Source organism: Agrobacterium sp. (assembly GCF_059499945.1).
The window spans coordinates 112,440-169,563 of record NZ_JCABZP010000015.1; the positions used below are offsets into that span (position 1 = coordinate 112,440).

51 protein-coding genes, 2 tRNA genes and 1 other RNA gene (2 of these 54 only partly in view) are annotated in these 57,124 nt (G+C 59.8%); 13 read left to right on the forward strand and 41 right to left on the reverse strand.

The annotated features are described in order from the left end of the window. A protein-coding gene (locus tag AC5I5B_RS18090; protein ID WP_112356468.1) for a hypothetical protein crosses the window boundary here: on the forward strand, nucleotides 1-139 show its 3' portion. The gene continues 161 nt to the left of window position 1, outside the view; 139 of the gene's 300 nt are visible here — the last part of the coding sequence; its start codon lies off the left edge, out of view; its stop codon occupies nucleotides 137-139. 90 nt (nucleotides 140-229) lie between these two features. Here AC5I5B_RS18090 and pbpC read toward each other — a convergent pair whose 3' ends face one another. The 6 genes from pbpC to AC5I5B_RS18120 all read right to left on the reverse strand — a co-directional run bounded on the left by pbpC (nucleotide 230) and on the right by AC5I5B_RS18120 (nucleotide 10,350). Then, complete coding sequence (gene pbpC / locus AC5I5B_RS18095) at nucleotides 230-2,308, reverse strand: penicillin-binding protein 1C (RefSeq protein WP_153315256.1); 2,079 nt, start codon at nucleotides 2,306-2,308, stop codon at nucleotides 230-232. After that, complete coding sequence (locus AC5I5B_RS18100) at nucleotides 2,305-7,761, reverse strand: alpha-2-macroglobulin family protein (protein WP_111833925.1); 5,457 nt, start codon at nucleotides 7,759-7,761, stop codon at nucleotides 2,305-2,307. The genes pbpC and AC5I5B_RS18100 overlap by 4 nt, the downstream gene beginning before the upstream one ends. A gap of 117 nt (nucleotides 7,762-7,878) precedes the next feature. Further along, entirely contained in the window at nucleotides 7,879-8,067 is a 189-nt protein-coding gene (locus AC5I5B_RS18105) for a Trm112 family protein (protein WP_003506270.1), read from the reverse strand. A 10-nt stretch (nucleotides 8,068-8,077) separates the two neighbouring features. Continuing rightward, nucleotides 8,078-8,749, reverse strand: coding sequence for an LON peptidase substrate-binding domain-containing protein (locus AC5I5B_RS18110; RefSeq protein ID WP_003506267.1), 672 nt, complete (start codon nucleotides 8,747-8,749; stop codon nucleotides 8,078-8,080). 68 nt (nucleotides 8,750-8,817) lie between these two features. Next, entirely contained in the window at nucleotides 8,818-9,786 is a 969-nt protein-coding gene (trxA, locus tag AC5I5B_RS18115) for a thioredoxin (RefSeq protein ID WP_111781992.1), read from the reverse strand. Between the two features lie 54 nt (nucleotides 9,787-9,840). Continuing rightward, nucleotides 9,841-10,350 (reverse strand): prolyl-tRNA synthetase associated domain-containing protein, encoded by a 510-nt coding sequence (locus AC5I5B_RS18120; RefSeq protein WP_111833926.1) that lies wholly within the window; start codon nucleotides 10,348-10,350, stop codon nucleotides 9,841-9,843. Between the two features lie 253 nt (nucleotides 10,351-10,603). On the opposite strand from AC5I5B_RS18120, the gene AC5I5B_RS18125 reads away from it, so the two are divergent. Then, a tRNA-Gly gene (locus AC5I5B_RS18125) sits at nucleotides 10,604-10,678 on the forward strand. 507 nt (nucleotides 10,679-11,185) lie between these two features. Here AC5I5B_RS18125 and AC5I5B_RS18130 read toward each other — a convergent pair. From AC5I5B_RS18130 to ruvC, 25 genes are all read right to left on the reverse strand, one after another. After that, the gene (locus tag AC5I5B_RS18130) at nucleotides 11,186-11,419 is read right to left on the reverse strand and encodes a hypothetical protein (protein ID WP_111834182.1); all 234 of its coding nucleotides are present in this window, start codon (nucleotides 11,417-11,419) and stop codon (nucleotides 11,186-11,188) included. A 75-nt stretch (nucleotides 11,420-11,494) separates the two neighbouring features. Further along, a tRNA-Met gene (locus tag AC5I5B_RS18135) sits at nucleotides 11,495-11,571 on the reverse strand. Between the two features lie 135 nt (nucleotides 11,572-11,706). Further along, a complete protein-coding gene (mnmA, locus tag AC5I5B_RS18140; RefSeq protein ID WP_111834183.1) occupies nucleotides 11,707-12,903 on the reverse strand; it encodes a tRNA 2-thiouridine(34) synthase MnmA in 1,197 nt (398 codons plus the stop codon). A gap of 207 nt (nucleotides 12,904-13,110) precedes the next feature. Continuing rightward, nucleotides 13,111-14,301, reverse strand: a complete 1,191-nt coding sequence (locus tag AC5I5B_RS18145) for an OpgC family protein (RefSeq protein ID WP_003506259.1) — start codon at nucleotides 14,299-14,301, stop codon at nucleotides 13,111-13,113. 490 nt (nucleotides 14,302-14,791) lie between these two features. Then, complete coding sequence (locus AC5I5B_RS18150) at nucleotides 14,792-15,868, reverse strand: Tim44 domain-containing protein (RefSeq protein ID WP_003506258.1); 1,077 nt, start codon at nucleotides 15,866-15,868, stop codon at nucleotides 14,792-14,794. 222 nt (nucleotides 15,869-16,090) lie between these two features. After that, nucleotides 16,091-17,686: a phosphoglycerate dehydrogenase gene (gene serA / locus AC5I5B_RS18155; protein WP_003506257.1), complete on the reverse strand. Its 1,596-nt coding sequence runs from the start codon at nucleotides 17,684-17,686 to the stop codon at nucleotides 16,091-16,093. A gap of 83 nt (nucleotides 17,687-17,769) precedes the next feature. Then, a complete protein-coding gene (locus tag AC5I5B_RS18160; protein WP_060723156.1) occupies nucleotides 17,770-18,948 on the reverse strand; it encodes a phosphoserine transaminase in 1,179 nt (392 codons plus the stop codon). 212 nt (nucleotides 18,949-19,160) lie between these two features. Then, a complete protein-coding gene (locus AC5I5B_RS18165) occupies nucleotides 19,161-20,006 on the reverse strand; it encodes an outer membrane protein (protein WP_003506253.1) in 846 nt (281 codons plus the stop codon). A gap of 188 nt (nucleotides 20,007-20,194) precedes the next feature. Next, the gene (glmM, locus tag AC5I5B_RS18170) at nucleotides 20,195-21,547 is read right to left on the reverse strand and encodes a phosphoglucosamine mutase (RefSeq protein WP_111834184.1); all 1,353 of its coding nucleotides are present in this window, start codon (nucleotides 21,545-21,547) and stop codon (nucleotides 20,195-20,197) included. Between the two features lie 189 nt (nucleotides 21,548-21,736). Beyond that, a complete protein-coding gene (gene ftsH, locus AC5I5B_RS18175; protein WP_003506249.1) occupies nucleotides 21,737-23,683 on the reverse strand; it encodes an ATP-dependent zinc metalloprotease FtsH in 1,947 nt (648 codons plus the stop codon). Nucleotides 23,684-23,837: 154 nt separating this feature from the next. After that, nucleotides 23,838-25,175 (reverse strand): tRNA lysidine(34) synthetase TilS, encoded by a 1,338-nt coding sequence (gene tilS, locus AC5I5B_RS18180; RefSeq protein ID WP_111834185.1) that lies wholly within the window; start codon nucleotides 25,173-25,175, stop codon nucleotides 23,838-23,840. Nucleotides 25,176-25,202: 27 nt separating this feature from the next. Further along, complete coding sequence (ybgF, locus tag AC5I5B_RS18185) at nucleotides 25,203-26,222, reverse strand: tol-pal system protein YbgF (RefSeq protein WP_003506245.1); 1,020 nt, start codon at nucleotides 26,220-26,222, stop codon at nucleotides 25,203-25,205. A gap of 158 nt (nucleotides 26,223-26,380) precedes the next feature. Then, entirely contained in the window at nucleotides 26,381-26,914 is a 534-nt protein-coding gene (gene pal / locus AC5I5B_RS18190; RefSeq protein WP_003506243.1) for a peptidoglycan-associated lipoprotein Pal, read from the reverse strand. Between the two features lie 210 nt (nucleotides 26,915-27,124). After that, nucleotides 27,125-28,432, reverse strand: coding sequence for a Tol-Pal system beta propeller repeat protein TolB (tolB, locus tag AC5I5B_RS18195; protein WP_003506242.1), 1,308 nt, complete (start codon nucleotides 28,430-28,432; stop codon nucleotides 27,125-27,127). A gap of 20 nt (nucleotides 28,433-28,452) precedes the next feature. Next, entirely contained in the window at nucleotides 28,453-29,622 is a 1,170-nt protein-coding gene (tolA, locus tag AC5I5B_RS18200) for a cell envelope integrity protein TolA (RefSeq protein WP_060723155.1), read from the reverse strand. Nucleotides 29,623-29,631: 9 nt separating this feature from the next. Continuing rightward, nucleotides 29,632-30,093, reverse strand: coding sequence for a protein TolR (gene tolR / locus AC5I5B_RS18205; RefSeq protein ID WP_003506238.1), 462 nt, complete (start codon nucleotides 30,091-30,093; stop codon nucleotides 29,632-29,634). 61 nt (nucleotides 30,094-30,154) lie between these two features. Further along, nucleotides 30,155-30,874 (reverse strand): protein TolQ, encoded by a 720-nt coding sequence (gene tolQ / locus AC5I5B_RS18210; protein ID WP_003497570.1) that lies wholly within the window; start codon nucleotides 30,872-30,874, stop codon nucleotides 30,155-30,157. Between the two features lie 261 nt (nucleotides 30,875-31,135). After that, nucleotides 31,136-31,576: a tol-pal system-associated acyl-CoA thioesterase gene (gene ybgC, locus AC5I5B_RS18215; RefSeq protein ID WP_065656478.1), complete on the reverse strand. Its 441-nt coding sequence runs from the start codon at nucleotides 31,574-31,576 to the stop codon at nucleotides 31,136-31,138. Further along, on the reverse strand, nucleotides 31,573-32,109 hold the full coding sequence (locus AC5I5B_RS18220; RefSeq protein WP_099087326.1) for an NUDIX hydrolase: 537 nt from the start codon (nucleotides 32,107-32,109) through the stop codon (nucleotides 31,573-31,575). Before AC5I5B_RS18220 ends, ybgC begins: the two co-directional genes overlap by 4 nt. Then, nucleotides 32,106-32,630 (reverse strand): NUDIX hydrolase, encoded by a 525-nt coding sequence (locus AC5I5B_RS18225; protein WP_003506231.1) that lies wholly within the window; start codon nucleotides 32,628-32,630, stop codon nucleotides 32,106-32,108. The genes AC5I5B_RS18220 and AC5I5B_RS18225 overlap by 4 nt, the downstream gene beginning before the upstream one ends. Beyond that, nucleotides 32,627-33,208 (reverse strand): DinB family protein, encoded by a 582-nt coding sequence (locus AC5I5B_RS18230; protein ID WP_003506229.1) that lies wholly within the window; start codon nucleotides 33,206-33,208, stop codon nucleotides 32,627-32,629. Before AC5I5B_RS18230 ends, AC5I5B_RS18225 begins: the two co-directional genes overlap by 4 nt. 36 nt (nucleotides 33,209-33,244) lie before the next feature. After that, nucleotides 33,245-33,463, reverse strand: coding sequence for a hypervirulence associated TUDOR domain-containing protein (locus AC5I5B_RS18235; protein WP_077998660.1), 219 nt, complete (start codon nucleotides 33,461-33,463; stop codon nucleotides 33,245-33,247). 51 nt (nucleotides 33,464-33,514) lie between these two features. Beyond that, nucleotides 33,515-34,555, reverse strand: coding sequence for a Holliday junction branch migration DNA helicase RuvB (gene ruvB, locus AC5I5B_RS18240; RefSeq protein ID WP_003506226.1), 1,041 nt, complete (start codon nucleotides 34,553-34,555; stop codon nucleotides 33,515-33,517). 126 nt (nucleotides 34,556-34,681) lie between these two features. Beyond that, complete coding sequence (gene ruvA, locus AC5I5B_RS18245) at nucleotides 34,682-35,299, reverse strand: Holliday junction branch migration protein RuvA (RefSeq protein ID WP_003506224.1); 618 nt, start codon at nucleotides 35,297-35,299, stop codon at nucleotides 34,682-34,684. A gap of 32 nt (nucleotides 35,300-35,331) precedes the next feature. Beyond that, a complete protein-coding gene (ruvC, locus tag AC5I5B_RS18250; RefSeq protein WP_003506222.1) occupies nucleotides 35,332-35,844 on the reverse strand; it encodes a crossover junction endodeoxyribonuclease RuvC in 513 nt (170 codons plus the stop codon). A gap of 247 nt (nucleotides 35,845-36,091) precedes the next feature. Here ruvC and AC5I5B_RS18255 point away from each other — a divergent pair, with 247 nt between their 5' ends. Next, nucleotides 36,092-38,401 carry a methyl-accepting chemotaxis protein gene (locus AC5I5B_RS18255; protein WP_112958579.1) on the forward strand — a complete coding sequence of 770 codons (2,310 nt, stop codon included), beginning with the start codon at nucleotides 36,092-36,094 and terminating at the stop codon, nucleotides 38,399-38,401. 144 nt (nucleotides 38,402-38,545) lie between these two features. Continuing rightward, a complete protein-coding gene (locus tag AC5I5B_RS18260) occupies nucleotides 38,546-39,547 on the forward strand; it encodes an LLM class flavin-dependent oxidoreductase (RefSeq protein ID WP_031233679.1) in 1,002 nt (333 codons plus the stop codon). A gap of 52 nt (nucleotides 39,548-39,599) precedes the next feature. Here the strand turns inward: AC5I5B_RS18260 and AC5I5B_RS18265 are convergent, their stop codons facing one another. After that, nucleotides 39,600-40,346: a YebC/PmpR family DNA-binding transcriptional regulator gene (locus tag AC5I5B_RS18265; RefSeq protein WP_003497595.1), complete on the reverse strand. Its 747-nt coding sequence runs from the start codon at nucleotides 40,344-40,346 to the stop codon at nucleotides 39,600-39,602. A 196-nt stretch (nucleotides 40,347-40,542) separates the two neighbouring features. Here AC5I5B_RS18265 and AC5I5B_RS18270 point away from each other — a divergent pair, with 196 nt between their 5' ends. Next, nucleotides 40,543-41,046, forward strand: coding sequence for a pyridoxamine 5'-phosphate oxidase family protein (locus AC5I5B_RS18270; RefSeq protein ID WP_003506216.1), 504 nt, complete (start codon nucleotides 40,543-40,545; stop codon nucleotides 41,044-41,046). A 38-nt stretch (nucleotides 41,047-41,084) separates the two neighbouring features. Here the strand turns inward: AC5I5B_RS18270 and AC5I5B_RS18275 are convergent, their stop codons facing one another. From AC5I5B_RS18275 to AC5I5B_RS18305, 7 genes are all read right to left on the reverse strand, one after another. Beyond that, nucleotides 41,085-41,927 (reverse strand): MBL fold metallo-hydrolase, encoded by an 843-nt coding sequence (locus AC5I5B_RS18275; RefSeq protein ID WP_111834187.1) that lies wholly within the window; start codon nucleotides 41,925-41,927, stop codon nucleotides 41,085-41,087. 114 nt (nucleotides 41,928-42,041) lie between these two features. Then, nucleotides 42,042-42,866 carry a TIGR00282 family metallophosphoesterase gene (locus AC5I5B_RS18280; protein WP_003506212.1) on the reverse strand — a complete coding sequence of 275 codons (825 nt, stop codon included), beginning with the start codon at nucleotides 42,864-42,866 and terminating at the stop codon, nucleotides 42,042-42,044. Between the two features lie 72 nt (nucleotides 42,867-42,938). Next, nucleotides 42,939-43,556, reverse strand: coding sequence for a 5-formyltetrahydrofolate cyclo-ligase (locus tag AC5I5B_RS18285; protein ID WP_020809623.1), 618 nt, complete (start codon nucleotides 43,554-43,556; stop codon nucleotides 42,939-42,941). Next, nucleotides 43,556-44,818, reverse strand: coding sequence for a hemolysin family protein (locus tag AC5I5B_RS18290; RefSeq protein WP_003506208.1), 1,263 nt, complete (start codon nucleotides 44,816-44,818; stop codon nucleotides 43,556-43,558). The genes AC5I5B_RS18285 and AC5I5B_RS18290 overlap by 1 nt, the downstream gene beginning before the upstream one ends. A gap of 229 nt (nucleotides 44,819-45,047) precedes the next feature. Continuing rightward, nucleotides 45,048-45,206, reverse strand: a non-coding RNA gene (ssrS, locus tag AC5I5B_RS18295) — 6S RNA. A 79-nt stretch (nucleotides 45,207-45,285) separates the two neighbouring features. Further along, complete coding sequence (locus tag AC5I5B_RS18300) at nucleotides 45,286-45,663, reverse strand: cell division protein ZapA (RefSeq protein ID WP_111834188.1); 378 nt, start codon at nucleotides 45,661-45,663, stop codon at nucleotides 45,286-45,288. A 10-nt stretch (nucleotides 45,664-45,673) separates the two neighbouring features. Further along, entirely contained in the window at nucleotides 45,674-45,946 is a 273-nt protein-coding gene (locus AC5I5B_RS18305) for a DUF4164 domain-containing protein (protein ID WP_003506205.1), read from the reverse strand. Between the two features lie 325 nt (nucleotides 45,947-46,271). Between AC5I5B_RS18305 and tkt the strand changes: the two genes are divergently transcribed. Next, nucleotides 46,272-48,254, forward strand: coding sequence for a transketolase (gene tkt / locus AC5I5B_RS18310; protein ID WP_111834189.1), 1,983 nt, complete (start codon nucleotides 46,272-46,274; stop codon nucleotides 48,252-48,254). Nucleotides 48,255-48,318: 64 nt separating this feature from the next. After that, on the forward strand, nucleotides 48,319-49,329 hold the full coding sequence (gene gap / locus AC5I5B_RS18315) for a type I glyceraldehyde-3-phosphate dehydrogenase (RefSeq protein ID WP_003506200.1): 1,011 nt from the start codon (nucleotides 48,319-48,321) through the stop codon (nucleotides 49,327-49,329). Between the two features lie 181 nt (nucleotides 49,330-49,510). Here gap and AC5I5B_RS18320 read toward each other — a convergent pair whose 3' ends face one another. After that, nucleotides 49,511-49,780: a hypothetical protein gene (locus tag AC5I5B_RS18320; RefSeq protein ID WP_111834190.1), complete on the reverse strand. Its 270-nt coding sequence runs from the start codon at nucleotides 49,778-49,780 to the stop codon at nucleotides 49,511-49,513. Nucleotides 49,781-50,168: 388 nt separating this feature from the next. Here AC5I5B_RS18320 and AC5I5B_RS18325 point away from each other — a divergent pair, with 388 nt between their 5' ends. The 3 genes from AC5I5B_RS18325 (at nucleotide 50,169) to AC5I5B_RS18335 (ending at nucleotide 54,521) form a co-directional block, all read left to right on the forward strand. Next, complete coding sequence (locus tag AC5I5B_RS18325) at nucleotides 50,169-52,034, forward strand: potassium/proton antiporter (RefSeq protein WP_111834244.1); 1,866 nt, start codon at nucleotides 50,169-50,171, stop codon at nucleotides 52,032-52,034. A 67-nt stretch (nucleotides 52,035-52,101) separates the two neighbouring features. Further along, nucleotides 52,102-53,304, forward strand: coding sequence for a phosphoglycerate kinase (locus AC5I5B_RS18330; protein WP_099087330.1), 1,203 nt, complete (start codon nucleotides 52,102-52,104; stop codon nucleotides 53,302-53,304). Between the two features lie 191 nt (nucleotides 53,305-53,495). Continuing rightward, nucleotides 53,496-54,521, forward strand: coding sequence for a class I fructose-bisphosphate aldolase (locus tag AC5I5B_RS18335; RefSeq protein WP_003506191.1), 1,026 nt, complete (start codon nucleotides 53,496-53,498; stop codon nucleotides 54,519-54,521). Nucleotides 54,522-54,579: 58 nt separating this feature from the next. Here the strand turns inward: AC5I5B_RS18335 and AC5I5B_RS18340 are convergent, their stop codons facing one another. Beyond that, entirely contained in the window at nucleotides 54,580-54,735 is a 156-nt protein-coding gene (locus AC5I5B_RS18340) for a hypothetical protein (RefSeq protein WP_003506189.1), read from the reverse strand. A gap of 136 nt (nucleotides 54,736-54,871) precedes the next feature. On the opposite strand from AC5I5B_RS18340, the gene AC5I5B_RS18345 reads away from it, so the two are divergent. From AC5I5B_RS18345 to rcdA, 3 genes are all read left to right on the forward strand, one after another. Then, a complete protein-coding gene (locus AC5I5B_RS18345) occupies nucleotides 54,872-56,161 on the forward strand; it encodes an MFS transporter (RefSeq protein WP_003506188.1) in 1,290 nt (429 codons plus the stop codon). After that, nucleotides 56,158-56,349: a DUF1192 domain-containing protein gene (locus tag AC5I5B_RS18350; protein ID WP_003506186.1), complete on the forward strand. Its 192-nt coding sequence runs from the start codon at nucleotides 56,158-56,160 to the stop codon at nucleotides 56,347-56,349. The genes AC5I5B_RS18345 and AC5I5B_RS18350 overlap by 4 nt, the downstream gene beginning before the upstream one ends. A 404-nt stretch (nucleotides 56,350-56,753) precedes the next feature. Beyond that, nucleotides 56,754-57,124 carry the 5' portion of a protease adaptor protein RcdA gene (rcdA, locus tag AC5I5B_RS18355; protein WP_003506184.1) on the forward strand. The gene runs 145 nt beyond the window's last position, so 371 of the gene's 516 nt are visible here — the first part of the coding sequence; the start codon lies at nucleotides 56,754-56,756; its stop codon lies beyond the right edge, outside the window.

Here is a 57,124-nt window from a genome sequence, read left to right on the forward strand (position 1 = left end):
ATTTCTGAACAGGATCAGAAGCCGGTTACAGATAACGCTGACGGCGACGACCAACCCGAGGCGCCGGGAGTTTCTGCAAGCCGTCGTGGCTGCGCTTCAGGAGCGGATCGACCGCCATTCATTCGATGTGGCGCAATAGGCAAGACGGCGGAAAAGAACTGATGAGACGCTCGCGGCGCTGTACGACGCAAGCACGGGGGGCGACCCTTTGTTGAGTTGGACGTCCCTGCTATTCGACGAAAATCCGTACACTCGAAGCACGGCCATCGGCGTCGATTACCGTGAGTGTGGAAAATCCCTGACCTTCCGGTCGCCATTCGCTGTTGCGGCGGTGGGACGCATCCGGCAAAGGCAAGCCATTGGCAAGCCAGCGGAAGGGTGCGCGCCCGCCCTGCAGCTTGAGCACCAGCGGCGAAATGCCTGACTGGCCGGAGAGCTCCACCCGCGCGCCTTCCGGCGGGTAAACGATACGCGGGGCGCTTTCCCGCCTCGATGCCGCAAGCAGGCCGCTGGCCGTCGTGGTGAAACGCCGCTGGTTGGCGGGTAGGTCGCTCACGGCAACGCGGGCGACACCGGAGGGTGCGGCCGGCATCGGCGTCACCGCCACACCGGATTTTGCGAAAGCCTCGAACAGGATCGGGGCCGCCGTTGCGTATCCGGCAACGCCCGGCACCGCGCCATTGTCAGCACGGCCAACCCAGACGCCGATGACGTGCCGCCCGTCATAGCCCACCGACCATGCGTCGCGATACCCATAACTGGTGCCGGTCTTGTAGGCGATGCCGCGCTGTTTCATGCCGAGCGGGGGCAACACGCCGGAGAGAATATCCGAGACATTCCAGATCGCGGCATCGGAGAATAACCGGTCGCCCTCCAGCCGTTCCGGGGCAGAGCGGACACCATCTCCAAGCCGCACAGGATCACCACCGCCGGCAAGCCCGGCATAGAGCTGCACCAGATCGACCAGCGAAATGCCGGCGCCACCAAGGGCGATGGCAAGCCCCGGCGCTTCGCTGGTGGGCAGCACGAGCCGGACACCCACCCGCCGGAACCGCACCATCAGCGCCGAGGGACTGACCGCATCGAGCAGCTTGACAGCAGGCACGTTGAGCGACAATTGCAGCGCTTGGCGAATGCTGACATCACCCTGGTAATGCATGTCGAAATTGCGTGGCCGGTAGCCGGAAAAATCAGCCGGGCGATCCTCGATGATGGTTTCCTGCCCGATAAGGCCATTTTCGAAGGCGAGGCCATAGATGAACGGCTTGAGGGTGGAGCCCGGCGAACGCACGGCCCGGCTCATCTCCACGAAACCGCGTCTTGCCGTATCGAGATAGTCCGCCGAACCGACCTCCGCCAGAATATCGCCGGTCTGCGCGTCGGCCATGACGATGGCGACGGAGACTTTGTCCTCAAGCTTTTCCGCCGCATGGCGGGCAACATCTTCCAGTTCCCGCTGAATCGGCAGCGTCAGCGTAGAGCGCACTTTGGCGGTATTCGGGAATTTCGCCCGTGCGGCAACGGCCATATGCGGCGCATAGGAGGGAAGATCGCGCCTGCTGGAAGGCACATCTGCAAGAGCCGCCCGCGCCGCCTCCCCGTCGCCCACCACGCGCTCGACGGCAAGCCGTTGCAATACGCGCTCCCGCGCCTGCTTCGCCGCCTCTGGAAAGCGATCCGGGCGGCGTTTTTCCGGCAATTGCGGCAGCGCCACCAGAAGAGCCGCCTCCGCCGTATCCAGCCGGCCCGGCTCCTTGCCGAACCAGGCAAGGCTTGCGGCCCTGACGCCTTCGAGATTGCCGCCATAGGGTGCGATATTCAGATAGAGATCGAGGATATCAGCTTTGCTGAGCCTTCTTTCGATCTGGAGAGCACGCACGGCCTGCAGCAATTTCGCCGAGAATGACCGGTCGGCGCGCGGCTCGATCAGCCGCGCCACCTGCATGGACAACGTCGATGCGCCGGAAACGATCCGGCCGTTGCTGGCCAATTGCCACGCGGAGCGCAGAAGCGCCCAGGGATCGACCCCGTGGTGATCGTAGAAACGCTGATCCTCGTAAGCGACCAGCATGCGCAGTAACTGCGGATCGACCTCGGCCGCCGTGGTTTTGAGCCGCCAGCGGCCATCTGCTGTCGCAAAGGCCCGCAGCAGTTTGCCATCGCGATCCAGCACCTCGAAAGATCGCTGCCGTGCGGCCTCCAGCGGCGGCGGATAGGCCTTGTCCAGCGCATCGAGACCGAAGGCCGCGCCGCCCAGAAGCAACGCGGCCGTCACGATGCCAACGATGATTGCCTTTTTCCGGCTCATGGGGTTGCCGAGCGCACCTCCATGCGGCCGGTTGCCGTGCGGGCGGCAAATTGCGGCCGGTACATATCCTCAACCGAAGCTGCCGGATGATCATAGGTGCCGGGGGTAACAGCACGGACCACATAGGCGAGCGCAATTTCCGAACTGTCACCGGCAGAGCGGTCGAAGGCCGCCACGAAACGGTCGTAACGGAACTCGGTATGGGCCGCTTCCGTTTCCGGCAACCAGTCGAAATTCGACAGTTCCGCCGAATTGACGAGGCTGGGATTGTCGATTTCGAAGCCGGAGGGCAGCAGATCCGTCACCAGAATGCGCGACTGCCAGTTATTCTTCGGTACGATATTCAGCACCACAACATAACGCTCGTTCTGCGTGACCTCGCTCGGGTTCACCTCCTCGCCATCCATGGAATAATAGGTGCGGGTGATGGTGAAGCCTTCGCCGCCGGCAGCGAGCGGCTGGGCCGGGGGCGCCACGGTGGTGACAACAGCCGTGACCGGATCGGCCGAGGCATTGGCGATCTTCAAGGGAGCTGCCAGCAATTCATCGCCGCTCATCCGCTTGCCGAAACCGCCAGTCTGCAAATCACCATTCACATCGAGACGGATATCCTTGTCCTCGCCTTTGACAGCGCGGGCGGCAAGCAGCATCCATGCCTGTTCCTGGGTGCTGGTATAGGGCTTCTTTTCCCATTCCTTGGCCACGGCACCGGCAAGCTGCGGCACGACGGCCGGAACCGGACGGCTTTCGGCCGCAAGCGCCAGTGTCGCCGCACCATCACGCAGGGCCGAGCCATAATCGGCGCGTGCGAAGCTGACATTGGTGGCGCGGCTTGCCATATCGAGCGAAGCGCCGAACACGGTCTTCGAACGGGCCTGATCGCCGTAAAGCGAAAGGGCGGCGGCAACCTGTGCCTTGGCAAGCGGCGTCGGGAAATCGGCGAGCGCCGTATCCGCGTAATATCTGAGATCGTTGATCGCCGCCTTGCGGTTTCGCGCCAGCACATAAAGCGAATAGGCGATCTCGTTGCCGCGATCCTTGACATTGCTGTCATAGGAAAGACCGTTCTGCAGGTTGTTCAGCGCCTGCACCATGGCCGCTTCGGGAACGTCGTAATTCTGCTCGCGCGCCCTTGTCAGAAAGTCGCTGATATAGGCATCCAGCCACAGATCGCCATAACCAGGCGACCAGAGGCCGAAACTGCCCGAACTCGACTGGAAGGACAGCACACGGTAGATCGCTTCCTGCACCCGCTTGCGGGTATCAGGGTCCTCAGCCATGCCGCTGTCCTTCGTCAGTTCCGAGACATAAAGCAGCGGCAAAGCGCGGCTCGTCGTCTGCTCAGCGCAGCCGTAAGGATATTTGTCCAGCATCATCACAAGCGCCGGAATATCGAAGGCGGGCGAGCGCGTGACGTTGACGGCGACCGAGGAGCCGAGCAGCATGCTGTCGGCCAGAAGATCACCATTGATCGTCAGGCTGCTGTTCGGCGCAATCTTGATTTCGCGCCGCGTCGTCACCGGCAGGACAGCCGGACGCACAGGAACGTTCAGAACCTGCTCCAGCGAAACACCCGCGGCATTGGAAACCTTGATGGTGATCGCACCATTGCCGGGCTGTTCACCTGTTAACGGAACCGTCAGCGAAGACTTGCCGCCTTTCTGCAGCGCCAATGTCTGCGACATCTCTCCCTGATCGACGGTCAAGGCCGTGTTGCTGGTCACATCCAGCCGGTAATCGCCGGCCTCGCCATCCGTATTGGCGATATCGAGTCGCAATTGCGAGACATCGCCGGGGGCGAGGAATTTCGGCGCGCTGGCCGTGACTACCACGGGATCGCGGATGATGGCATCGGAGACGGCATGTCCTACGCCTGTCTTCGTCCAGGCCACCGCCATGATGCGGGCCGTACCGTTGAACTGCGGAATATCGAAGCTCACCGTCGCCTTGCCGTTAGCGTCGAGTTCGACCGGACCGGCAAAGAAGGCTACGAGCTTTTCGGTGGGCGGGCTGCCCTGAAGGGCCGCCCCTCCGCCGTCACCGCCGGTGCGCAGCCGGCCGGTGGCGCCAAGCGAACCATCGATCAGCCGGCCATAGAGATCGCGGATTTCCAGCCCCAGCCGGCGCTGGCCAAAATACCATTCATCGGGCTTTGGCGGTTCATAGCGGGTGAGGTTCAATATGCCGACATCGACGGCCGCAACGATGGCATAGGCCTTTTCGCCGACGCCAGTGCCCGCAACCGTGATCGGAATTTCAAGCGGCTGGCGCGGCAGTGTTTTCTGCGGTGCGCCCAGCGTGACGGCAAGCTTGCGCTCAGCCGGATCGACGGCGAGCCATTTGATACCGATGGCGCGCATCGGCATGCGGCTTTCCTGCGCATCGCCGGGGCGGAACAGCGTGGCGGTGACGTAAGCGCCCGCACCCCATTCCTCGGTGACCGGAATGTCGATCTCGCCGCCATCCTCACCGACCTCGGCATTCTGCACGGCAATCAGCTTTTCCGAACCTGATGTCACCATCAACTCACCGGCAAAACGCGAGGATACCTTGAGTTTGGCCGTATCGCCGATCTTGTAGCTCTGTTTGTCGAGGGCAATTTCCAGTGCATCCGGCGTTTCCGTCGAGCTTGCCTCGACGTAGAAGCCGGCATCGAATTCGACGCTGGAAACCGGTGCGCCGTTACCCGCGCCCTCCACTTCCAGCCGGTAGCGGCCCCAGGTGACGGGCACGGAAATCTCGCCGCCATTGGCATCGACGGACAAGGTGCCCGCTTCCTGCTGCTTGGTATATTCCACCGGCTCGTAACGCCAGGAATTGCCCTGACGATACCATTGATAGTTCCGCTCGACCTTGATGAGCTTCCAGTTGAGGCCGTTCATCGCCTGCCTGGCGCCATCGGCGCTGACGCCGATGATATGGAAACGGCCGACGGAATTCTGGGCGAGATCGCCCGAAAACTGCGGCTTGATCCCGATAACAGAGGCTTCCGCCTTGATAGGCAGCGTCAGCGAGCGCTCCACGGCGCGGCCACCGGCTTCGCGCATGCGCACAGTGATGTTGGCGGAAAGAAGTTGAGTGGTGGAGGGCAGATCGGTGAGGTCAACATTGAAACTCGCCTTGCCCTCTTCGTCCAGCACCGGCAGGTCGGCGAGCGCGGTGCGGTTTTCCTCTTCGCTTTCCTCATCCGCCAGACCGAAGAAATAACCTTCGAAATCCGCGCTGGTGCGCGTCGGCTTGATCGCGACCTCGCCTTCCAGCGTCAGACCGGCGGCCGGCGCGCCATAGAGATAACGGCCATCGACGTCGATTGCGGTCTCCGCTCCCGGATCGATCTGTTTCGCCTTGCTCGAGAGGTCGAACTCGGTGCGATCAGGCACGAAATCGTCGACGAGAAAGCTCTTTTCGCTGATCGCAGGCGTTTTCGGGTCGGTATGGATGCGCAATGTCCAGGTGCCGCGCATGGCATTCGCCTGCAGCGACAGATCGACCGCATGGCCACCCAGCGCCTTGCCATCACTGACGAAGCGCCGGTCCTCGACGCCATCCGGGCGCGAGAAGATGAAGGTGAGCGGCAGATCCTCGATTGCCTTGCCGTCGACATCACGGGCAAGCGCTGCGGCATGCACGGTCTCGCCGGCGCGGTAAATGCCGCGCTCGGTCCAGCTGAACACGTCGATCGCGCCCGGCGCTGCACGTCCCGTCACGCCGCGATCCGAGAGATCGAAGCCTGCGCGGGTCATATCGAGGAAAACGTAGTCCTTGTCGCCGTTACGCGCGGTCAGGATGGCAGGCGCCTGCGCCGCAGTGCCGCGCATCAGGCCGGCCGAGAACACCGCGCGGCCGTCCGCATCGGTCTTTGCCGTGCCCAGCACCTCGTTGTTCTTGGCGAGCAGCTGCAAATCCACGTCCGCAAGCGGCTTGGCGCTGCCAAGGGCTCGGACGAACACATTCAGACCGTCGGTTCCGGCATAGGTGGTGATGCCGGTATCGGAGACCAGGAACCATTGCGTGGCCCGGGAATCCCAAGTCTCCGGCGCTGTACCCGGCGGAACGGCAGTCAGCACATAGATGCCGGGCTTGCGCTCGGGCAATGCCTCATCCACCGGGAAGCTCGTCACCACATCCTTATTGAGATTGGGCTGGATATCGATCGAGCCCTGCCAGACGAGTTCGCCGATCTCGTTTTCGATGCGGTCGGCATTGTAGCCGTCCATCTGCGTCAGAAACTGCGAGTTTGCGAGCAGCGAGGTGATGTTGCGGTCGCCGACGCGATAGAGCTTCAGGTCGGCCTTGTCGGCATTAACAGAGACAATGGGGATGCCGCGACGGGCAGTACCCGGCAGCACGAAATTCTCACCCGTGAAGCGCACGCTGGCGGCACGGTCACGCACGTAAATATCGAGATCGACCTGCTTTTCCAGCGGCTCTTCCACCGAGGAAGGCAGACCGGCGCGCAGCGCGATCTTGTAACGTTGGCCATGGGTGAGGCCTTCGACGCAAATCTCGCTGCCCTTCGCTTCGATGGCCTTGGGGGCTGCCCCATCCAGCGTGATGAAGGAGGAATAATCGACACCGTTCTTCACCAGCGGCTCGGAAAACTGCACGCAGGCGCGCGGGCTGACACTATCCGTATCCACGGTATTATTGATGACGCGGAAACCCTGCCGCGTGCGCAGATCGGCATAGGCCGCCTTGGTCTGCGCATTGTCGGTAAGCGCAAGGCTCTCCTTATAGGCATTGAGTGCTGCGCGATAATTCTGGGTTCTTTCGAAAGCCTTCGCCAGCCGGTTCAGGGCCTCGGTGCGGGCGCTGACGGTGCGGCTCAGCTGGTAGGCATTGATGGCGGCGGAAGCGGCCTGCCCGGCAATCGAATAATTATCGGTGACCTGCGCCGCCTTTTCGGAAAGCTCCGCCCAGAGCGCGCCGTCGTCAGGCGTGATAGCAAGCGCCTGTTTATAGGTCGTGACCGCATCGGGAATATTGCCCGCGGTTGCCTGCTGCCGCGCCGTCTGCACGAGGGCTTCCACGCTCTGTCCGCCTTCACCGTCATTCGCCGCAAGGCCGGATTTCAGCCGGCGCGCTTCCTGCTGCAGACTGTCAGTGACGAAGGACAGGCGTTGCGGCGCGCCGATATCGGTTTCCGCTACCACTTCCACGATCTTGCCGGCAACCGCGCCGGGGAAAGCGTTCAGCTGATTGAAATCCGATTTGAGGAAGCACCATTTCACCTTGGGATTGTAGGTGAAGGCCTTGCAGACGGTATCGCCTACGCAAATCTCGCCGCATTGCTCCAGCGAGACATTCTGCTCAGTGCGAAGATCGAAGCCGAAATAATCGCCGTTTTGGGTGGTAACAACCTTGCGGGAGGGCTCCGCCGCCATGGCTGGCGGAAAAATGAGGGCGGCCGAGGCCACAACCAACGAAATCCGGACGAGCGCGCGCAACGACATCAGTATTCTCCCCGCATCAGATATGTCGGGCGGGACTCTGGTCAAATCCACGCATGGTTGTCAACGCATCTTCGTCAATTCGCGACACGCAATGTGTGGAGGTGATAACCGGGGAGGTTAGTCTTCTATCTTGCGCGCTTCCGAAATCAGCATGATCGGCACGCCGTCGCGGATTGGATAAGCAAGTCTGGCGCTTTCGGAAATGAGCTCGTTACGGGCGCGATCATAGGAAAGACGCCCCTTCGTCAAAGGACAGACCAAAAGCTCCAGCAGCTTGGGGTCGACACTGCTCATCCTGTCGTCCATGGCGGCGATCCTATTGCAGCACGTTGCCGCCCTCACCCGATCCTTGCGCAAGAACGATCTCGGTGATGGCGATCAATGTTTCGGCTCGCGTCTTCAGATCAGGCGCTTCCAGCAGCGCCTGTTTTTCGGCGGGTCCAAATGGAGACATCATGGAAAGCGAATTGACGAGAACACGGTTGCCGGCCCTTTCAACGCTTTCCCAGTCGGCTTCCAGCTGGTTGGCATCCAGAAACGAGCGGAATACCCGCAGCAGGTTTTCACGATCCACGGCCTCCTCGTCGTATTCGCCCGAGAGATCGGCGATGAAAGGCGCATGCCGGAAGCTGCGATAGGGCTCGCCCACCCCAACCTCTTCCAGCAGGCGGAAACGGCACACACCGGTGAGCGAGATGATGTAACGGCCATCACCTGTTTCGGAAAAGGAGGTGATGCGGCCGAGGCATCCGACTGCGCTCAGAGGTCCGCCCTCAAGGCCGGACTCAATGACATGAAGGGCCGGCTGCACCATGCCGATGAGCCGGTGGCCCGCCAGTGCCGTGTCGATCATGGCAAGATATCGCGGCTCGAAAATATTGAGCGGGAGATGACCTTCCGGCAGCAGCAGGGCACCGGGAAGTGGAAATACCGGCACGGTTTCCGGCAGGTCGTCGTTCTTTACATATCTCGCATTTCCGACGTGCATGGGATCAAGCCCCCTGTTCACTGCTGCCCGGCCGGCGGAGCAACCGCCCTGGCCGGGATATGCCCGCATTACGAAAACAGTATCGCCGAAAGCTTCCGGCGGCCGGCAACGGTTGCCGGATCCTTGAAACCCCAGGCCTCGAAAAACTCCAGAAGCTGGCGGCGCGCGCCGTCATCGTCAAAGGTGCGGTCCTTGCGCATGATATAAAGCAGATGATCCGCCGCCTCGTCGCGTCGGCCCTGCGCGTTCAGCACCTTGGCAAGCTTCACCCGCACCTCGTGTTGATCGGGATCAAGTGCCAGCTCGCGCTCCAGCGCCACGGGGTCGCCGATCTTGCGGGCTTCCTCATATTGCGCGATCTTTTTCGAAACGAGTTGAATGCCCGCATCGTCATTGAGTTCCTGAGGCAGGGACGAGAGCAGCTCGCTGGCCCGCTCATATTGACCGACCGCGATCATGCATTCGGCGATACCGGCAATCGCTGCGGGATTTTCCGGATCGGCCTGCATGACGGCGCCGAAAAGCTGCGCTGCGCCGTTAAAATCGCCATCTGCCAGAAGCTGCTTCGCGTCGGTCAGAACGGCCTCGATCTCAGCCTTGGGATCGCCCGCGTCAGGTCCGGCAATCTTTTCGATGAACTGCTTGATCTGGCTTTCCGGAACGGCACCCATGAAGCCATCCACGGGCCGGCCGTCGGCAAAGGCGACGATTGCCGGAATCGACTGGATGCCGAGCTGGCCGGGAATGGACGGATGATCGTCAATGTTCAGCTTCACGAGCTTCACACGGCCATTCGCCTCGTTGATGACCTTCTCAAGCACCGGCGTCAGCTGCTTGCACGGGCCGCACCAGGGCGCCCAGAAGTCCACCAGAACCGGCTGGCGACGGGATTCTTCAAGAACGTCCTTGGAGAAGGCAGCCGTCGTCGTGTCCTTGATGTGGCCGGAGGCCGCACCGTTAAGCTCGCCATTGTGATGCGCGCTTGCGGTCATCTGCCCGCTATAGGAACCGCCGTAAGGATTATTGTCGCCGCTCATGCCGGTCTCCCGTAAACTTCTGTCATTTGTCTTATTTGAAGCAAAGATCGTATCTCACTCGCTGACTTTCAAGACAAGCGGCGCATGTCCGGTTGCCTCGAGAAAGCGAATGAGATCTTTGGACGCGATCGTTGTCGTCTGGTCATTGGAAAGCGGATGGCCGTTTACCAGCTCGTTTTCCAGAAGATCGCTGTCGAGCACGAAGGTGACCTGCCTGTCCGTGTCGTTGATGGCTCCGAACACCGTGACCGAACCCGGCACGACGCCCAGATATTCCAACATTTTTTCCGGCCTGCCGAAGGACACGCGGCTTGCCGCCCCGATGGTCTTGTGAACGCTTTTCAGGTCCACGGCCGCATTTTCCTCAACCGTCAGCACGAAATACTGATCCTTCTTGTCCTTTACAAAGAGGTTCTTTGTATGACCGCCCTGAATGAGGTCGCGCAGCGACTGGGATTCGGCGACGGTGAACACCGGCTCATGCTGTTTCGTGGTGTGGGAAATGCCAAGCCCGTCGAGAAACTCGAACAGTTCCGTTGCCGTCTTCTGGGAATTTTCCGCCATATCCTGCCGCCTGCCTCTGTCGATTCCGTTTTCCTTGTTTCCTGATTAAGGGGGCAACTGACGCTTGGCAACGCAGGAAAAAACAGCGAAATGAAAAATTCTCAATCATTTCCGCCGCTTGTCGCATTTCTCAAAGAAATTTTCGCGTTTTTGTCATTTCCCTGTTGCATTCCAGAATCGATTGAGCGATATAGCGCCCGTCGCCGCTTGGCGGCCCACGGTTCAGCGTACTACCCCGGACCGGTGGATTTGAGCGGGTGTAGCTCAGGGGTAGAGCACAACCTTGCCAAGGTTGGGGTCGAGGGTTCAAATCCCTTCGCCCGCTCCAAATTTCCCTAAAGATTGAATCCTCAGGAAGCACCATTGTTTCCGCACGCCGAATCTTTCCGGGCGATGCGGCCTCGAATACCTTGCCTTCACAGCTGTCCTGTCGGCACGACGCTGCGGAAATTATCCTGCAAGCGGAACTTATGCTGAAGATGTCCGTTTCAGACGCGAGGCTCCTAACCTCAGTTCCCCTCTGATTGCCCGCCTTGAGCGGGCATCTTTTTTTGCCGCCGCCGCCACCCGCGAAAATATCAGCATCAACCCTGGAACGGCTCATATGCGCCGGACGTTCTCCTGCGTTGATAAACCGGGGAAGAGCCATGTCCGCATATTTGAGAAGAATTCTTTTGACTGCCGCATTCGCCGTCCTGTCGATACCAACCACCTCGCTTGCCGCAGACATGATCGTTTATGGCCGCGAACAGGTTTCACCGCACAAGACACATTACCAACCGCGGGCCGTTGAAAAAATGGGCTGCACCGAAAACCTGGTGTCCTACCGCTCCCCTTACCAACGGCGCACGGAACTGGTTACGCTTTGCCATCCACCAATAAACTGGAGAACAGGGCCCTCCACCGCAACAATATGGTCGCCTTGATCTTGCCATAATTCATTCAATGTGCTTTTGTGCAGCCGCCCTTGTGGGAGGGGGTAGAGGTTGAGACCCGCTGGCTGCATTTTTGCAGTAAGCGGGTTTCCCTTTTTTGGGCGAAACTTGCCGGCAAACACCAAATGATCCATCGTTTTTCCCGCTCGGAAAAGCAACGAAACACGGGCGCAGAACGACGCGGTTTGAATTTTTCATATGAAGGAAAGTGGTAGCGGGAGAGGGACTTGAACCCCCGACACGCGGATTATGATTCCGCTGCTCTAACCACCTGAGCTACCCCGCCACAGTGGAAACGTGACAGTCATGTGACCGGCCGTTCCATCAGGATGAGCGGCTTATAAGGTGCCGCTCCCCAAAGTGTCAAGCGCAAGATGCGCAAAAAATTCGCTTTCCGCATCGCTGCAAAAAGCGAATGGTTTCAGGCGGCAACCGGCTTTTCCAGAAGCGCCTTGAGCGACGCCTCGGCATCCACTGAGCGTTCCGACCGTTCGATGAAACCGCCGCCGTAAACGCGGGCATCGGCCCCCGGTGCGGAATAGAGCACGCAGGCCTGGCCAGGAGCGACGCCGGCCTCACCGGTCATCAGATCCACATAGATGCCGTTTTCGTCTGCATGCAGCATCGCTTCGGTTGGCGGACGGGTGGAGCGCACCTTGGCGAAACAGGCAAAGCCCTGCCCTGCGTCACTCGCCAGCTCGCCGTCGCCCAGCCAGTTCATGTCGCGCAGATAGACACGACGGGTTTCCAGCGCCTCGCGCGGGCCAACGATGACCCGGCGGCCCCGCGCATCGAGATGCACGACATAGAGCGGCTCCCCGGTCGCCACACCGATACCACGGCGCTGGCCGATCGTATAATGCACGATGCCATCGTGGCGGCCGAGCACGCGCCCGTCCAGATGGACGATATCGCCGGCCAAGGCCGCATTCGGCTTCAGCTTGTTGATGATATCGGTATATTTGCCCTGCGGCACGAAACAGATGTCCTGGCTGTCGGCCTTCTTGGCGACGACAAGCCCCATATCTTCCGCCAGCGCCCGCGTTTCGGCCTTGGAAAGGCCGCCGAGCGGAAAGCGCAGATAGTCGATCTGCTCCTGCGTCGTCGCAAACAGGAACCAGCTCTGGTCACGGTCGCTGTCAATCGGCCGATAGAGCGCACGCCGCCCCGGCTGACCGGCAACGGGATTGGGGCGCGAGCGGATATAATGGCCGGTCGCCAGTGCATCGGCACCCAGTTCCTGTGCCGTAGCGAGCAGATCGGCGAATTTTACCGTCTGGTTGCAGGCGACGCAGGGGATCGGCGTTTCACCCATCGCATAAGCTTCGGCAAAAGGGTTGATGACCGTTTCACGGAACCGCGCTTCGTAATCCAGCACGTAGTGGGGGATACCGAGCGTTTCGCAGACCCTGCGCGCATCGTCGATATCCTGCCCGGCGCAACAGGAGCCGGCGCGGTGCACGGCGGCACCGTGGTCGTAAAGCTGGAGGGTAATGCCGAGGACATCATAGCCCTCGCACTTGAGGATACCGGCCACCACGGAAGAATCGACGCCACCGGACATGGCGACAACGATCCGGGTATCTTCCGGCCTCTTGTCAAAATCGAGCGTATTCACGTTTTTTCCCATCGTCAGTCATAACGGGGGTAAAGGCCCCGCCGCCTGTCGGTCATCCGCCGCGAGAAACCATGGCCATCAATCGGGCCGTCCTGTCTCGCCATCCTGCGGATTTAAGGGCTGCATATAGAAAGGAATGGCCGCGCACGCAAGTACGGGGCGGAAAACCGCCCCGCAAAGCAATCAGATTCGGTCCGCGACAGGCTGTTAAGCGCCGGCCGTCTTCTGGCCGCTGCTGCCGAACCACTTGTCGCGCTCCCGCCACAGGGCCGGCAAGGCCAGCAATCCGATGGCCGTGAAAGCGATCAGCGTCTTGTTCAGCTGCGACAGTTCCGCCGTGCGGCCGTCGAGATAATAGACGCCGTAGACGATCGCCACATGCCAGACATAGACCTGCAGCGAATGGCGACCGAGCAGTTGCAGGAACTTCAACGACAGCACCCAGATGACGCCCTCAGCAATGGAGCGCACAAGCGGACGGTGGTGGTGCGGACCGGCAATCACCAGCCAGGTCAGGCCAACGCCAACCGCCAGGAAGTTGATGAGGTAAACCGGGCCGAAATCGGCGCGGATTTCCATGGTGGAGAACTTGCCCATCATGAATTCCGGCATCAGGCCCCAGGCCGTGGCAATGCGCAGCGGCATGAAGAACAGGCAGATGACAAGCGCTGCCTTCGGGAGCCATGTGTGCTGCGGCGAGAAGATCGCCTTCCACGGAATGCGGTTCTGCGCCGTCATCGCGCCCATCACCAGCGCCGAATAGAAAACCAGCTGCCAGCCGAGCAGGTTGAAGCTGACGCGGATACCCTGCTCGTCCGCACCCTTGACGAGTTCGTTGAGCGGCGTCGTCACGATCTGCTGAAGACCAAGCTGGCCCGCCATCCAGACCAGCAGGGAACCGGCCATGACATACGCCCACTTGCCGTCAAGGCAGAGCTTAACAAGGACCGGCGCAAACAGCATGTAGACGATATACTGCGGCAGAATATCCATGAAGGTCGGCTGGAAGAGGAATGTCGCAATCGCCGCCAGACGCAGCGGATCGTCGAACGTCGTCATGCCCAGCCAGTTGTACCAGATATAGGGCGCATGCGGGATGACCATGCGGAAGAACAGCACGGCGATGACGAGACCCATCGCATAACGATAAAGCTCCATCGCCCTGTTCCAGATCATCTGCTTGCCGGCGTCATAGCCATATTTCATCATCTTGCGCGCATAGACCATGCCGATCAGCAGGCCGGACAGGAAGACGAAGCCCTGCGCGTCCTCGACAAAGGCAAACTGCCGGTGATTGATTTCCACCAGCCAGAAGCCGCCGGCAAACACCAGATGGTTGATCAGCATGAAGACGAGGAAGTAACCACGCATCCCGTCGATCAGGTCGAAGCGTTTCATCTCGATAGCTCTCCGTTCTCGCGGGCCGTGCATTGCCCGGCCACCCAGCCCGGCTTGCGGGAGGCGGGCCGGGAATTGGATTGTCAACGCTGTTTTGCGGCTGTGGTTCCCTTTCCAAAGCGGTTTAGAACCGGCGCGAAAAGTCACATTGACGTGTATGCTTTCTGGTTAGGATGCAGGGACTGAATGCCGGATGAATGAAAAAAGGCAATTCCGTGAAGCGGTCGAGCCATGCACCGGCGACATGCCACGACAAACAGGGCTCAAAACCCTGCATAGCAGGGTGAAGCGGAAATTGCAGCCAATGATCGGCGGAGATATCACCCGTTAGATTTATCAATCGGTTTTTTGCCCTGCCGCGTCTGCCCAGGGCAAGGAGTATCCGGGACTAAATTTCAGGACGGTCGACGTCTTTGCGTCCTGATAAACAAAAGCCCGGAGGTTCGTGAACCTCCGGGCCATTTCGTTCTATAAAACTCGGGCTGTTGCCTCAGGCGGCGGCCTGAATGGCGGCGACCTGCCAGTTATCGTTGCCGGGGCGACGGACGAAGGTCCACATCTCGACCGCTTCGGACGGATGCTGTTCATCGCCTTCGACTACCTTGCCGGACGTGCGGTCACGCATCACGTCGATGGCGGAGTAACGCATCGCAACCGTTGCGTAATCCTGCCCTTCTTCGTGCCAGGCTTCGGCGACATCGCCCTGCAGCAGCGTCACGTCGCGCACGTCGTTTTTCACACCGCTGGTCGCGTTGTCGCTCAGTTCTTCCGCGAGATAGGACATGGCTTCCGGCGTCGTCAGCTTGCGCAGCGTGCCGTAATCCTCGGCCGCATAGGCAGCCTGCACATCTTCCAGCATTTTCTGGAAGGTTTCGAGGTCACCCTGCGTGATACCGATTTCATCGCCTTCCGAGATGGCATTGGCGTGGGGCACGGGCTTTGCCGTTGCCGCAGTAGCAGCCGCAGCGCCACCCGCAGCACCAGCCAGAGCACCAATCTTCGGAATCTTGAACGAGGATGCGGAAGGACCCGCCTGCGAACCGCCATTATAGGAGGAACTTGAATGATCAGTGCGCTGCGAACCGCCGGCCGAGCCATAAGCGGGCTGACCCTGACGGCGCGATGCGAAGAAACGCATGGCGAGCATAACGAGGAGACCGATCAGCGCCACCTGCAGCAGCATGCCGAAGAAACCGGCCATGCCACCAAAGCCACCGCCGAGAAGCATGCCGAACAGGCCACCCATCAACAGGCCGCCCATCAAACCACCCATCATGCCGCCGAACAGGCCGCGATTTTGCTGCGGCGCCTGCGCGCCGGGACGGGCCGGCTGAGCAGCGCTCGGTGCTGCCTGATTGGTATTGGGCGTCATGCTGCGGTTGATCGGCGCGGTCTGGCCGGGCGCCGTGCTGGTCGAAGGCGGAGCCGAATAGGTGCGCGTGCCGCGGCTGCCGAAACCACCGCTGGCGCGGCGTGCTTCTGCCATATCAACAGCTACGAAAGACACCGCGATACCAAGCGCGGCGACTGCGAACAAACCCTTGAAGCGCCGAAAGGCAGCAAACATCGTTATCTCCTGTTGGCCGCCCTCCCATGAGCGGCATCTCAGCAGGCGATATAGCAACTCATGATCATCATTTTTAGACCACTCGGCTTAAATTTTTTGTGATATGCAACCGAGGCGCGAGACCGGCGCGGATTGCCATAAAATGGGCAACTGGAGAAACAAAAACCGGCGCAGGGTTGCCCCTGCACCGGTCCTTATTGTCCCCTTGGGAGGAACGATAGATCAGTCGACGTTAAACGTCAGCGGCTTGACCTGGCGGATGGCCGGGTTGGCGCGCAGCTTGTCCAGCACCTCTTCGGAAACCGGGCCGTCAACATAGAGCAGCGCGATGGCGTCGCCGCCTTCCTTTTCACGGCCGAGCTGGAAGTTGGCGATGTTGACGCCAGCTTCGCCGAGCGTGGTGCCCATGAAGCCGATCATGCCGGGAACGTCGGTGTTGGTGATGTAGATCATGTGCGATCCGACATCCGCATCCATGTTGATGTTCTTGATCTGGATGAAGCGCGGCTTGCCATCCGAGAACACCGTGCCGGCAACCGAGCGTATCTGGTTTTCGGTCTTGACCGTCAGCTTGATGTAACCGTCGTAAACACCGGTCTTGTCGCGCTTGACTTCAGAAAGGATGATGCCCTTTTCCTTGATCATGACCGGGGCCGAAACCATGTTCACATCCGCAACCTGGCTGCGGATCAGGCCGGCCAGAAGGGCGCTGGTCAGCGCCTTGGTGTTCATGTTGGCGGTTGCGCCATCATAAAGGATTTCGATTTCCTTGGTGGCGCTTTCCTGCACCTGACCGACGAAGGAGCCGAGAACATCCGCCAGACGGATGAAAGGCTTCAGGCGCGGTGCTTCCTCAGCCGTGATCGACGGCATGTTGATGGCGTTGGAGACGGCACCCTTGACCAGATAATCCGACATCTGCTCGGCAACCTGAAGAGCGACGTTTTCCTGTGCTTCCGTGGTCGAAGCGCCGAGATGCGGCGTGCAGACGACGTTTGGCAGGCCGAAAAGCGGGCTTTCGGTGGCGGGTTCGACTTCGAACACGTCAAAACCGGCGCCGGCGACATGGCCGGACTTGATGGCTTCGGCAAGAGCCGCTTCATCCACCAGACCGCCACGGGCGCAGTTGACGATACGCACGCCCTTCTTGGTCTTGGCAAGGTTTTCGGCATTGAGGATGCCGCGCGTCTTGTCAGTCATCGGCACATGCAGGGTGATGAAATCGGCCTGCGCCAGCAGTTCGTCGAGCTCAACCTTGGTGACGCCCATTTCCTGCGCGCGCTCCGGCGACAGGAAGGGGTCGTAGGCCAGAACATGCATCTTGAGACCAAGCGCACGCGAGCAGACGATGGAGCCGATATTGCCGGCGCCGATGACGCCGAGCGTCTTGCCGGTGATTTCGACACCCATGAATTTCGACTTTTCCCACTTGCCGGCCTGCGTAGAGCTGTCGGCGGCCGGAAGCTGGCGCGCAACGGCAAACATCAGCGCGATGGCATGTTCCGCAGTCGTGATGGAGTTGCCGAACGGCGTGTTCATGACGATGATACCGCGGCGCGAGGCGGCCGGAATATCGACATTGTCGACGCCGATGCCGGCGCGGCCGATGACCTTGAGGTTGGTTGCCGCCTCGATCAGCTTTTCGGTCGCCTTGGTGGCGGAACGAATGGCCAGACCATCGTAATTGCCGATGATTTCGGCAAGTTTGTCCTTGTCCTTGCCGAGCTTCGGCTGGAAATCGACTTCGACGCCACGATCACGGAAAATCTGGACGGCGGTTTCCGACAGTTCGTCGGATACGAGTACGCGAGGTGCCATGGTTCACGGGCTCCTTGAAAAGCGGTGCAGTTTTGAAAACGGGGAATGTGCGGCCCTGCATCAGCGCAGGGCCGGTATCAAAATCAGGCGGCAGCCTTGGAAAGTGCTGCCTTCTGCGTCTGGTAAGCCCAGGCGAGCCAGGGCATGACGGCTTCCATATCGGCCGTCTCGATGGTCGCGCCGGCCCAGATGCGCAGACCGGACGGTGCGTCGCGGTAAGCGCCGATATCGAGGGCGACATTTTCCTTTTCGAGCAGGGCGACGACGCCCTTGGCGAAATCGGCCTGTGCGGCGGCATCCAGCGCCTGCACCTCGGGATCAACGATCTTCAGGCAGACGGAGGTGTTGGAGCGGGTTTCCGGCTTGACGGCCAGGTTGGCGATCCAGTTGTTCTTCTCAATGAAGTCGTAGATGACCTTGGCATTGGCGTCGGCACGGCCGATCAGCGCCTTCAGGCCACCGAGGTTCTTCGCCCACAGCAGAGCGTCGATATAGTCCTCAACGCAGAGCATGGACGGCGTGTTGATGGTTTCGCCGGTGAATATGCCTTCGATGAGCTTGCCGCCGGAGACCATGCGGAAGATTTTCGGAAGCGGCCATGCCGGCGCGTAGCTCAGCAGGCGCTCGACGGCGCGGGGCGAAAGAATGATGACGCCATGGCCGCCCTCGCCGCCCAGAACCTTCTGCCAGGAGAAGGTGACGACGTCGAGTTTAGTAAAGTCCATGTCCTGCGCGAAGGCCGCCGAGGTGGCGTCGCAGATGGTCAGGCCCTTACGGTCGGCAGGGATGAAGTCGGCATTGGGAACGCGAACGCCAGAGGTGGTGCCGTTCCAGGTGAAGACGACGTCACGGTCGAAATCGACTTCGGCGAGATTCGGCAGCAGACCGTAATCGGCCTCGAACTTGCGCACGTCCTTCAGCTTAAGCTGCTTGATGACGTCGGTAACCCAGCCAGCGCCGAAGCTTTCCCAGGCGAGCATGTCAACGCCGCGTTCGCCCAGCAGCGACCAGAGCGCCATTTCAACAGCGCCGGTGTCGGATGCGGGAACAATGCCGATACGATAATCGGCAGGAACATCAAGAATTTCACGGGTGAGATCAATGGCCTGCTTCAGCTTGGCTTTGCCAACCTTGGCGCGATGCGAGCGACCGAGCGGCGCATCGGAGAGAGCATCTAGCGACCAACCGGGACGCTTCGAGCAGGGACCAGAGGAAAAATGCGTATTGCCCGGACGCACGTCCGGCTTCACTATATCTGTCATTTGACTACCCTTCCAGATAGGCGCTCCACGTTAGGGTGGAGTGTCCTGACGCCGTTGCTATTCCTGTCGCCGATCCCAGTCAAGCGGAATATGTCGCTGCGCAGAAGAATTTTGGTCCATATGCGTCATGCGCGGTGTCCGATGCCGGTAAAACAAAACCGCCCGCACCCGGAGGATGCGGACGGTCTGAAAGTACCAGCGGTGCGTGACGTTTATTTATAAACGGCAGGCTGCAGCGGAATATCAGCGGGCGGCATGTATTGCGCAGTGTCGCAGCCATTGAAGACATAACGGCCGCCGACGCGCACTTCATGTGAATAAAGGCCCTTGTCACGGCCCGGACCGCCGCCATTCTCATAAGCGAACATATCGCCCTTGTTGATGTGGCGGAAACGGTAGCCGATATCGGCCTTCAGGTTACAGGTGACGTCAATGGACGCACCGGCCATCAGAGCGTAGGCAAAGCGCCACTTGCCCTTGCCGCCATGTTCGGTGGTCGGGTCGCAGCCAAGGCCATTGACGCTGCACGACGTGTTGCGCAGCTTGTCCCATTTCACGTAAGAGCCGCCGATACCGCCGCCCACATAGGGTGTGACGCGGCCATAGGTGCCGAGATCGACATAGGCGTTGGCCATCAGCGTGTAGGCTCGCAGGGAGCTAAGATCCGCCGAGACGCAACGACCGGGAACAGAGCCACAGAAGCCGCTCGTGGAGCCTCTGAAATCCGATTTGCCCATATAGTCAAAGGTCACGTCACTGCGGAAATAGTTGTTGAACTGATAACCGACACCGCCGCCGATGACATAGCTGTCCTTGATTGTCGCTGTATCAAAATCCTGCAGATAGCCACCCGGGCCACCCTGATAATAATGGGCGCCGCGCAGCTTGTTGAAGGAATAACCGACATCGCCGCGCAGATACCAGCCGCTCGCCTGGGTGATCGCGACCTCGGGGGCCTCGACATAGGCCGGTGCGGGTTCGGCTTGATAAAGATCGGCAGCGATAGCGCTGGTACCGGTCAGCAGGACGGCCAGAAATCCGGCCAGGGCGTTTTTCATGACTTCCACTCCAGAAGAGGCACGTGCGTTTTCGGCAGCAGATGCCAGTGAACTGTTCAGTCATGGAGATTGACGTAAAATGGTTAAGTCCCGATTAACCACGATCATTCACTATATTTATTAGCAAATACGCAAAGAAAAAGCCGGCTGAGCAGCCGGCTTTGTTAGGACATTACTGACGCCTCGGCTCACGCGGCCGAGCGAGCATTGGCAATGACGCCGACGAGATCATTGACGATCTGCTCCACCTGCGCGCTGTCATCACCTTCCGCCATGACGCGGATCAGCGGCTCGGTGCCGGAGGGGCGGATGACGAGGCGGCCATTATTGGCCAATGCGCTTTCCGCATCCGCAATCGCCTGCTGCACAACAGGATTTTCCAGCGGCTTGCCGCCGGAGATACGCACGTTCTTCAAAAGCTGCGGCACCGGCTCAAACTTGCGGCAGACTTCGCTGACCGTGAGGCCGGAGCGCTTGACCTTGGCGAGAACCTGCAATGCCGCGACGAGGCCATCGCCCGTCGTGCCGTAGTCCGACAGCACGATATGGCCGGACTGTTCACCGCCGACGTTGAAATTGTGGTTACGCATGTGCTCGACGACATAACGGTCGCCCACCTTGGTGCGGGCAAGAGTGAGGCCCTTGTCGCCGAGGAAGCGTTCCAGCCCGAGATTGGACATGACAGTCGCGACGATGCCGCCGCCGCGCAGCGTGTTGTCGGCGGCCCAGCTATCAGCGATGACAGCCATCAGCTGGTCACCATCGACGATCTCGCCGCGCTCATCAATGATGATGACACGGTCCGCGTCACCGTCGAGAGCAATGCCGATATCGGCCCGCACTTCATGCACCTTCTTCTGCAGAGCTTCCGGATGGGTGGAGCCACATTCGAGATTGATGTTGATGCCGTTCGGCTCATTGCCGATCGTGACGACTTCCGCACCGAGTTCCCAGAGCGCAGCGGGTGCGACCTTGTAGGCAGCACCATTGGCGCAGTCGATCGCGATCCGAAGCCCGCTCAGCGTCACATCGCGCGGCAGGGTGCGTTTGACGAATTCGATATAACGATAGATGTCACCATCCACGCGCTTGGCGCGGCCGATCTCGCTCGGCTTGGCGAGCTGGGCGTAGATATCCTTGTCGAGAAGATCCTCAATCTCCAGTTCCAGCTCGTCAGAGAGCTTGTATCCGTCAGGTCCGAAAAGCTTGATGCCGTTATCGGAGAAGGGATTGTGCGAAGCCGAGATCATCACGCCGATATCGGCGCGCAGCGACCGGGTCAGCATGGCAACGGCGGGCGTCGGGATGGGGCCGAGCAGGAAGACATCAAGGCCGGCGGCGGTGAAACCGGCAACCAGTGCGTTCTCCAGCATATAGCCGGAAAGCCGCGTATCCTTGCCAATGACAACGCGATGACGATGATGGCCACGGCGGAAGATCGTTCCAACGGCAATGCCCACACGCATCGCCAGATCAGGCGTCATGGGGAATACGTTCGATTGTCCGCGGATACCATCGGTTCCGAAATAACGGCGTGCCATTTGAACTCCAAATCTTTCGGGCATTCCGGCAAAAGCTGAAAACAGCCGGAAGCGTTTTTGGCTAGATGCCACAAACCACGATAAACAGCACGTAAATTACCGCAAAAATGGCTTATATCTTGTTACCAAAATGAAAAGGCCACCCGGAAACCCGGATGGCCTTTTACAATTTCTAACATGCGCGGACGATCAATGCGGCTGCGGCTCCATGCCGCCTTCGGCCTCACCGTCACCCTTCGCTTCGCTCGGGCCGTCCTTCTTGGCGCCGGCTTTCGGCACCGCCGAACCACGGCTGCCCGGAGAATCGTCACCCAGATCGCGCGCCGGCTTCTCACCCCTCAGCAGCGCCTTGATCTCGTCGCCCGTCAGGGTTTCGTATTCGAGAAGACCCTCGGCAATTGCGACAAAGCCATCGTGGTTATCCGTGAGGATACGCCGTGCCTCGGTATAGGCCTCGTCGATCAGACGTCGGACTTCGGTGTCGATCGTCTGCGCCGTCGCCTCGGAGACGTTCTTCGACTGAGAGACGGAATGGCCGAGGAAGACTTCCTGCTGGTTCTCACCATAGGCCACCTGGCCGAGAGCGTCGGAGAAGCCCCATTGCGTGACCATGGCGCGGGCAAGCTTGGTGGCCTGCTCGATATCCGAAGACGCGCCTGACGTGATGTTCTCCTTGCCGAAGGTCAATTCCTCGGCAACGCGGCCACCCATCATGATGACCAGGCGCGACACCATCCACTTGTAGCTCATGGAATAGCGGTCGCCTTCCGGCAGCTGCATAACCATACCCAGTGCACGGCCGCGCGGAATGATCGTCGCCTTGTGCAACGGATCGGCCACGGCAACCTTCAGCGCGGTGATGGCATGGCCGGCTTCGTGATAGGCCGTCAGCTTCTTTTCGGCCTCGGTCATGGCGGAGGAGCGGCGCTCCGCGCCCATCATGATCTTGTCCTTGGCGTCCTCGAATTCCTGCATGGTGACCACTCGCTTGTTGCGGCGGGCAGCCATCAGGGCGGCTTCGTTGACGAGGTTCATGAGGTCCGCACCGGAAAAACCGGGAGTGCCGCGGGCCAGAATCTTGAGATCGACATTCGGCGCCAGCGGCACGTTGCGGATATGCACCTTGAGGATGCGCTCGCGGCCGACGATATCAGGGTTCGGCACGACGACCTGACGGTCGAAGCGGCCTGGACGCAGAAGTGCGGGGTCAAGAACATCGGGACGGTTGGTGGCAGCGATGAGGATGATGCCTTCATTCGCCTCGAAACCGTCCATTTCGACCAGCAGCTGGTTCAGCGTCTGCTCACGTTCGTCGTTACCGCCGCCAAGACCGGCGCCGCGATGGCGGCCGACAGCGTCGATTTCGTCGATGAAGATGATGCAGGGTGCATTCTTCTTAGCCTGCTCGAACATGTCACGCACGCGGCTTGCGCCGACGCCGACGAACATTTCCACGAAGTCCGAACCGGAAATGGTGAAGAACGGCACATTGGCTTCGCCGGCGACGGAACGCGCCAGAAGCGTCTTACCGGTACCCGGAGGGCCAACAAGCAGCACGCCGCGCGGAATCTTGCCGCCGAGGCGCTGGAACTTCTGCGGGTCGCGCAGGAATTCCACGATTTCCTCGAGGTCCTGCTTGGCTTCGTCCACACCTGCGACGTCATCAAACGTCACGCGGCCATGCGCTTCCGTCAGAAGCTTGGCCTTGGACTTGCCAAAGCCCATCGCGCCACGGGAACCGCCCTGCATCTGCCGCATGAAGAACAGCCAGACGCCGAGAATGAGGAACATCGGCAGAAGCGTGCCGAGATAGCTCAGAAAACCGGAGGAACCATCGCTTTCGGGACGCGCGACGATGGTGACGTTCTTGCTCTGCAAGCGCTCCATCAGGCTGTCGTCGATGACGGGGGAATAGGTCTGAAAGGCCGTGCCGTTTTCGGTATAGGTTCCGAGAACCCGGTTACCGGTGACGGTCACGTCGCGAACTCGCCCGGAATCCACATCGCGAAGAAACTGGGAGTACGGGATTTCCCGCGAGCCCGTTTGCGTCGGCGAGGTCTGGAACATGCTGAACAGCGCGATCAGCAAGAGGGCGATCACGGCCCACAAGGCGAAATTTCTGAAATTTGGGTTCATCGAACTCCCCGAACTCACACGGGCATATCTGCTGCCCGCTATTATGTGCCCCTAACATAAGGACGACATCCGCCGTTGCCAAGGCAAAGCGCGTTATCTGATGCGTTTTGGTGTAAAAACTCTTCCATGGCAATTCACGAAAAAGAGGCCGGATTTAAACCGGTGGCTGTGGATAGGCCGTCCGTCCGAATAAATTGGCGATTGCATTTGCCAACTCAAGGTCAAAGCGCGGCAGGAAAAGATCGAAAGGTGCAAGCCTCGGCGTGATGGTGACGGCCTGCGGCATGGAAACCTCCCCTTCGGACGCTGCGGCAATTTGCGGCAGACCCGCCATCGCCGGTTTTGTCACCCCTGATGGCACCGACGGAAAATGCGCGGCCATTTCCACGGCATCACCAACCCTGCCCGCTTTGACAAGGATTGGAAAAGCCGATCCATTCTTCACAAGGAAACGATCGTCCCACAGCCCTTGCTGATGCGCGCCGACATGAAGCTCCGGCAGGTTTCGCTGCTCGCGCAACAAATAAAGGCCATCCCGCCGCCGATCGAGAAGAACACGGCCGACTGTCATTCGCCCGTTTTCACCCGTTTTGAGAAACCGCAAAACGCGCTCCATGCTGCTTGCGGCCGGAAAATATGCCCTTCCGCCAAGGGTGGCGATCAGCGCCGCCAACCCGTGCCGGAACTCGGGAAGATCGGGATTGACGGCATCGTCGGCCAGTCTGGCGAGAGCAGCATGGAAAATCTGCGTGTGATCGCGCAGGAAAACGGCTGTTTTGTCGGAAAGCGCCCGTCTTTTGAAAGAGACCTCCGCATCGATCAACGCGGGGGAGACGGGAAGCGCCTGCCGAACACGCACCCGCTCATATCTGATATTTTCATTGCTCGGATCGTCAAGCCACCCGCGCTCGCGGGACGATACATAGTCACGGATCGCCTGCCTCTCACACATCAGGAACGGCCGCATGACCCAGTAGCGGCTATCGTATAAAACCGCGTCCGCCATGCCGGCTAGACCGAGATTATTACTGCCGCCGTTGCGGGCGGCGCGCATCGCCACGGTTTCACGCTGGTCGCCGATTGTATGCCCCGTCACGACAAGATCGGCGCCAGTCTCAAGGGCGACCTCGGCAATCAGGCGGTAGCGGGCAAGTCGGGAGGCTTCGGAAAGGCCGGAGGCCGGTTTGGCACCATCCCACCGGCGGGTAACGTGGGGGATGCCAAGTTCGGCGCAGAGCATGGCGACCTTGCACGCCTCATCGGCGGATTCCGCTCTCAGCGCATGGTCGACCGTGACGGCGGAAAGCCGCAAGCGGTCCTTACCCACTCCCGCCGTTGCCTCATGCAATGCCAGCAACAGGCCGGTGGAATCACTGCCGCCGGAGATTGCGACGAGGATATGGGCGGGGTTTTGTAGATTTCCGACAAAAAACTGTGCCGCCGCGAGCGGCGCAACTGTCTTTTCATTCGGAGTGCGGGCATCAACCGGCATGGAAATACCCGCAATGGCAGGGGAAAATCAGCAGCTCAGCCGTTTCTGTTCGCTGGCGACCTTGGTCAGCACGGTCTTCGAAGCATTGGGATAGCGCTTCGGCACCTCGCGCAGCGTGGCGCAGGCTGTTTCGGTATTGTCGAGAGCGGCGAGTGACATGCCGAGCTTCATCAGCATTTCCGGCGCTTTCGGAGACTTGCCATAGGCCTGATGGCCGTTCAGGAAGGTCTTGGCGGCCTCGTTGAACTTGCCCTGGGAATATTGCGCCTCGCCCAGCCAGAAGCTCGCATCGGCGGCCTTGGTGCCTTTGGGATAACCCTGCAGATATTGCTGGAAACCCTGTTCCGCCAGCTTGTAGTCACCGGAAAGGACATGGCCGTAGGCGGCCTGATAGATGTCGCCTTCGCTGGTCAGCGCCGCCGTGTTGACAGGATCGGTCTTGCGGGCGCTGTTGCCGGTGGTCACACCGGGAAGGTTGCCGGAGGAATTACTGGCGCCGGAATTGAGCGTGCCGCCAATCGGCATTCCCTTGGAATCAAGCTCGATCGAGCCGAGCGTCGTCTCTCCCGGTGCGCCTGTCGGAGCACTGGAGGGAGCAGAGGGAGAAACGGAAGCGCCACCCTCGGGTGGCGTTTCGATGATCGTTGCAACGTCGTCGGTCGGCGGCGAGGCCGGATTGACCGGACTGGCTTCCGCCTTCTTTTTCGGTGCAGCGGTCGGGCTTGCACCCTTGCCGCCGGCATTGCCGCCTTCCAGTTCCTGGAAGCGGAACTCGTTGTCTTCCTGCGCCTTGCGGATCGTTTCCTGCATCTGCAGAAGCTGGAAGCTCATTTCTTCGATACGGCCATTGAGCTGCCGGATCTGTTCTTCAAGCTGCTGAACCCGATAGGCTTCATTGGCCTGAACCCGGACGACCGGGAGCTGCTGTTGAGAGTTGATCGTGCCGAAGCTACCCCCCGCACCGAACAGCGGACCCGAAACGGCTGCGCCGCTCAAGCCGGTGCAGGCTGCAAGCCCCAGCATTCCCGCCACGACAAGTTTCTTCATCTCATTCGTCCTGCCTTAACTGATTTGCACCGGAATGGCGCAAGCCGGATTTTTTCCATATCAACCGAAAAAGCAACTTAACTTCGGCCAAACTATGAAAAAAACAAAAGGCGGCCCGAAGACCGCCTCCCATTCAAGATCACAATAACGTCAGGCAATCACATGCCCGCGCCACCGAGAACCGTCACGGCGCGGCGGTTCTGCGACCAGCAGGAAATGTCGTCGCAAACCGCGACCGGCTTTTCCTTGCCGTAGGAGATCGTCTTCATGCGGTTTGCCGGAACGCCCTGGGAAGCCAGGAAGTCGCGGGTTGCAGCCGCACGACGGGCGCCGAGCGCAAGGTTGTATTCACGCGTACCGCGTTCGTCGGCATGGCCTTCAACGGTGATGGCGTAGTTCGGATAACGGGCGAGCCACTGGGCCTGGCGCTGCAGGGTCTGCTGGGCGTCGGCGCGGATCGAGGTGGAGTCAGTGTCGAAGAAGATGCGGTCGCCGACATTGACCGTGAAGTCCTGCTGGGAGCCCGGCGTTGCGGAGCCCGCGCCACCAAGGCCGAGTTCACCGGCGCTGTTCGGCATGTTCTTCTTGTTCGCGCAGCCTGCGAGAGCAAGCGCGAGCGTCATGGCGATGACAGCCGGGTTACGGGCCAGTTTCTGCATGGGGCTGAGTGCCGAAATGTGTGTACGGCTCATCGCCGGTCTCTCCTTAGGATTTCAATAACGTTTCCGGACACTAACTGATCGCGGTTAATAGCCGGCAAACGCTTATGGTTAACAGAAAGAAAATGTCCCAGTTTTTTGCTCCCTCACAACACTTTGCGGCAAGAAAGAGGCGCACTTCCCCATGGTATCAAGTAAAACATGATGGTGCCGGTTCATGCCGGCGCCGTCATGGCAGTCATATCAGTCCAGAAGCGGCGACCATGCCGGATCCGAAGCGAAGGTCGGCGTCTTGATGAGCTGTTCGTTATAGCCCGTCAGGTCGATCGAATAGAGCTGCGGACCACCGGCACCGGCGTTCTGGCGGAAGAACATCAGCACGCGGCCGTTCGGCGCCCAGGTCGGGCCTTCATTGTGGAACCCGCTGGTCAGAATGCGCTCGCCCGAACCGTCGGTCTTCATCACGCCGATCGAGAACTTGCCGCCCGACTGCTTGGTGAAGGCGATCAGATCGCCGCGCGGGGACCAGACCGGCGTGGAATAGGAACCATCACCGAAGGAGACGCGCTGCTGGCCGGAACCATCGGCATTCATGACGTAGATCTGCTGGCGGCCGCCGCGGTCGCTTTCGAAGGCAACACGCTGACCATCAGGCGAATAGGACGGCGCCGTATCGATCGCCGACGTATTGGTCAGCCGCGTCGTGGTGCGCGAGCGCAGGTCCATGGTGTAGATATTGGCATTGCCATCCTGCTGCAGGCTCATGATGACCTTCTGGCCATCAGGAGAGAAGCGCGGCGAGAACGTCATGCCGGGGAAGTTGCCGACCACTTCGCGCTGTCCGGTTTCCAGCTGCAGCAGGTAAACGCGCGGCTGCTGGCCTTCGAAGGACATGTAGGTCACTTCCTGACGGTTCGGCGAAAAACGCGGCGTCAGAACGATGTCGTTCGAGTTGGTAAGATTACGGACGTTGAAGCCGTCCTGATCCATGATCGAGAGCTGGCGCTTGCGGGCGGTTTTCGGGCCGCTTTCGGAGACGAAAACGACGCGGGTGTCGAAGTAACCCTTTTCACCGGTGACACGCTCATAGATCGCGTCGGCGATGATGTGGGCGACACGGCGCCAGTTTTCCGGCTGCGTGAAGAACTGCTGGCCGGTCATCTGCTGGCCTGCGAAAGTATCCCACAGGCGGAACTCGGCGCGCAGGCGGCCATCGCTTTCACGCGTGACACGGCCGGTCACGAGCGCCTGGGCGTTGATGACCTTCCAGTCCTCGAAACGCGGCTGCTGATCCGGATTGCTGATCTTTTCGATGAAGGCGTTCTTGTTGACCGGCGCGAAGAGGCCGGAACGCTGCAGGTCGGCGGCGATGACCGCGGAAACCTGCGCACCGATACCATCGCTCGACATGAAGTCGGTGATGGCGATAGGCAGCGGCTCGACATTGCCCTTGTTGATGTTGATTTCCACCCGCGCAAAAGCCGGTGCGGAGAAAACCGACATGAGGGCCGCGACAGCGAGCACCAGCCGGATCGGCGAAAATATCTTCATGTTGCCAGGCCTTTCAGCATTCATAGCAATTCACTGGGATCGAAGTTCACGACGACTTCGTTCCATGCGTCATATTTGTCGGCAGGAAGGTTCGTGAACGGAGCAGAACGCATGATGGCGCGATAGGCTCCGCCGGAAAGAGCACGGCGCGTTCCTTCCGAACCGCCGGTTGCCTCGATCTCGGGCCGACCGATGATGGTTCCATCACGGTCAAGCTTCATGGTGACCCGGACGCGAACGTCCGAGGCATCCGCCATGCCGGGAATGATCTGCCAGTTTTTCTGGATTGCGCCGCGCAGCGCATCCATTTCCGTCTGGCTGAGTGTAGAGCCGCCGGTCGATTTCTTGCCGCCAAGGGCTGCCTGCTGGGTGGAGCGCTTGGCGCCGCCGCCGGAAGGCGCCTGCTTGTTCAAAAGCGCTGCAACATCGTCAGCGTTGAAATCGCTTTCCTTCGAAGAGGCGGATTTTGCAGTCTCCTGCTTTTTCTCGCCCGGCTTCTTGTCGGAAGGCTTATCGGTGGATTTCGCCTGATCGGGCTTGGTCTCGGCCGGTTTTTCCGCGGGCTTCTGCTCGGCGGGCTTGGTCTCGGCCTGCTTCGGCTCCTCCGGCTTCGGCGGCTCCGGGCGGGAATTCGGACGCGGCACGTTCTGCGGCACGGGAATTTCGGCCGGCTCCTGCGTTGCCGGCGGCGGCTCTTCGGCCTTGGTTTCCTGCGGCGGCGGTTCCGTCTTCGGCTGCGGCGCGATTTCAGGCTTGGTTTGCGGCAAGGCGGCCATTTCCTGCGGCTTGGGAGCCGAGGTTTCTTCCTTGACGATTTCCTTCACCTCGTTCGCCTTGGTATCGACGACCGGCTGCGGCTTCTCCTGCTTGGGCGGAGCTGCCGCGCTAATATTGTCGTTAGGCTTGGTGGTAGGCGTCGGGGGCGCGTCAAGATCGGCCGTGTTGTTGCCGACATTCTGGGCGTTCTCGATGATGTCAGGACGTGTGGTCGGAACAGGAGCGGACTTTTCGGCCTTCGGTGCCTTCTTGTCACCCTGCTGGATCTGGGTCAATTCCTCGATCGGCACCAGCTCGACAGGCAGGGCCTCGGCCTGCGACACGTCAAGCGGTTCCGGCGAGCCCAGGGAAACGAGGGCGAAAGCCAGAAGCGACGCGTGCACGATCGCGGATGTGGTAAGGCTGCCCTTCATCGTTTTACGTCAATTGTCCTGTTTCTGCTGGGTCACGAGGCCGATATTCTTGAAGCCTGCCGCCTGGATACGCGCCATCACGTCGGCAACGACGCCATAGGCGGCAACGGAATCCGCACGCACGAAGATGCGTTCGTTATAACCAGTCGTGGCGATCGCCTGCAGCTTGTCGGCCACTTCGGCCGCCTGAATTTCCGTTTCCTGCAGATGGATCTGGCCATTGGCATTAACGGAAATGGTGATCGGCTGCGTGTCCGAGTTCAACGCATTGGCGGAGGTCTGCGGCAAGTCGATCGGCACGCCGACAGTCATCATCGGCGCCGCCACCATGAAGATGATGAGCAGCACGAGCATGACGTCGACCAGCGGCGTGACGTTGATCTCGCTGATCGCGCCGCCTTTGCGTCGTCCGCCGCGCCCACCCCGGCGTCCACCGGAACCGCCGCCGCTGCCACCTGCTGACATACCCATATCATCTACTCCATTTTGCCTTGCGGCAAATTACTGCACAGCATGCACATCGTGCGGCCGCTTACTGGGCGGCCTGCCGCGTCTGAAGTTTTTCATCGATCTGGCGCGACAGGATCGCGGAGAACTCGTCGGCAAAACCTTCCATGCGGGCGGAAAGCTTGTGCGCGTCGGCCGTGAACTTGTTGTAGGCGATAACTGCCGGAATAGCCGCAACAAGGCCGATGGCCGTTGCCAGAAGCGCTTCAGCGATACCCGGCGCCACGACCGCAAGGTTGGTGGACTTCGAACCGGCAATCGCCTGGAACGAGGTCATGATACCAACAACCGTACCGAAGAGACCGATGAAGGGACCAGCCGAACCGATGGTGGCGAGCGAACCAAGGCGCGCCTCGTATTGTTCGCCTTCACGCGCGATCGTCACATCCATCGCCCGGTCGATACGCATCTGCAGACCGATGGGCGAACGCGCGCCGCGCTCGAATGATTTTTTCCATTCCCGCATGGCGGAAACGAAAATTGCCGCGAGACCGCCATTCTGGCGTTCCGCCAGCGTGCGATAAAGCTCCTCGAGCGACTGGCCCGACCAGAAGACCTGTTCGAACTGGTCGAACTGGCGCTTTGCCTTGCCGAAGCTCACATATTTGTCGAAGACGATCGCCCACGTCCAGACCGAGGCGGCGATAAGTCCGATCATCACGAGCTTCACGATGAGGCCCGCCTGCATAAACAGCGCCCAGAGACTTACATCGTGCGTCGCCGCTGCCAAACCTGCCTGTTCCATAAATATCCAATCCCCGAATCCAAACGCCCGGTACGGGACCGGGCGATTCAAACGCGTGTTAACGCTCGAAGTCGTGCGGCCGCAGCCGTTAACCCCTTTGCCATACCCCGATACTTGCCAGTAAGCCTTACTTGCCAATAAATTTGGTGAAAGGAAGGCGTGTGCCGCACAAATGCCAGTTGCTAAAGTAAGACACCATTATGGTTAAAGGAGTGTTACAGCCGGGCCACGCCGGATGGATTTACTGGACGGAGCCGTCAATTACTTCAGGAATTTTTCGGCAACCGTCTCCGGAAGACGCCTCGGGCGGCCATTGGCGTTGATGACGGCGATGATGACCTTGGCGGCGACCAGCAGGGTTTCGCCCCGCCGGATTTCCTGATTGAGCACCATTTTCGCACCGCCGGCCTTTTCGGTGATGGTCGTGATCGTCAACACGTCATCCATCCGCGCCGGGCTTTTGAAATCGATCTCCATGCGATGCACGACAAAGACCAGCCCCTCCTCATCGGCGGTCAGAAGCGCGCTTTGTTCGCAGCCGAGGCACCGCAGGTAATCGGTGCGTCCGCGCTCGAGAAAATGCAGATAACGGGCGTGATAAACGAGGCCGGAGAAATCCGTATCCTCATAATAGACCCGTTGCGTCAGGCGGTGGCCATGTTCGATCAGTTCACCCGAAAGCGAAACCACAAGCTCGCTCATACTATCTCCTTGAGAATTTCGGCAGCATCGGAACGACCTTCGCGAATGATAAGATGCTCATGCCGTTGAGGCAGCGCCTCGATACGCTCCGCGATGAAACGGGGCCTCAGATCGCTCTTCAAAAGCGCTGATGGCTGCGCGGGCAGCCAGCGGAACTCCACCTCGACGCCATCCAGCACCCGATGCACGATATCGCTTTCATGGAACGGCAGAGGCTGGCGAAGCGAAATAAGATAATAAAATCCCAGTTCATGCGCCGCATAATCGTCATAGGCGAAAAAATTTTCGGCCGACCAGAGGAGACGCTCGACCGAACAATCCCGGCCAAGCTCCTCGCCGATCTCGCGGATGATGGTTTCCTGCGAGCTTTCGCCGATTTCGGCACGGCCGCCGGGCAAGGCCCAGTAACTGTCCTTCGTGCCGCGCTGGACCAGAAGATGCTCGTTCTGCAAGATCAGCGCCGCAACCCGCATGCTGAAAAGCTGCGGTTTCCGGTCCAGCCGGATCATGTGGCGTTCAGGCGCAGAGGTCATTTATCGTCCAGATCGCCGTCATGCCAGACGAGGTGTCGTGTGGTCTTCGGCAGGTGTTCTATTTCGTCGGCGATGAAATAGGGCGGAATATCAAGCTCCGTCAATGCCTGCCGGGTTGCCGCAACCCAGCGGAACTCCAGTTCGTTATCTCCGTCCTGAACGCGGTGAATGATGTCAGTCGGATGGAAGGCCAGCGTTTCCGGCAGGTCCATCAGGTAATAAAACCCGAGTTCGTGCCAGTCCTTGCCCTCGTAGTGGAAAAAATTCTCGACCGCCCAGAGAAGGCGTCCCACCTTGGCTTCGACGCCAAGCTCCTCGACCATTTCACGCGCCAGCGTTTCTTCGGAGCGTTCGCCCATTTCGGCACGGCCACCCGGAAAGGTCCAGAATTTTTCATGCGACGCCCGGTGCACCAGCACATGGCCATCACGAAACGCCAGTCCCGCGACACGCATCTGGAAAATGCGCTTCGGCTTGAACTTGATGCGGATGCGGGTGTCCTGCTTGGTATCGTGTGTCATGGTGCTGGCCTGCGGGCTGGAAACATCAAATCGGTTTCCGTCCACCCTAACGCATCCATCTCGTCTTTTCTCGTCTTTGCATCATCTCCCACAATGAATTCATCCAGTTGCGGCGGCTTGACCGTGGTCCCTGATAACATCGCATGCGCCTGCCCGCGATGATGCGTCTGGTGCTGGAAGAGATGGGACAGAACATCGTCGCAGCGATCCCGCTGGATACGCCTGCCGCGGTGAATATTGACGTCGGCCGCAAGGCCGTCTTCGTCCAAACCATCGACAAATGCGATCAGCGCCTCGTCAAGCTCCATCTGAGCGGCTCGCAGATCCGACATGGTGGCGAAGGGCTCCTCTTCGGCAAAAGCGGCAAGGCCGAGCGTGCCGCCCTGGAGGGCATCGATATAAAACCGGTCGACGGTGTAGATGTGGTTCAGCGTCGCCCTGAGCGTGGGAAAGAAACTGACACGGGAAGCGACAAACGCCTCCTGCGAAAGCTGAAGACAGGCCTGATGCAGCCGGAAATTGGCCAGCCGGTTGTTGCGCGCGAGTTTGCGGAAGACCCGCAGCGGATCATAAGGCATCGGCATCCCTCCCTTGACGCCAGAGGACGGCGTCGTTCAATCGACGTGTTCCAGCTCCGATCTGCTTTTCAGAACCTTCGCACCGTCTTCCTGTTCGATCAGATAGGCAGGCTCCTGCCTGCTCGCTTTCCGTTTTATTCTGGAGCCGGCAATGGTGCGTTCGACATCGTCAGTGAAAGTCTCGACGATTTTACCTTCACCGGTGCCACTGCCCCAGTTCCACCGGACCTTGGTACCCTTTCGATATCCAGACATGACCATCTCCGTGCCAAAGACGATCAAAGCCGGCAAGCCGGGATTGTTCCCTCAATCATCCTCAAGCGTCAGACGGAACTGCGCCGCCTCGATATCCTTGGGCGGCTGCATGCCCAGATGTTTCCAGGCTGTTGCAGTCAGAATGCGCCCGCGCGGTGTGCGCTGGATGAAACCCTGCTGGATCATATAGGGCTCGATGATGTCCTCGATCGCATCGCGCGGCTCCGAGAGGCCGGCGGCGATGGTTTCGATGCCAACAGGGCCGCCGCCGAAATTGACGGCGATCATGGTGAGATAACGCATGTCGAGCTGGTCGAGACCCATTTTGTCGACCAGCAGCCGCGTCAAAGCCTCGTCGGCGATCTCACGGGTGACGGCTTCCGCCCGCGCCACCTCGGCGAAATCACGCACGCGGCGCAATAGCCGGCCGGCGATACGCGGCGTGCCGCGCGCGCGCCTTGCCACCTCACGCGCGCCCTCATCGGTCATATTCAGCCCCATCAGCCGCGCGCCGCGCCGGACGATCAGTTCCAGCTCGTCAACGGTGTAGAAAGCCAACCGGACGGGAATGCCGAAACGATCACGCAGCGGCGTTGTCAAGAGGCCGAGGCGGGTGGTGGCGGCAACGAGGGTGAATTTGGAAAGATCGATCTTCACCGAGCGCGCCGCCGGCCCCTCGCCGATGATGAGATCGAGCTGGAAATCCTCCATGGCAGGATAAAGGATTTCTTCCACTGCCGGATTGAGGCGGTGGATTTCATCGATGAAGAGCACATCGCGCTCTTCCAGATTGGTGAGAAGTGCGGCGAGATCACCCGCCTTGGCGATGACAGGCCCGGAAGTGGATTTGAAGTTGACGCCAAGTTCCTTGGCCATGATCTGCGCCAGCGTGGTCTTGCCGAGGCCGGGCGGGCCGACGAACAGCACATGATCCAGCGCCTCGCCGCGGTTCTTGGCGGCCTCGATGAACACCTTGAGATTGGCACGGGCCTCCGCCTGGCCGGTAAAATCATCCAGCGACTGCGGGCGCAGCGTGGTGTCGATATCCTCGCCACGCTTTTCCGGGGTAATCAGTCTCTCCGCATCGCTCATTCAGGGCATTCCATTGTTCTAACCGAATTCATCAGGTGGTCGCCGCCCCTATATCACGACTATCGCATCAACGCGCTTCACGAAATTCAGGATAACCGGGGCTCCACGTCCGCATGCCAGGCGTCCTTACCGCGAAAGCTCCTTCAGCCCGAGGCGGATAAGCTTGGCGCTGTCGCCGCCCTCCCCGCCATTCTTCAGCGCGGCAGCAACCGCATTGGCGGCCTGGTCGCGCGAATAGCCGAGATTGGTGAGCGCGGAAACGGCATCCGCCACCGGCGCGGACGCAACGCCTTCACCAAGCTCCTGCTTGAGCCCGATCGAGGCGGAAGCCTCTCCCGCAAAGGCAGGCGCCTTGTTGCGAAGTTCGGTCACAAGACGCACCGCCACCTTCGGCCCAACGCCGGGCGCACGCGAAATCATCACCTTGTCCTGAAGCGCGATGGCATTGGCGAGTTCGGAGGGCGAAAGCGTGGAAAGGACGGCCAAGGCCACTTTCGAACCCACGCCCTGCACGCTCTGCAGCAGGTTGAACCATTCCCGCTCCAGTGCCGAAAGAAAACCGAAGAGCTTCAGCTGGTCTTCACGCACATAGGTTTCGATGAACAGCACCACCGCCTCCCCGACGGAGCCGATTTTCGACAGCGTGCGCGCCGAACAATAGGCGACGTAACAGACGCCGTGCACATCCACCAGCACATAGTCCGCGCCGATTTCCTCGATGCTGCCCTTCAGTTTTCCGATCATGATGCCGCCCGCTGCAATGAGACTTTAAATATTCAACCGGCCGCCAAAAGCCGCGCCATCCTGTCGCCGCCGCGATTATGCGCGTGGCAGATTGCGATGGCGAGAGCGTCCGCCGCATCGTTACCCTTGAATTCGGCCTTCGGCATCAGGATTTTCAGCATCATGTGAATTTGCTGCTTTTCGCCGTGCCCGACGCCGATGACGGCTTTTTTCACCGCATTCGGCGCATATTCAAACACCGGCAGTCCTGCCCGCGCCGGAACCAGCATGGCGATGCCGCGCGCCTGACCAAGTTTCAATGTTGCAACCGCATCCTTGTTCACGAAAGTCTGCTCCACCGCCGCCTCGTCGGGCTGGTAGCTGTGCACGACGTCAGCCAGCCCGTCATGCAACTGGCACAGCCGGGAGGCGAGATCCATATCGCCATCCGATGTCACGGTACCGGAGGCGACGAACCGAAGGCTGTTGCCAAGGGTTTCGATGACACCCCATCCGGTGCGCCGCAATCCGGGGTCAATGCCGATGATTCGAATCGTCTTTTGCATGAGGCACCTTATCTTTCCGGCTGCGACCCTGCCAGCGATAAGTGAACAAAACGACAACATTGATCAAATTTGCAGTGCAGCATTTACCTCTGCTTAAACCGCGTACCGCATTGTTCTCCACAAAATCAAAAAAGGGGAGCTGCGGACATGATGATCCGCAGCACAATATGTTCGCCATATCAGCCGTCCAATGGCGCCATCCATGCATGGCGCGGGAACTGATCCGGCATTGAGGGCTGCATCGGCCATGCTGAACCGTTTTCATTCCATATCCACCAAAGTGCTCGCGATTTTCCTGGCGCTGATGGCGATCTCGACCGGGGCTCTGACACTTCTCGGCTATCAAAGCAGCAGCGGCGTTCTTGAGGAGCAGGCGTCGAGATCCATGGAGAGCATTCTGGTTTTCCGCGGCGACATGCTTCAGGAACGCCTTGAGCAGCTGAAAACACAGGCGGATTCCATTGCCAAGATCGAATCCCTGCAGATGGCTGTTGTCTCCATGCGCAGCGGCTGGGCCACCGTGCAGAAAAACGCAGGCGACGCGAAGGCGGAACTGCAGCGCGTCTTCGTCAAGGAAAACCCCTTCGGCGAAAAGGAAAAGCTGATCAAGCCGGAAAGCCCCAGCGGCTTTTATTACTCCACCCATGAGAAGACCCAGACGGATATCGGCGCTTATATCAAGGGAACGCCGTTCAGCGATGTTCTCTTCATCGACCCCGCCGGTACGGTCTATTATTCCTATCTGAAGGGACCGGCCTTCGGGGAAACCGTCAAGGGCGGCACCTGGGCGGAAAGCGGCCTTGGTACGGCCTTCGCGCGCGGCGCGGCGAACGCCGAAAAGGCGGTCAACGACGTGGCGCAGACCAGTTTCTCCGGCCTGCGGATCGATGCGGCTACGAAAGAGGCTGGTATTTATTTCGGCGTTCCGGTTGTCAAATTCGGCGCGTTCAAGGGCATCGTCCTCTTCCAGGTCAAGGAAGGCGTTTTCAGCCAGATTCTGACGAAAGGCATCGCGGCGGGCAGTTCGGAACAATCCGCAATCATATCAGCCGATGGCAAGGTTATCGGTGTTGAGGGCGACAGGCTGGTCAGCCTTGACCCAGCCATCTACGATTTCCACGGCGAGGCCCTGAACGCGGCGGGCATGACCATTGCCAAGATCGACCGCGCGGATGGCGAAGCCAATGCCTATGCCCGCCCCTTCTCTTTCGCCGACGAAAAATATCTCGCGGTGGAAAGCATGCTGCGCAGCGAGTTGAACGCTGGCTCCATCTCGATTGCCGGCACGCTTGCCGTGATCGGCCTTTGCGTTCTGGCCGCCATGTGTGCAGCGACGGCCTTTTTCGCGCGGCGTCTCTTCGCCCCGCTGGAAAAGCTTGCCGGACTGACCGGCGAAGTGGCCGCAGGCCGTCTCGATGCGGAAATCGGCAATCAGGATCGAAAGGACGAGATCGGCCGCATGGCGCGTGCGCTCGGCAGTTTCCGTGAAAAACTTATCCTGCAGCGGGACATGGAAGAGACCGCATCACGCACACGGGAAGAAGCCGAAACAGCCCGGCGCGCGCATCTTGCGGAACGGGAGGCCGAGGCAGGCACCCTGCAAATGGTCGTGCAATCTCTGGATGAGGGGCTCGACCGGCTGGCGAATGGCAACCTCGCCTATCGTATCGAGACCGCTTTCCCCGACGATCTCGAAAGCCTGCGCCATAATTTCAACACGGCGCTTGCCCGGCTCAGCGAAACCATGCAGGCCATCGGCGGCAATTCCGCTGCCATTCGTGGCGGTTCCGAGGAAATGCGGGTGGGGGCCGACCAGCTCGCCGAACGTACCGAACGGCAGGCAGCCTCCATCACCGAAACGGCAAGCGCCATCAAGGCGATCACCGAAGCCGTCCGCGACCAGATCGAACGCGCCGAACAGGCAACGCGGATCGCCCGCGACGCCAGCACGGAGGCAACGGCATCCAGCCGCGTCATGGAGCAGACAATCGCCGCCATGGAGGCGATCCAGACCTCATCACGCCAGATCAACCAGATCATCGGCGTCATCGACGAAATCGCCTTCCAGACCAACCTTCTGGCGCTGAATGCCGGCGTGGAGGCGGCGCGAGCAGGCGACGCAGGCAAGGGTTTTGCGGTCGTGGCCCAGGAAGTGCGCGAACTGGCGCAGCGCTCGGCCGCCGCCGCAAAGGAAATCACCAGCCTGCTGAAGCGCTCCACCGACGAGGTATCCTCGGGCGTGGTGCTGGTGGAAAAGGCAGGTGCTTCGCTGACCGGCATCGGCAAACACGTGCAGACCATCAGCACGCGTATCGAAGAGATCATGGAGTCTACCCGCGAGGAGGCGCACACGCTTTCGGAAATCAACAGTACCGTCTCCAGCCTCGACACCATGACCCAGCAGAACGCCGCCATGGTGGAAGAGACGACGGCCGCCATTCACAATCTCGCTTCCGAAGCGGGTGAAATGGACGGCAGGCTCGGACAGTTCGTATTGGCTCCGGAGAACGAGGCCGCGGGGCATCGCGAGGACAGGCAATTCAGGCGGGTGGGTTGAGACAGGCCAGCCGGCGAAATACCGGGGCCTCTTCGGAGGCCCCAATTTTTTTGAACCATCCTTCAATTCTGCGCGACTTCACTGGTAAATCGGGACACGCGCCTTACATCCGCAGCAAAGATTTAAATTTCGCAGGAGCGTCGGATGATACCTTTTTCCATTCTCGACCTTTCGCCGATCGGCGAAGGCGAGAGCGTCAGTGAGGCGCTCGAAAATTCCCGCCGAATGGCGATCAAGGCCGAAGAACACGGCTATAACCGCATCTGGCTGGCGGAACACCACGGCATGCCCGGCATTGCCAGCGCGGCAACGTCGCTCGTCATCGCCCATGTGGGCGCGGCCACGAAACATATTCGCGTCGGTTCGGGCGGCATCATGTTGCCCAACCATTCCCCGCTCGTTATCGCCGAGCAGTTCGGCACGCTTGCAGCGCTCCTTCCCGGCCGCGTTGATCTCGGTCTAGGCCGCGCTCCGGGAACTGATATGCGCACAGCGCGAGCCCTGCGCCGCAATCTCGATGCCGGCGCGGAAAACTTCCCGCACGATATCGTCGAACTCCAGCGTTATCTTGGTCCGCCGCAGCCGGATCAAGCAATCCTTGCCGTACCGGGCATGAATTCCAACGTGCCGCTCTGGCTGCTCGGCTCCAGCACCTACAGCGCGCATCTCGCCGCAGCGCTTGGCCTGCCCTATTCCTTCGCTTCGCATTTCGCGCCCGATATGCTGATGGAAGCGATCCATATTTATCGCGAGCGGTTCCAGCCTTCTGAAGTGCTGGACAAGCCCTATGTGATGGTGGGTGTAATGGGTGTCGGCGCAGATACGGACGAGGAGGCGCAGCATCTCTTCACCTCGTCGCAGCAGCAATTTGTCAACCTGCGCCGCAATGTGCGCACGCAGTTTCCGAAACCGGTGCACAGCATGGACGATTACTGGAACGAGATGGAGCGTTTCTCTGTCGAACACACGCTGCGTTTCGCCGCCGTCGGTTCGCCTGAGACGATCGAACGCCATCTCGATGGCTTCCTGGCGGAAACGCAGGCGGATGAGCTGATTGTCTCGATGCCGATCCATGACATCGAAAAGCGGTTGCGGTCGGTCGAGATTTTTGCCGATGTGCGAACCTCCATAAAGAAGGCCGCGTAAACAAAAGACCCCGGAGCGGATCGCTGCCGGGGCTTTTTTGAAACATGAAACGTCAGGCGGAAAGCTTGGCGAGAATTTCTTCGGAAACCTCGAAGTTGGAATAGACGCTCTGCACGTCGTCATCGTCTTCGAGATTGTCGATGAGCTTCATCAGCGACTGCGCCTTTTCTTCATCCACCGGCACCGTATTCTGCGGCTTCCAGATGGCCTTGACGCTTTCGGCTTCGCCTAGCACGCCTTCCAGCGCCTTGGAAACCTCGTTCATCGCTTCGAAACCGCAGATGATGGTGTGGCCGTCTTCGGAAGATTCGACATCGTCAGCGCCCGCTTCGATGGCCGCTTCCATGACCTTGTCGGCGTCGCCCACTTCCGCCTTGTAGGTGATTTCGCCTACGCGGTCGAAGGAGAAGGAGACCGAGCCGGTTTCGCCGAGTGCACCACCAGCCTTGGTGAAGATGGAGCGTACGTTTGAGGCGGTGCGGTTGCGGTTGTCGGTCAGGGCCTCGACGACGACGGCGACGCCACCCGGGCCGTAACCCTCGTAACGGACCTCATCGTAGTTTTCGCTGTCTGCACCGGAAGCTTTTTTGATGGCGCGCTCAATATTGTCCTTCGGCATGGACTGGGCCTTGGCGTTCTGGATCGCCAGACGCAGGCGCGCGTTCATGTTCGGGTCGGGCATGCCCGCCTTTGCCGCAACGGTGATTTCACGCGCAAGCTTGGAAAACATTTTGGACCGTACGGAGTCCTGCTTGCCCTTGCGGTGCATGATGTTCTTGAACTGTGAATGACCAGCCATGGAAAACCTGATTGTCTTAATTTGGAGATTGCGGGCCTTATAAGTGCGATACGCCCGCCGTTCAACCCCGCAAGCGCTTTCTCTTGCCGCAACAACAGAAGGAACTGATTTATCCGCTCTTCGTTCTGATCATGAACGCGACGGAAGGGCACATGATTTCTCTCCATCGCAGCATCAGACCGGAAGGAGAAAACAAATGGTCAGCCTGACTGAAGCAAGAGAAGCCCCGGCCCGTCAGCTCTGGGACGAGATCAACTCCGTCCACGCCGGCATGCTCGGTCTTGAAGGCCTGCATAATCACATGCAGCCCATGGCACCTCACGCTGATCCCAAGACCAACACGATCTGGTTCTTCTCCAAAAAAGACACCGATCTGGTGAAGTCGCTGAAATCCGGTTCCCGGGCGCATTTCTGCGTGGTGGGGAAGGACCATGACTACCATGCCTGCCTTTCAGGCATTCTTGAAGTGCGCGACGACAAAACCAAGATCGAGGAATATTGGAATTCCGTCACGGCCGCCTGGTATGAACATGGCAAGAGCGATCCACAGCTGACAATGCTGGCGTTGCATGTCGACGATGCCGATATCTGGGCTTCGACGGACAGCACGCTTAAATTCGGCTGGGAAATCGCCAAGGCGAACATGTCGGATGACAAGACGCCAGATGTAGGCGTTCGCCAGCATCTCAACTTTGCCTGATCAACATCTCCTATGGCCTTTCCTCGCCCACCGCCATGTTACATGCCTTTCGGCACGAGTATCTGCGGCTGGCGGGGAAGATTTCTCATCGAAACCCGGATCACCGGGTCGGTCGCATAGGCAATGCGAAAACTTTCGCCAAACATTGTCAGAAACTGCTCCAGCGGCGGGCCGGTGCGGTGCATCGGCAGGATCAGCGCCGAGCGCAGGCGCTTGACCACCCGGCTCATGCTGTCAGCGCCCATGGTCAAGCCGCCATCCACCGGCACCATCAGCACATCCAGACGGCCGATCTCTGCATAATGCGTATCCGTCAACTCATGATGCAGATGGCCGAGATGACCGATACACAGGCCCGCAACTTCGAAGATGAAGATGGAATTGCCGTTTTCCTGAAAGGATTCGTAATCGCCCCAGCGGTTGCGGATATCGGTTGCGACATTGCGAATATAGACATCGCCTACCAGAACCTTGTGTTCGGCCTTTTCTCCCGGCGTATCGCTCCAGCCATGCAGCACATATTGAATGGCAGGGTCCGGACTAAGGGTGAAGTGGGTCGAATGCGCCCGGTTCATCGTTACGACCGTCGGCATGACGGGCGGGCGATAGACGCCGTTATAGTCCGTGGCGATCGTTACCCCGCCTGGGCTTTCGATCAGATAGGTGGAATGGCCGATGAAGCTGATCTTCACCTCTTCCTTCGCCGCCGCCTGAGCCAGCTGAACACCCGGCGGACTGAAGCTCGCAAACATGACGCCGGGAATGTTGCTGGCGATCGCCTGGCATTGACTGACGGGCGGGCGGCTTTCCGTCTGGGAGAAGGCCGCTCCCGATGAGGCGATCAGCCCCGATATTGCAAGCATTAGCACGCGCAGCATCATGCCACTCCCTGAACTTGCGAAGGGTGGGAGGATGAGGCAGGTTTTGCGGAGCGTCCAGTTACAAGAGTGCCGGAAGGCTCACACTCTCGTCATTGTGAACGCTTCAGGGAGAGATCACGCCCAGAAGGAGGGCAGGGTTTCCGAGAGCCGGGGACCGATGCGCAGCGGCGCGATCTTTTCTGCAAGCCCGGTGCGGTCGGAAATTTCGACGCCGACGCCGCAGATCGTCGCCGGTCCGCTGGCAGCCTCAAAACGGCCCTTCGGCATCTTGGAAATGAAGCGGTTGATCGGCTCTTCCTTTTCCATTCCAAGCGAACTGTCATAATCGCCGCACATGCCGGCATCCGACATATAGGCCGTGCCGCCATTAAGGATCTGCGCATCCGCCGTCGGGACATGGGTGTGGGTGCCGACAACGAAGCTCGCGCGGCCATCCACAAAATGGCCGAAACACTGTTTTTCACTCGTCGCTTCCGCATGGAAATCGAAGATGATGGCGTCGGCCTGTTCCTTCAGCGGGCAGGCGGCAAGAATGTTTTCCGCAGACTTGAAGGGATCGTCCAGTTCCGGATGCATGAAGACCCGCCCCATGATGTTGGCGACCAATATGCGTGCGCCGTTGCGGGCATAAAAAAGGCCCGAGCCCTTGCCCGGCGTACCGTCAGGATAATTGGCGGGCCGCAGGAACTGGTCGTGGCGCTCGCAGAAGGAAACCGCTTCCTTCTGGTCCCAGACATGGTTGCCGGTCGTGACAACATCGGCGCCGGCATTGATGGTCTCGAGATAGATATCTTCGGTGATGCCGAAGCCGCCGGCGGCGTTTTCACCGTTGACGATCACAAAATCGAGCTTCAGATCGGAAATCAGCCCCGGCAATCGTTCCCAGACAGCAGTGCGTCCGGTCTTGCCAACCATATCTCCGAGAAAAAGAAGCCTCATTCACCCGCCCCGATCTTGCGCATGTTTCTATATTTCGTCCCCTCTAGCGGGTAATCCATCTTTTAAAAAGTGCTAAAGCGCCTTTTGCCCACTATCGGAGATCGACAACGGAGCGGAAAACCAGCGCAGGCCGCTTTCCGTCAGAATGGCGTGAAGCGACATATCATGCGGCTCCGCCGGTACGAATGGCACTTCCTGACAATCAAAGGCGACGCCGATGAGAACTGGCTGTTTGCCCATCGCGTGTAACCGCGCAATGGCGCGGTCATAATGGCCCGCGCCATAACCGACCCGCTGCCCGCGCCCATCGAAGACCGAGAGAGGCACGAGCAGAATATCCGGATCGACAACCTCCGCATCCTCGCCCGGGCCAGTCGTGCCGAAGCCGGTCTTCACCAGCGGCGTATCCGCCTCGAAGCGACGGAAGACGATGGTTTCACGATCCAGCACAACGGGAAGAACGAGACGCCCGCCCCTTGTCCGCAATGCTTCCATCAGCGGCCGTGTATCGGCCTCGGAGCGGATAGGCATGAAGCCGGAAATCACGGTGCCACGCGCAAAGGCAATGTCGGAGGCGCCATGGGCCGTTATAGACTGGCTCTTCTGCTGCCGCTCCGTCAGCGTCAGCGCATCGCGCGCGGCGAGCCTTTCGCCGCGCAGCCTCGCTTTTTCGGCAACATCGCCGGGCATCAGGCAGCCCGGCTCACGAGAACCTTGTCGATGCGGTGGCCGTCGAGGTCGATGACTTCAAAACGCCAGCCGTTGCGGGTCACATGTTCGCCCAGTTCCGGCAGGCGACGGAACTCGTCCAGAACCAGACCGGCAACGGTTTCGAACTCGGCATCCTCGTCGATCTTGAAGCCCATGCGATAAGCGAACTCATCGGCGGGCATCCAGCCGGCGACGAGGAACGAACCGTCCTCGCGCTCGACTATGGCCGGCTCCTCGTCATTATCTTCCTGGAAGGCGCCGGTGATGGCCTCCAGAACGTCGCCAGAGCTGACGATACCTTCGAAATGGCCATATTCGTCGTAGACCAGTACCATGTGTACGGTGGAGCGACGCAGCGACTGGATGACGTCCACAGCGCTCGTCAGATCCGACACGACAGGAACTTCGCGCAGAAGCTCGCGAATGTTGAGCTCCTTGCCGGAGGCCAGCGCATCGAAGGCATCCTTGGCGAAAAGCACGCCGAGAATTTCATCAGAAGCGCCGTTGCGTACCGGAAGGCGCGAACGCTGCGTCTGGCGAAGCTGCTCTCGGATTTCCTCGGCGCTGTCTTCGATATCGACCACTTCGACATCACGACGCGGCGTCATCAGGCCACGCGCATTGCGGTCGGCAAGGCGCATGACGCTGGTGATCATCGCCGATTCCTCGGTCTCGATCACGCCAGCGCTATGGGCTTCGGCCAGAACCGTGCGGATTTCATCATCGGTGACCGATGCGTTGGACTCGCCGCTGTGGCCGAGAAGGGCAAGAACCGTCTTGCCCGACTTGTCGAGCAGCCATACCAGCGGCGCGCCGACCTTGGACAGCAGCATCATGGTGGGTGCGACGCGGGCAGCGACCTTTTCGGGATCGCGCAGCGCAATCTGCTTGGGCACAAGTTCGCCGACGATCAGCGACAGATAGGTAATGGCGACGACCACCGAGCCGACGCCAAGCGCATCGGCGGCACGGTCGGGAACACCCTGTTCCAGAAGCCACGCCGTAAAGCGGGCACCGAGCGTGGCACCGGAAAAAGCGCCGGAAAGGACGCCGACCAGCGTGATGCCGATCTGCACTGTGGAAAGAAAGCGTCCGGGATTTTCGGAAAGGCCGAGCGCCATGGTGGCGCCCTTGCTGCCTTGCGCGGCAAGCACCTTGAGCCTCGCCGGTCTGGAGGAGACAACGGCAAGCTCGGACATGGCAAGCACACCGTTCAATACGGTGAGCAGGACCACGATCATAATTTCAGTAAACAAGTTTAGCTCTTTGGGCTGTTGAACGGCACGTCGCGGTTTTGGCCGCAGCGCCCTTTTTTAAAGGGCATGACAGACATACCAATCCGAATAATAGGGAATTGTTCCGCCATTGCAATGACGGCAATATAAAAAAGCCGCGTCCGGCAGTTATGAAAAATCACTGTCGAATATATCAAGGATATGGTGAAGCATCGGGGTTGATCCGAAACTTCAAGCGCGATCCACGGCGACCGATGGAGATTTACGATCCTGGGTGCCTACAAAAGTAGGTGGGCGCCGTGTGTCCAGTCCCACGGGACTGGCCAGGGACAGCTCCCTTTGGATCGAGTATGGCCCCAGGGATTGTGGTTCCTGTCGGGAAGCGCAGAACGCATCCAAGATATAGGACGGATCGGGGGAAACCACCAGAGGGCACCGAGCGAAATTTTGCCGCCTCAGAACTCTTTGCGCAGTCAATGCGCCGTGGGCTTCGGCCGCGCCAGCAGTTTTTCGGTAATGCCGTTCAACCGGTCGGCCAGATCGCCGATGGCGAGCGCCACCACTTCATCCGATTTCGCCCTGTGCTCGGCCATGCCGTCACGGTTGCGGGAAAGGGATGCGACCTCTCCTTCCAGCTTCTCGATCTTGCGGTTGAGTTCGGAAAGCTCGTCCATCACCATGATGCCGGCCATGACGGTCAGGCGAAGGTCGCCTATTTCACCGAACTGGCTCTTGAGGTGCCCGACATACCGGTCGAACCTGGTTGCGAGATCGGTCAGATGGTCTTCCTGCCCTGCCTCGCACGCCATGCGATAGGCCTTGCCGTCGATCATAACTGTGACTTGCGCCATGAACCCGCTCCTATCGATCCAGCACCGCGCGGATCGTCTCCATGGCCGTTACCAGCCGGCGGGAAACCTCGCGGTTGACTTCTTCAAGACGATTGGCGCGAAATTCGGCCTGATCCAGCTCATGTGCGAGCCTTGCGCGGTCGACATGGACCCGCTTGACCTCATTATCGATCTCGCCCGTCTCCCTTTGCCGCTCGATACGCATATCGATGGCATTTTCGAGATTTGTGATGGCAGCATTCAGCTCCGTCAGCGCAGATTGTACGGTCTTCTCAGCCGACATCGTTTTTTCCAACTCGCACGCCACCGGGCGAATCGTCCGGTTTCAGGCCTTTTCAACAATCACGAGGTTATTACCCGATTTACCATCCCGTCAATCAAACCAGTGCATTGAGGCGTTTTGCTCTGTGGATGAACGAAGAGGCGGCGACACATATCGCACGGATTTTGTCAGGACACCCGATTTTCTAAACGATTTTTTCTCCCTGAGGGAACCGCAAACGCCCGTGGATTTATTGACTTGCCTGCCTCACCTGCTATGGATCAACCCGCTTTTTGGATAGTTGCGTAAAACTATCTCCTTTCACCCGGAAACAGACGGAAAAGCCATGATTTCTCGCGACAAACACAACCGGATGGCAAACGCGATCCGCTTTCTTGCCATGGATGCAGTGGAGAAGGCCAATTCAGGCCACCCCGGTCTGCCGATGGGCGCCGCTGATGTCGCCACCGTTCTTTTCACCCGTTACCTGAAATTCGATCCCAAGGCGCCGCTCTGGGCTGACCGCGACCGCTTCGTGCTGTCGGCAGGCCATGGTTCGATGCTGCTTTACTCGCTGCTCTATCTGACGGGCTACGAGGACATGACGATCGACGAGATCAAGCGTTTCCGTCAGTTCGGCTCCAAGACCGCCGGCCATCCCGAATATGGCCATGCGACCGGCATCGAAACGACCACCGGCCCGCTCGGCCAGGGCATCGCCAACGCCGTCGGCATGGCTATTGCCGAACGCAAGCTGGAAGAGGAATTCGGCTCCGACCTGCAGAGCCACTTCACCTATGTGCTGTGCGGCGACGGCTGCCTCATGGAAGGCATCAGCCACGAAGCCATCGCGCTTGCCGGCCACCTGAAGCTCAACAAGCTCGTTCTGTTCTGGGATGACAACAACATCACCATCGACGGTGAAGTTGGCCTCTCCGACAGCACCGACCAGATCGCCCGCTTCCAGGCCGTTCACTGGAACACCATCCGCGTCGATGGCCATGATCCGGATGCGATTGCTGCCGCCATCGAGGCCGCGCAGAAATCCGACCGCCCGACCTTCATCGCCTGCAAGACCGTCATCGGTTTCGGCGCGCCCAACAAGCAGGGCACCCACAAGGTACACGGCAACCCGCTCGGCGCCGAAGAAATCGCCGCTGCGCGCAAGAGCCTCAACTGGGAAGCCGAAGCTTTCGTCATTCCGGAAGATGTGCTCGATGCATGGCGTCTCGCCGGCCTGCGCTCCACCAAGACCCGTCAGGACTGGGAAGCCCGTCTCGAGGCCGCTGAAGCCGGCAAAAAGGCCGAGTTCAAGCGCCGCTTCGCCGGCGATCTGCCCGGCAATTTCGACAGTTCGATCGATGCCTTCAAGAAGAAGATCATCGAGAACAACCCGACTGTCGCCACCCGCAAGGCTTCCGAAGACTCGCTTGAAGTCATCAACGGCATCCTGCCGGAAATGGTCGGCGGCTCGGCTGACCTGACGCCGTCCAACAACACCAAGACCAGCCAGATGAAGTCCATCACCCCGACGGATTTCTCCGGCCGTTATCTGCATTACGGCATCCGCGAGCACGGCATGGCGGCCGCGATGAACGGCATCGCGCTCCATGGCGGTCTCATCCCCTATGCCGGCGGCTTCCTGATCTTCTCGGACTATTGCCGTCCGTCGATCCGCCTTGCCGCCCTGATGGGCATCCGCGTCGTTCACGTTCTGACGCATGATTCCATCGGCGTCGGCGAAGACGGCCCGACCCACCAGCCGGTGGAGCAGATTGCAGCGCTGCGCGCCATTCCGAACCTCCTCGTTTTCCGCCCGGCGGATGAAACCGAGACGGCGGAATGCTGGCAGCTGGCGCTTGAGCAGAAGCATCGTCCGTCTGCCCTGGCACTCACCCGCCAGAACCTTGCACCCTCGCGCAAGGAATATGAAGAGAAGAACCTTTCCGCTTACGGCGCTTACGAACTCGTATCCGCCAGCGACGCCAAGGTTTCGATCTTCGCATCCGGTTCGGAAGTCGAAGTGGCGCTCAAGGCCGCTGCAACGCTGAAGGACAACGGCGTTTCCGTCCGCGTCGTTTCCGTTCCCTGCTTCGAGCTCTTCAAGGAACAGCCGGAAACCTATCGTAACGCCATCATCGGCAAGGCTCCGGTCAAGATCGCGATCGAAGCCGCCATTCGTCAGGGCTGGGACTATTTCATCGGTAACGATGGCGCTTTCGTCGGCATGCATTCCTTCGGAGCATCTGCCCCGGCGAAGGATCTCTTCAAGCACTTCGGCATCACGGCGGAAGCCGTCGTCGCCGCAGTCGAGGCAAAACTTGCGTGAGGGCTTCCCAAGCCCTCTCACATTCCGCAAAGACCAAGCACATATCTTGTTCGGGAGACTGTAAATGACTGTAAAAGTTGCCATTAACGGCTTCGGCCGCATCGGCCGCAACGTCCTGCGCGCCATCGTCGAATCCGGCCGTACCGATATCGAAGTTGTTGCCATCAACGACCTCGGCCCGGTTGAAACCAACGCCCATCTGCTGCGCTACGATTCGATCCACGGCAAGTTCCCTGCCGACGTGAAGGTTGAAGGCGACACGATCATCGTTGGCGGCGGCAAGCCGATCAAGGTGACGGCCGTTCGCGATCCGGCAACGCTGCCGCACAAGGAACTCGGCGTCGATATCGCGCTCGAATGCACCGGCATCTTCACTGCCCGCGACAAGGCCGCTGCTCACCTGACGGCAGGCGCCAAGCGCGTCATCGTTTCGGCACCGGCTGACGGCGCAGACCTCACCGTCGTCTTCGGCGTCAATGACGACCAGCTGACGAAGGACCATCTGGTCATTTCCAACGCGTCCTGCACCACCAACTGCCTCGTGCCGGTCGTGAAGGTTCTCGATGACGTCGTTGGCATCGATCATGGCTTCATGACGACGATCCACTCCTACACGGGCGACCAGCCGACGCTGGACACCATGCACAAGGATCTGTACCGCGCCCGCGCTGCAGCCCTGTCCATGATCCCGACCTCGACGGGTGCAGCCAAGGCCGTTGGCCTCGTTCTGCCGCACCTCAAAGGCAAGCTGGACGGCACGTCGATCCGCGTTCCGACCCCGAACGTTTCGGTCGTCGACTTCAAGTTCATCGCCAAGCGCGACACGACGGTTGAGGAAATCAACGAAGCGATCAAGTCCGCCGCCAATGGCAAGCTGAAGGGCATCCTCGGCTACACCGAAGAGCCGCTGGTCTCCCGCGACTTCAACCACGACAGCCACTCCTCGATCTTCGCGATCGACCAGACCAAGGTCATGGAAGGCAAGTTCGTGCGCGTCCTGTCCTGGTACGACAACGAGTGGGGCTTCTCCAACCGCATGTCGGACACGGCCGTCGCATTCGCGAAGACCATCTAAGCGGAACTCAGTTCGATCAAAAAGCCGGCAGGAGCAATCCTGCCGGCTTTTTATTTGTAAAAATGCCGACGGGAACGAGGAAACCCGTCGGCATCGATCCGGAAGCAAGGCGGGGCGCTTCGGATCGAAACCATCGTTGGGCAAGAGGGGCCAACCCGCTGCCAGCGCCGGCGCGCAACCGTCACCTTCTGTTGTTGATGATGATTGGGTCCCGCGAGCCGGCATTGCTCCAGATCGTATCGAAAGTCTGCTGCCTCAACTCGCTTTGCTGCATGGAAAGCTTCATCATGCAGTCGGCAGCATCCCGCGAGCCTTCGGGGTAACCAAAGGAGCGGCAGCGCTCGCGTTGCGCGGCCATGTTTTCAGCCGTCTGTTCCGTGCTGGAGCAGCCCGAAACAATCGAGCCCGCCGCCAATACTATAATAAGTCCAGTAATATTTATCCGCGTCATCCGATCGCTCCGGTAATGTTGAAAAGCAATTCGGACGAGAGCAATAACGCAGCTGCATTGTCTCTATGTTACGTTGAGACGCCGGAAGATGAATTGTTTCTGCGGGGGTATCTGCCGCTCTCCTTGCCATCCATTTTTTCGCCCGCGAGCCGAAAAAATTCCCATTTCCTGCCTTTGTCTGGTCCACTTTGAGACGGACAAGAGACACAGGGATAACGGTCGTGCGCAATGCACTTCGGCCCTGCCGTATCATTCGATACACCCGCCTTGCGTCGCCTTTCAACGCCACCCGAAACAGCGCTGACAGACCGCAACCCGTGGCGCATTGACTGCAGACGCGCAGAGCATTCATTGCAGCGGTCAACGCGGTTTGAATGAGGCGGTGGACGTGGAATCATTTTATCTTCTGTTGCTGGTGGCAACTGTTCTCGTTCTCGTCGCAGCCTTTTCGAGCCTCATCGCCTTCCGCTTCGGCGCGCCCCTCCTGCTGCTTTTCCTTGTTATCGGCCTGGCGGCGGGGGTGGATGGCCTTGGCATCGAGTTCACCAATAATCCGCTCGCTTATATGCTCGGCTCGCTCGTGCTCGCCGTCATCCTTTTCGATTCCGGTTTCGGCACGTCGATACAATCCTTCCGGCTTTCGGCAGCACCTGCCGTGGCGCTCGCCACCGGCGGCGTCATCCTGACCTCCGTGTTCTTCGCGGGCGCAGCCGCCCTGCTGCTCGGGCTCTCGTGGCTGGAGGGGCTGCTGCTCGGCGCCATCGTCGCCTCCACGGATGCGGCGGCCGTCTTTTTCCTGCTGCGCATCGGCGGCATTCATATCCGCGATCAGGTCCGCTCGACGCTGGAGGTCGAGTCCGGCACCAACGATCCGATGGCAATCTTCCTCACCGTCGCGCTGGTCGAGATCATTGCCAAGGGTCAGGGGCTGGCCGGTATCGATAGCGGTTTCCTGCTGCTCTTCGTCGAAGAAATGGGCCTCGGCGTGATTTTCGGCCTGCTCGGCGGTGTCATGATCGCGACCGTCGTCAACCGTTTCGCCGCCGACCGCGGGCTTGCCCCGATATTCGTGCTGGCGCTGGCGCTGCTCGTCTTCTCTTTCACCGGCACGCTTGGCGGCAGCGGTTTTCTGGCGGTCTATGTGGCGGGCATCGTTGCCGGCAACCGCAGGATTTTCGCCAAGGAAACCATCCGCCGCTTCCACGAAGGGCTGACCTGGCTTGCCCAGATCATCATGTTCCTGATGCTCGGCCTGCTCGCCACGCCGTCGCAATTTCCGGCAATCGCCATTCCCGCCGTCCTGCTTGCGCTGTTCCTGATTTTCGTCGCCCGCCCGCTCGCGGTGTGGCTGAGCCTCATGCCCTTCAACTATACCCAGCAGGAAACATCCTTCGTGGCGTGGGTGGGCCTGCGTGGCGCGGTCTCCATCCTGCTGGCCATCATGCCCATTCTCGGCGGGCTTGATAATGCGCAGATCTATTTCAACGCCGCCTTCATCATCGTGCTGGTCTCGCTGCTTGTGCAGGGCTGGACCATCAAGCCTGTGGCAACAAGGCTCGGGCTGATCGTGCCGCCGCGCATGGGCGAGGTGGACAAGCTCGAGGTGGACCTTCCCGGCACCGCTAATCATGAACTGATTTCCTACCGGGTCGCCAAGGGCAGCGCCATCATGCAGGGTGAACGTATTCCCCGCTGGGCCATGCCCTCGCTGGTGGTGCGCGACGGCAAGTCGATCCGCTACCAATATGCCGGGCGGCTGCGTGAAAACGATCTCGTCTATCTCTTCATCGCACCCGGCTATTCCCGCCTGATCGACCGGCTGTTCGCCAGCGCCCTGCCGGTTGCCGATGACGACGCCGATTTCTTCGGCACCTTCGCGATCTCGCCCGCCCGCCCGGCGAAGGAGCTGGACGCGGCCTATGGCCCCGGCCTGCTTTCGCCCGCCGAGCAGGCGATGAGCGTCGCGGAACTGATAGAGGCGCGTCTTGCCGGAAAGGCTGATTATGCCGACCGTGTGCGCCTCGGCTCCATCGTCCTGATCGTCCGCACACTGGACGAGCATGAGGAAATCACCGGCGTCGGAATCTCGCTCGAACCGGTGGAGCCGGCCACCAGCCTGCCGATATTCATCAGCTTTTCGGAAATCCTCAACCGTGTGCGAGATTATCTGGCGCAGAAGCGTCAGCCACGCCTCGCCGGCGTTGAAGAAAGCGCCCCCGCCCCGGCCAATACAGTGAGAGAAAATGAGGCCTGACCGGCTTGCGTCGTCAATCAGGCATAGTATGGTCCGTGCCGAACTCGCAACAAATCAGGATCGACCTATGCCCGCTTTCAAGACCCTCGACAACCTCAACGACATTGCCGGAAAGCGCGTTCTCGTTCGCGTTGATCTCAACGTGCCGGTCGCGGATGGCAAGGTGACGGACGCAACCCGTATCGAACGTGTTGCGCCGACCATTCTGGAATTGTCCTCAAAGGGCGCGAAAGTCATCCTGCTCGCACATTTCGGCCGCCCGAAGGGCGAACCGGTCGCCGACATGTCGCTTTCCCAGATCGTGCCCGCCGTCGAGGAAGTGCTGGATCACGCCGTTTCCTTCGCGACCGACTGCGTCGGTGCGCCTGCGGCGGATGCCGTCGCGAAACTGAACGACGGCGATATCCTGCTTCTGGAAAACACCCGCTTCCACAAGGGCGAAGAAAAGAACGATCCCGCCTTCGTCGAGGCTCTGGCGGCCAACGGCGATATCTATGTGAATGACGCTTTCTCCGCCGCCCACCGCGCCCACGCCTCCACCGAAGGTCTTGCGCGCCACCTGCCCGCCTATGCCGGCCGCACCATGCAGGCCGAGCTTGAGGCGCTGGAAAAGGGCCTCGGCCAGCCGGTCCGTCCGGTGGTCGCCATCGTCGGCGGCGCCAAGGTTTCGAGCAAGATCGATCTCTTGATGAACCTCGTCAAGAAGGTCGATGCCCTCGTCATCGGCGGCGGCATGGCCAACACCTTCCTTGCCGCACGCGGCGCACAAGTCGGCAAATCGCTCTGCGAACACGATCTTGCCGAGACCGCAAAGCAGATCATGATCGAGGCCGCGACATCCGGCTGTGCGATTGTTCTGCCGGAAGACGGCGTGGTCGCCCGCGAATTCAAGGCCGGTGCGGCCAATGAAACCGTCGATATCAACGCCATTCCCGCCGACGCCATGGTTCTCGACGTCGGCCCGAAATCGGTTGAAAGCATCAAGGCCTGGATTTCCCGCGCGGAAACGCTGGTCTGGAACGGCCCGCTCGGCGCTTTCGAAATCGAGCCCTTCGACGCGGCGACTGTGGCTGCAGCAAAACACGCAGCGGAATGCACGAAGGCCGGCAAGCTCGTCTCCGTCGCCGGCGGCGGTGATACCGTGGCCGCACTCAACCATGCCGGCGTTTCGGACGATTTCACCTACATCTCGACGGCAGGCGGCGCCTTCCTCGAATGGATGGAAGGCAAGGAATTGCCGGGCGTTGCCATCCTGACCGCCGCCAAGTAAACTTACCCCACTTGCCTGACACAAGGCCGGACAAGCCATGCTTGTCCGGCCTTGTCTTTTGGTAAGCGGCACCTTGAGGAAAAGTTTCAAACGATTGAAATGATTTCAATCGTTTCAATGAGTTAGCGTGCCATTTCCCTGCCCTGGAACTTCTGTTATCGGAAATTTATTGTGCCTTGGGAGAATAGCAAATGACCGAACGTCTCGAAGACATCGCCATCAAAATGGTTGCCGACGGCAAGGGCCTGCTCGCAGCCGACGAATCCACAGGAACGATCAAGAAGCGTTTCGACAGCATCAATCTGGAGTCCACCGAGACCGCCCGTCGCGACTACCGCGAAATGCTGTTCCGCTCCGACGACGCCATGAAGAAATACATCTCCGGCGTCATCCTTTATGAAGAGACCCTGTTCCAGAAGGCAGCCGATGGCACGCCTTTCGTTGATATCATCAAGGCGGCCGGCAGCCTGCCCGGCATCAAGGTGGATATCGGCGCGAAGCCGATGGCTTTCCACCCGCACGAATTCATCACCGAAGGCCTCGACGGTCTTTACGAGCGCCTGCGCAAATATCATGACGCCGGTGCCCGCTTCGCCAAGTGGCGCGGCGTCATCACCATCGGTGAACAGCGTCCGAGCTGGGGTTCTATCAAGGCAAACTCCCAGTCGCTCGCCCGTTACGCCGCTCTCTGCCAGCAGGCGGATATCGTGCCGATCGTGGAACCCGAAGTGCTGATGGACGGCGAACCGGGCACGCATGACATCGACCGCTGTGCGGAAGTCACGCAATGGGTTCTCCAGACCGTTTTCGCGGATCTGTTCGACGCCCGCGTGAACCTTGAAGGCATGATCCTCAAACCGAACATGATTATCGACGGCAAGAATGCCCGCAAGGCTTCGGTCGAGGAAGTGGCGGAAAAGACCGTGAAGGTTCTGAAGGCGACCGTGCCGTCAGCCGTTCCGGGCATTGCCTTCCTTTCCGGCGGCCAGTCCTCCGAAGAGGCAACCGCGCATCTTTCCGCCATGAATGCCGGCTACGACCTGCCCTGGTCACTGACCTATTCCTACGGCCGCGCGCTTCAGGATACGGCCCTCAAGACCTGGGGCGGCAAGCAGGAAAATGTCGCTGCCGGCCAGCGCGCCTTCACGCACCGCGCCGCGATGAACAGCCTCGCCGCCAAGGGTAACTGGAAGCAGGAACTCGAAAAGGCAGCCTGAGGCCCTCACCGGCAGGCATTTAGTCAAACAAAAGCCGCCCTCTGGGGCGGCTTTTTCGTTACGGACGCAGAAGCAGCGTCGCCGACCAGATGACAAAGGCGGCAACCGCGATCTTCCAGCAATCGCCTCTTTTCTTCAGGCCCGGCAGACCTAGCGGCCGGATGATCTGGATCGCCATGGCCAGCAGTAAAAAAAGGCCGATCGCCTTCGTCATTTATTGAGCCTTTTCTTTATTTCTGCATCGTCACAGGCTGGACATTTTTACCGTTCACCAGAAGAGTGCAACTCATTCGGGTAACGCCCGTCTATGGCCTGTCCGACCGTCCGTCCGAACGCATGAGAGTGTTTTCATGAGCAGAAATCTTCTACCCGTATTCGCTCTTTTATCCAGCACTCTGTTTCTTTTTCTCGGCAACGGCCTTCAGGGTCTCATCCTGCCCGTCCGTGGTTCCGCGGAAGGTTACTCCAATGAAATTCTGGGCTTTCTGGGCACCTCCTGGGCGGCCGGCTTCGTCATCGGCTGCTTTGTCGCGCCTGCGATCGTGCGCCGTGCGGGGCATGTGCGGGCATTCGGCTCCTTCGTGGCGCTGGTGTGCCTGACGGTGCTGATGACCGGCCTTATCATCGATGACACATCGTGGATCGCGCTGCGCGCGCTTACCGGCTTCTGCACGGCCGGCACCTCGATGATCATTGAGAGCTGGCTGAACGAGCGCGCCACCAATGAAAGCCGTGGCATGATCTTCTCGCTCTATATCGCCATCACGCTGCTCGGGGTCGTGGCGGGGCAGATGATCGTGCCGATGGGCGATATCAGCAATACGTCGCTGTTCATGATCTGCGGCATCATCTATTGCATCGCCATTCTGCCGGCCACGCTTTCGAAAGCGGCCAGTCCGCAGCCGTTACAGAAGGTGAAGCTGGATCTGCCGGCCCTTTACCGCAACTCGCCGGTCTCCTTCGTCGGCATCCTGATGATCGGCATTGCCAACGGCGCTTACGGCACGCTCGGCGCCGTCTTCGGCGCGCGCGCAGGTCTGGACCCGACCATGATCGCCATCATGGTTTCGGTCACGATTTTCGTCGGTGCGCTGGCGCAATTTCCGGCGGGAAGGCTTTCAGACCGGATAGACCGCCGTTACGTGCTGGCGGGACTTGCCGGGGTTGGCGCGGTCGCGGGCCTCGCTGTCGCGGTGGTACAACCGCATGACGTCTATGTGCTGATTTTCATGATCGCCATTTACGGCGCCGCCGCCAACGCGCTTTATCCCATCGCCGTGGCGCATGCCAACGACTTCGCCGCCTCGGAAGACTTCGTCAAGGTCTCGGGTGGCCTGCTTCTGCTTTACGGCATCGGCACCATCATCGGCCCGACGCTCGGCGGCGCGATCATGACCCATTTCGGCCCCTATGCGCTGTTTCTGGTGACGGCTGTGGCGCATCTGCTCATCACCGCCTATGCCATCATCAGAAGCCGCCAGCGCGCAGCACTTTCGACCGAGGAAAAAGACAATTTCTCGACCATGATGCCGACGACGCCCTCAACGCTCGTCACGCCGGAAAGTATTGCGCTTGACCCGCGCGCGCAGCAATATCCCGGGGACGATGGCGACTATGTGGAAAAAGGAGCAGGCATATGAGCCTCTTTGACGATGACCGTCCGCAAAAACCGGCAGCGCACGAGATCGGCGGCGATCTCAGCCTTCTTTCGGTGGACGAACTGAGCAGCCGTATCGATCTTCTGCAAGCCGAAATCACCCGGCTGGAAGAGGAGAGGACACGGAAATCCGCCGGCAGGCAGGCGGCGGAGAATCTCTTCCGGTCCTGACGCGCAGTTGAGAATAGACATGGGACTGCACTTCCAATGCCTAAAGCTGCGGCTCAGGCGGTATCTGGAAGTGAATATTCCGGGGCAGTCTTTCGTTTACCATTAACCAAAAATTAAGCTTTCTGAGAGATTACTATACATGTCCAGTTCTTCTGGACCTCAGGCATCTTCTCCATACGGCGAATTGGTCTGATTTTTCTCCCTGTTTTACCTTGAGAGCCGCTTTCGCGGCTCTTTTTTTGCCGCTTGCCGGATTCCGTAAAACTGTGGGTATTAACCCTTCTTTAATAATTGCCTTGCGCATTTCAGGTAAAGATACCATCCTGAAAACACTAAAGGCCGGAACAAAATATCCGGGTCGTCGTTGCCTGACAGTGTGGTGCGTGAGCAGGGATTTAAAGAAAATGTCGGAACAGGTTTTAAATACCATAAGCTTTGCGGGTCGCGCGGCTGCTTCCAACCAGTTCAAGACCCTCTATACCGAAGGCATGACCTTGGTTGAGGAAACGGCAAGTTATCTCGACGGTGCCGGCCGCGCCGCCTCCAAGGTGCTGCCGCGCATGGCCTCGGTACTTTATGCGGCGGAATCGATGCGCCTCACCACCCGCCTGATGCAGATGGCCTCCTGGCTGCTTCTGCAGCGCGCCGTCAACAATGGCGAAATGACGCGCGATCAGGTTCTGAGCGAAAAGAACAAGGTGCGGCTCGACAGCTTTAATGTCGACCGTAACGCGCCCGGCTGGAACGACCTGCCCGAATCCTTCCGCGACCTCAT

Bases quoted from the DNA above. Each gene is read 5' to 3' on its own strand.
- AC5I5B_RS18145 (WP_003506259.1), bottom strand. From the start codon at position 14,301: ATGAAACGCTTCGACCTGATCGACGGGATGCGTGGTTACTTCCTCGTC.
- tilS (WP_111834185.1), bottom strand. From the start codon at position 25,175: ATGCCGGTTGATGCCCGCACTCCGAATGAAAAGACAGTTGCGCCGCTC.
- ybgC (WP_065656478.1), bottom strand. From the start codon at position 31,576: ATGAGCGAGCTTGTGGTTTCGCTTTCGGGTGAACTGATCGAACATGGC.
- ybgF (WP_003506245.1), bottom strand. From the start codon at position 26,222: ATGAAGAAACTTGTCGTGGCGGGAATGCTGGGGCTTGCAGCCTGCACC.
- tolA (WP_060723155.1), bottom strand. From the start codon at position 29,622: ATGAAGGGCAGCCTTACCACATCCGCGATCGTGCACGCGTCGCTTCTG.
- ruvB (WP_003506226.1), bottom strand. From the start codon at position 34,555: ATGAGCGATGCGGAGAGACTGATTACCCCGGAAAAGCGTGGCGAGGAT.
- AC5I5B_RS18300 (WP_111834188.1), bottom strand. From the start codon at position 45,663: ATGGCGCAAGTCACAGTTATGATCGACGGCAAGGCCTATCGCATGGCG.
- AC5I5B_RS18275 (WP_111834187.1), bottom strand. From the start codon at position 41,927: ATGATGCTGCGCGTGCTAATGCTTGCAATATCGGGGCTGATCGCCTCA.
- pbpC (WP_153315256.1), bottom strand. From the start codon at position 2,308: ATGAGCCGGAAAAAGGCAATCATCGTTGGCATCGTGACGGCCGCGTTG.
- AC5I5B_RS18255 (WP_112958579.1), top strand. From the start codon at position 36,092: ATGCTGAACCGTTTTCATTCCATATCCACCAAAGTGCTCGCGATTTTC.
- AC5I5B_RS18260 (WP_031233679.1), top strand. From the start codon at position 38,546: ATGATACCTTTTTCCATTCTCGACCTTTCGCCGATCGGCGAAGGCGAG.
- AC5I5B_RS18235 (WP_077998660.1), bottom strand. From the start codon at position 33,463: ATGTCTGGATATCGAAAGGGTACCAAGGTCCGGTGGAACTGGGGCAGT.
- tolB (WP_003506242.1), bottom strand. From the start codon at position 28,432: ATGAAGATATTTTCGCCGATCCGGCTGGTGCTCGCTGTCGCGGCCCTC.
- pal (WP_003506243.1), bottom strand. From the start codon at position 26,914: ATGAGCCGTACACACATTTCGGCACTCAGCCCCATGCAGAAACTGGCC.
- AC5I5B_RS18280 (WP_003506212.1), bottom strand. From the start codon at position 42,866: ATGAGGCTTCTTTTTCTCGGAGATATGGTTGGCAAGACCGGACGCACT.
- AC5I5B_RS18120 (WP_111833926.1), bottom strand. From the start codon at position 10,350: ATGGCGGAAAATTCCCAGAAGACGGCAACGGAACTGTTCGAGTTTCTC.
- AC5I5B_RS18340 (WP_003506189.1), bottom strand. From the start codon at position 54,735: ATGACGAAGGCGATCGGCCTTTTTTTACTGCTGGCCATGGCGATCCAG.
- AC5I5B_RS18335 (WP_003506191.1), top strand. From the start codon at position 53,496: ATGACCGAACGTCTCGAAGACATCGCCATCAAAATGGTTGCCGACGGC.
- AC5I5B_RS18160 (WP_060723156.1), bottom strand. From the start codon at position 18,948: ATGACAGATATAGTGAAGCCGGACGTGCGTCCGGGCAATACGCATTTT.
- AC5I5B_RS18350 (WP_003506186.1), top strand. From the start codon at position 56,158: ATGAGCCTCTTTGACGATGACCGTCCGCAAAAACCGGCAGCGCACGAG.
- tolR (WP_003506238.1), bottom strand. From the start codon at position 30,093: ATGGGTATGTCAGCAGGTGGCAGCGGCGGCGGTTCCGGTGGACGCCGG.
- gap (WP_003506200.1), top strand. From the start codon at position 48,319: ATGACTGTAAAAGTTGCCATTAACGGCTTCGGCCGCATCGGCCGCAAC.
- ftsH (WP_003506249.1), bottom strand. From the start codon at position 23,683: ATGAACCCAAATTTCAGAAATTTCGCCTTGTGGGCCGTGATCGCCCTC.
- AC5I5B_RS18265 (WP_003497595.1), bottom strand. From the start codon at position 40,346: ATGGCTGGTCATTCACAGTTCAAGAACATCATGCACCGCAAGGGCAAG.
- tolQ (WP_003497570.1), bottom strand. From the start codon at position 30,874: ATGGAACAGGCAGGTTTGGCAGCGGCGACGCACGATGTAAGTCTCTGG.
- AC5I5B_RS18330 (WP_099087330.1), top strand. From the start codon at position 52,102: ATGCCCGCTTTCAAGACCCTCGACAACCTCAACGACATTGCCGGAAAG.
- AC5I5B_RS18290 (WP_003506208.1), bottom strand. From the start codon at position 44,818: ATGATCGTGGTCCTGCTCACCGTATTGAACGGTGTGCTTGCCATGTCC.
- AC5I5B_RS18110 (WP_003506267.1), bottom strand. From the start codon at position 8,749: ATGCACGTCGGAAATGCGAGATATGTAAAGAACGACGACCTGCCGGAA.
- ruvC (WP_003506222.1), bottom strand. From the start codon at position 35,844: ATGCAAAAGACGATTCGAATCATCGGCATTGACCCCGGATTGCGGCGC.
- AC5I5B_RS18150 (WP_003506258.1), bottom strand. From the start codon at position 15,868: ATGTTTGCTGCCTTTCGGCGCTTCAAGGGTTTGTTCGCAGTCGCCGCG.
- AC5I5B_RS18305 (WP_003506205.1), bottom strand. From the start codon at position 45,946: ATGTCGGCTGAGAAGACCGTACAATCTGCGCTGACGGAGCTGAATGCT.
- AC5I5B_RS18100 (WP_111833925.1), bottom strand. From the start codon at position 7,761: ATGTCGTTGCGCGCGCTCGTCCGGATTTCGTTGGTTGTGGCCTCGGCC.
- trxA (WP_111781992.1), bottom strand. From the start codon at position 9,786: ATGAGCGGCGACAATAATCCTTACGGCGGTTCCTATAGCGGGCAGATG.
- AC5I5B_RS18320 (WP_111834190.1), bottom strand. From the start codon at position 49,780: ATGACGCGGATAAATATTACTGGACTTATTATAGTATTGGCGGCGGGC.
- tkt (WP_111834189.1), top strand. From the start codon at position 46,272: ATGATTTCTCGCGACAAACACAACCGGATGGCAAACGCGATCCGCTTT.
- AC5I5B_RS18130 (WP_111834182.1), bottom strand. From the start codon at position 11,419: ATGGATCATTTGGTGTTTGCCGGCAAGTTTCGCCCAAAAAAGGGAAAC.
- glmM (WP_111834184.1), bottom strand. From the start codon at position 21,547: ATGGCACGCCGTTATTTCGGAACCGATGGTATCCGCGGACAATCGAAC.
- AC5I5B_RS18220 (WP_099087326.1), bottom strand. From the start codon at position 32,109: ATGACCTCTGCGCCTGAACGCCACATGATCCGGCTGGACCGGAAACCG.
- serA (WP_003506257.1), bottom strand. From the start codon at position 17,686: ATGGCACCTCGCGTACTCGTATCCGACGAACTGTCGGAAACCGCCGTC.
- AC5I5B_RS18230 (WP_003506229.1), bottom strand. From the start codon at position 33,208: ATGCCTTATGATCCGCTGCGGGTCTTCCGCAAACTCGCGCGCAACAAC.
- AC5I5B_RS18270 (WP_003506216.1), top strand. From the start codon at position 40,543: ATGGTCAGCCTGACTGAAGCAAGAGAAGCCCCGGCCCGTCAGCTCTGG.
- AC5I5B_RS18345 (WP_003506188.1), top strand. From the start codon at position 54,872: ATGAGCAGAAATCTTCTACCCGTATTCGCTCTTTTATCCAGCACTCTG.
- AC5I5B_RS18225 (WP_003506231.1), bottom strand. From the start codon at position 32,630: ATGACACACGATACCAAGCAGGACACCCGCATCCGCATCAAGTTCAAG.
- AC5I5B_RS18165 (WP_003506253.1), bottom strand. From the start codon at position 20,006: ATGAAAAACGCCCTGGCCGGATTTCTGGCCGTCCTGCTGACCGGTACC.
- ruvA (WP_003506224.1), bottom strand. From the start codon at position 35,299: ATGATCGGAAAACTGAAGGGCAGCATCGAGGAAATCGGCGCGGACTAT.
- AC5I5B_RS18285 (WP_020809623.1), bottom strand. From the start codon at position 43,556: ATGCCCGGCGATGTTGCCGAAAAAGCGAGGCTGCGCGGCGAAAGGCTC.
- AC5I5B_RS18105 (WP_003506270.1), bottom strand. From the start codon at position 8,067: ATGGACGACAGGATGAGCAGTGTCGACCCCAAGCTGCTGGAGCTTTTG.